Annotated in this window: 48 protein-coding genes (1 of these 48 cut by a window edge); 18 read left to right on the top strand and 30 right to left on the bottom strand. The window is 65.5% G+C overall.

The features are described from left to right. From secD to queA, 4 genes are all read right to left on the bottom strand, one after another. A protein-coding gene (secD, locus tag HDG37_RS34820; protein ID WP_184055582.1) for a protein translocase subunit SecD crosses the window boundary here: on the bottom strand, nt 1–1,816 show its 5' portion. 281 nt of this gene lie to the left of the window's left edge; only the first 1,816 of its 2,097 coding nucleotides appear in the window; the start codon lies at nt 1,814–1,816; its stop codon lies beyond the left edge, outside the window. 116 nt (nt 1,817–1,932) lie between these two features. Continuing rightward, entirely contained in the window at nt 1,933–2,262 is a 330-nt protein-coding gene (yajC, locus tag HDG37_RS34815; protein ID WP_184034524.1) for a preprotein translocase subunit YajC, read from the bottom strand. Between the two features lie 195 nt (nt 2,263–2,457). Beyond that, the gene (gene tgt, locus HDG37_RS34810) at nt 2,458–3,648 is read right to left on the bottom strand and encodes a tRNA guanosine(34) transglycosylase Tgt (RefSeq protein WP_184055580.1); all 1,191 of its coding nucleotides are present in this window, start codon (nt 3,646–3,648) and stop codon (nt 2,458–2,460) included. A gap of 114 nt (nt 3,649–3,762) precedes the next feature. Continuing rightward, nucleotides 3,763–4,821 (bottom strand): tRNA preQ1(34) S-adenosylmethionine ribosyltransferase-isomerase QueA, encoded by a 1,059-nt coding sequence (gene queA / locus HDG37_RS34805; protein WP_184055578.1) that lies wholly within the window; start codon nt 4,819–4,821, stop codon nt 3,763–3,765. A gap of 189 nt (nt 4,822–5,010) precedes the next feature. Here queA and recG point away from each other — a divergent pair, with 189 nt between their 5' ends. The 6 genes from recG (at nt 5,011) to ubiA (ending at nt 12,284) form a co-directional block, all read left to right on the top strand. Beyond that, nucleotides 5,011–7,347, top strand: coding sequence for an ATP-dependent DNA helicase RecG (gene recG, locus HDG37_RS34800; RefSeq protein ID WP_184055576.1), 2,337 nt, complete (start codon nt 5,011–5,013; stop codon nt 7,345–7,347). 102 nt (nt 7,348–7,449) lie between these two features. After that, the gene (locus HDG37_RS34795) at nt 7,450–8,409 is read left to right on the top strand and encodes a LysR substrate-binding domain-containing protein (protein WP_184055574.1); all 960 of its coding nucleotides are present in this window, start codon (nt 7,450–7,452) and stop codon (nt 8,407–8,409) included. A 411-nt stretch (nt 8,410–8,820) separates the two neighbouring features. After that, a complete protein-coding gene (locus HDG37_RS34790; RefSeq protein WP_184055573.1) occupies nt 8,821–10,275 on the top strand; it encodes a catalase in 1,455 nt (484 codons plus the stop codon). Between the two features lie 96 nt (nt 10,276–10,371). Then, a complete protein-coding gene (locus tag HDG37_RS34785) occupies nt 10,372–10,536 on the top strand; it encodes a hypothetical protein (protein WP_184055571.1) in 165 nt (54 codons plus the stop codon). 153 nt (nt 10,537–10,689) lie between these two features. Next, nucleotides 10,690–11,187 carry a Dps family protein gene (locus HDG37_RS34780; protein WP_184055569.1) on the top strand — a complete coding sequence of 166 codons (498 nt, stop codon included), beginning with the start codon at nt 10,690–10,692 and terminating at the stop codon, nt 11,185–11,187. Nucleotides 11,188–11,420: 233 nt separating this feature from the next. Beyond that, on the top strand, nt 11,421–12,284 hold the full coding sequence (ubiA, locus tag HDG37_RS34775) for a 4-hydroxybenzoate octaprenyltransferase (RefSeq protein ID WP_184055567.1): 864 nt from the start codon (nt 11,421–11,423) through the stop codon (nt 12,282–12,284). Nucleotides 12,285–12,415: 131 nt separating this feature from the next. On the opposite strand, the gene proC is transcribed toward ubiA, so the two are convergent. The 6 genes from proC to HDG37_RS34745 form a co-directional block, all read right to left on the bottom strand. Beyond that, nucleotides 12,416–13,231 (bottom strand): pyrroline-5-carboxylate reductase, encoded by an 816-nt coding sequence (gene proC, locus HDG37_RS34770; protein WP_184055565.1) that lies wholly within the window; start codon nt 13,229–13,231, stop codon nt 12,416–12,418. Between the two features lie 76 nt (nt 13,232–13,307). Next, entirely contained in the window at nt 13,308–14,006 is a 699-nt protein-coding gene (locus HDG37_RS34765) for a YggS family pyridoxal phosphate-dependent enzyme (RefSeq protein ID WP_184055563.1), read from the bottom strand. A gap of 36 nt (nt 14,007–14,042) precedes the next feature. Further along, nucleotides 14,043–15,269 carry a glycolate oxidase subunit GlcF gene (glcF, locus tag HDG37_RS34760; protein WP_184055560.1) on the bottom strand — a complete coding sequence of 409 codons (1,227 nt, stop codon included), beginning with the start codon at nt 15,267–15,269 and terminating at the stop codon, nt 14,043–14,045. 8 nt (nt 15,270–15,277) lie between these two features. Beyond that, nucleotides 15,278–16,366, bottom strand: a complete 1,089-nt coding sequence (glcE, locus tag HDG37_RS34755) for a glycolate oxidase subunit GlcE (protein WP_184055557.1) — start codon at nt 16,364–16,366, stop codon at nt 15,278–15,280. Nucleotides 16,367–16,548: 182 nt separating this feature from the next. Next, entirely contained in the window at nt 16,549–18,042 is a 1,494-nt protein-coding gene (locus HDG37_RS34750) for an FAD-linked oxidase C-terminal domain-containing protein (RefSeq protein WP_090803097.1), read from the bottom strand. Nucleotides 18,043–18,195: 153 nt separating this feature from the next. Next, on the bottom strand, nt 18,196–19,614 hold the full coding sequence (locus HDG37_RS34745; protein WP_184055555.1) for an FAD-linked oxidase C-terminal domain-containing protein: 1,419 nt from the start codon (nt 19,612–19,614) through the stop codon (nt 18,196–18,198). Nucleotides 19,615–19,837: 223 nt separating this feature from the next. Here HDG37_RS34745 and HDG37_RS34740 point away from each other — a divergent pair, with 223 nt between their 5' ends. Further along, on the top strand, nt 19,838–20,392 hold the full coding sequence (locus tag HDG37_RS34740; protein WP_090803100.1) for a cob(I)yrinic acid a,c-diamide adenosyltransferase: 555 nt from the start codon (nt 19,838–19,840) through the stop codon (nt 20,390–20,392). A gap of 54 nt (nt 20,393–20,446) precedes the next feature. Here HDG37_RS34740 and HDG37_RS34735 read toward each other — a convergent pair whose 3' ends face one another. The 3 genes from HDG37_RS34735 to aroG form a co-directional block, all read right to left on the bottom strand. Then, on the bottom strand, nt 20,447–20,779 hold the full coding sequence (locus tag HDG37_RS34735; protein ID WP_090803102.1) for a helix-turn-helix domain-containing protein: 333 nt from the start codon (nt 20,777–20,779) through the stop codon (nt 20,447–20,449). Continuing rightward, nucleotides 20,776–21,120: a type II toxin-antitoxin system RelE/ParE family toxin gene (locus HDG37_RS34730; RefSeq protein WP_184055553.1), complete on the bottom strand. Its 345-nt coding sequence runs from the start codon at nt 21,118–21,120 to the stop codon at nt 20,776–20,778. The genes HDG37_RS34735 and HDG37_RS34730 overlap by 4 nt, the downstream gene beginning before the upstream one ends. A gap of 206 nt (nt 21,121–21,326) precedes the next feature. Then, the gene (aroG, locus tag HDG37_RS34725; protein ID WP_090805593.1) at nt 21,327–22,400 is read right to left on the bottom strand and encodes a 3-deoxy-7-phosphoheptulonate synthase AroG; all 1,074 of its coding nucleotides are present in this window, start codon (nt 22,398–22,400) and stop codon (nt 21,327–21,329) included. Between the two features lie 58 nt (nt 22,401–22,458). Between aroG and HDG37_RS34720 the strand changes: the two genes are divergently transcribed. Then, a complete protein-coding gene (locus HDG37_RS34720; RefSeq protein ID WP_184055586.1) occupies nt 22,459–22,710 on the top strand; it encodes a hypothetical protein in 252 nt (83 codons plus the stop codon). Between the two features lie 106 nt (nt 22,711–22,816). On the opposite strand, the gene tldD is transcribed toward HDG37_RS34720, so the two are convergent. The 3 genes from tldD to HDG37_RS34705 all read right to left on the bottom strand — a co-directional run bounded on the left by tldD (nt 22,817) and on the right by HDG37_RS34705 (nt 29,637). Further along, nucleotides 22,817–24,283 (bottom strand): metalloprotease TldD, encoded by a 1,467-nt coding sequence (gene tldD, locus HDG37_RS34715; RefSeq protein ID WP_090803105.1) that lies wholly within the window; start codon nt 24,281–24,283, stop codon nt 22,817–22,819. Between the two features lie 86 nt (nt 24,284–24,369). Further along, on the bottom strand, nt 24,370–25,233 hold the full coding sequence (locus tag HDG37_RS34710; protein WP_184055551.1) for a carbon-nitrogen hydrolase family protein: 864 nt from the start codon (nt 25,231–25,233) through the stop codon (nt 24,370–24,372). Between the two features lie 153 nt (nt 25,234–25,386). Beyond that, entirely contained in the window at nt 25,387–29,637 is a 4,251-nt protein-coding gene (locus HDG37_RS34705; protein WP_184055549.1) for a YhdP family protein, read from the bottom strand. A gap of 264 nt (nt 29,638–29,901) precedes the next feature. On the opposite strand from HDG37_RS34705, the gene glnE reads away from it, so the two are divergent. After that, on the top strand, nt 29,902–32,697 hold the full coding sequence (glnE, locus tag HDG37_RS34700; protein ID WP_184055547.1) for a bifunctional [glutamate--ammonia ligase]-adenylyl-L-tyrosine phosphorylase/[glutamate--ammonia-ligase] adenylyltransferase: 2,796 nt from the start codon (nt 29,902–29,904) through the stop codon (nt 32,695–32,697). Between the two features lie 105 nt (nt 32,698–32,802). Here glnE and recN read toward each other — a convergent pair whose 3' ends face one another. Further along, entirely contained in the window at nt 32,803–34,470 is a 1,668-nt protein-coding gene (gene recN / locus HDG37_RS34695) for a DNA repair protein RecN (protein ID WP_184055545.1), read from the bottom strand. Between the two features lie 66 nt (nt 34,471–34,536). Next, on the bottom strand, nt 34,537–35,439 hold the full coding sequence (locus HDG37_RS34690; protein ID WP_184055543.1) for an NAD kinase: 903 nt from the start codon (nt 35,437–35,439) through the stop codon (nt 34,537–34,539). Between the two features lie 210 nt (nt 35,440–35,649). On the opposite strand from HDG37_RS34690, the gene hrcA reads away from it, so the two are divergent. From hrcA to HDG37_RS34675, 3 genes are all read left to right on the top strand, one after another. Then, complete coding sequence (gene hrcA, locus HDG37_RS34685) at nt 35,650–36,669, top strand: heat-inducible transcriptional repressor HrcA (RefSeq protein WP_184055541.1); 1,020 nt, start codon at nt 35,650–35,652, stop codon at nt 36,667–36,669. Between the two features lie 181 nt (nt 36,670–36,850). Then, nucleotides 36,851–37,921, top strand: a complete 1,071-nt coding sequence (gene hemH / locus HDG37_RS34680; protein WP_184055539.1) for a ferrochelatase — start codon at nt 36,851–36,853, stop codon at nt 37,919–37,921. An 8-nt stretch (nt 37,922–37,929) separates the two neighbouring features. After that, entirely contained in the window at nt 37,930–38,337 is a 408-nt protein-coding gene (locus tag HDG37_RS34675; protein ID WP_184055537.1) for an RNA-binding S4 domain-containing protein, read from the top strand. Here the strand turns inward: HDG37_RS34675 and HDG37_RS34670 are convergent. Beyond that, a complete protein-coding gene (locus tag HDG37_RS34670) occupies nt 38,309–38,470 on the bottom strand; it encodes a hypothetical protein (RefSeq protein ID WP_167368620.1) in 162 nt (53 codons plus the stop codon). The two genes, HDG37_RS34675 and HDG37_RS34670, sit on opposite strands and share 29 nt — an antisense overlap. 365 nt (nt 38,471–38,835) lie before the next feature. On the opposite strand from HDG37_RS34670, the gene grpE reads away from it, so the two are divergent. From grpE to pabB, 4 genes are all read left to right on the top strand, one after another. Next, the gene (gene grpE, locus HDG37_RS34665) at nt 38,836–39,423 is read left to right on the top strand and encodes a nucleotide exchange factor GrpE (protein ID WP_184055535.1); all 588 of its coding nucleotides are present in this window, start codon (nt 38,836–38,838) and stop codon (nt 39,421–39,423) included. Between the two features lie 332 nt (nt 39,424–39,755). Continuing rightward, the gene (dnaK, locus tag HDG37_RS34660) at nt 39,756–41,705 is read left to right on the top strand and encodes a molecular chaperone DnaK (protein WP_184055533.1); all 1,950 of its coding nucleotides are present in this window, start codon (nt 39,756–39,758) and stop codon (nt 41,703–41,705) included. A gap of 270 nt (nt 41,706–41,975) precedes the next feature. Next, nucleotides 41,976–43,115, top strand: a complete 1,140-nt coding sequence (dnaJ, locus tag HDG37_RS34655) for a molecular chaperone DnaJ (RefSeq protein ID WP_018419484.1) — start codon at nt 41,976–41,978, stop codon at nt 43,113–43,115. Nucleotides 43,116–43,133: 18 nt separating this feature from the next. Next, nucleotides 43,134–45,020 carry an aminodeoxychorismate synthase component I gene (pabB, locus tag HDG37_RS34650; RefSeq protein ID WP_184055531.1) on the top strand — a complete coding sequence of 629 codons (1,887 nt, stop codon included), beginning with the start codon at nt 43,134–43,136 and terminating at the stop codon, nt 45,018–45,020. Between the two features lie 47 nt (nt 45,021–45,067). On the opposite strand, the gene panB is transcribed toward pabB, so the two are convergent. The 7 genes from panB to HDG37_RS34615 all read right to left on the bottom strand — a co-directional run bounded on the left by panB (nt 45,068) and on the right by HDG37_RS34615 (nt 50,514). Continuing rightward, entirely contained in the window at nt 45,068–45,883 is an 816-nt protein-coding gene (panB, locus tag HDG37_RS34645; RefSeq protein WP_184055529.1) for a 3-methyl-2-oxobutanoate hydroxymethyltransferase, read from the bottom strand. A gap of 37 nt (nt 45,884–45,920) precedes the next feature. Further along, on the bottom strand, nt 45,921–46,601 hold the full coding sequence (locus HDG37_RS34640) for a deoxynucleoside kinase (protein ID WP_184055527.1): 681 nt from the start codon (nt 46,599–46,601) through the stop codon (nt 45,921–45,923). Next, nucleotides 46,598–47,140, bottom strand: a complete 543-nt coding sequence (gene folK / locus HDG37_RS34635) for a 2-amino-4-hydroxy-6-hydroxymethyldihydropteridine diphosphokinase (protein ID WP_090803125.1) — start codon at nt 47,138–47,140, stop codon at nt 46,598–46,600. The genes HDG37_RS34640 and folK overlap by 4 nt, the downstream gene beginning before the upstream one ends. 51 nt (nt 47,141–47,191) lie before the next feature. After that, on the bottom strand, nt 47,192–48,808 hold the full coding sequence (gene pcnB, locus HDG37_RS34630) for a polynucleotide adenylyltransferase PcnB (protein WP_090803126.1): 1,617 nt from the start codon (nt 48,806–48,808) through the stop codon (nt 47,192–47,194). Further along, nucleotides 48,805–49,491 (bottom strand): HAD family phosphatase, encoded by a 687-nt coding sequence (locus HDG37_RS34625; RefSeq protein ID WP_184055524.1) that lies wholly within the window; start codon nt 49,489–49,491, stop codon nt 48,805–48,807. The genes pcnB and HDG37_RS34625 overlap by 4 nt, the downstream gene beginning before the upstream one ends. Next, entirely contained in the window at nt 49,484–50,236 is a 753-nt protein-coding gene (hda, locus tag HDG37_RS34620) for a DnaA regulatory inactivator Hda (RefSeq protein WP_184055522.1), read from the bottom strand. Before hda ends, HDG37_RS34625 begins: the two co-directional genes overlap by 8 nt. Nucleotides 50,237–50,310: 74 nt before the next feature. Further along, on the bottom strand, nt 50,311–50,514 hold the full coding sequence (locus HDG37_RS34615) for a hypothetical protein (RefSeq protein ID WP_184055520.1): 204 nt from the start codon (nt 50,512–50,514) through the stop codon (nt 50,311–50,313). Between HDG37_RS34615 and purM the strand changes: the two genes are divergently transcribed. Next, on the top strand, nt 50,513–51,580 hold the full coding sequence (purM, locus tag HDG37_RS34610) for a phosphoribosylformylglycinamidine cyclo-ligase (protein WP_090803131.1): 1,068 nt from the start codon (nt 50,513–50,515) through the stop codon (nt 51,578–51,580). The two genes, HDG37_RS34615 and purM, sit on opposite strands and share 2 nt — an antisense overlap. Nucleotides 51,581–51,707: 127 nt before the next feature. Here the strand turns inward: purM and miaA are convergent, their stop codons facing one another. Beyond that, nucleotides 51,708–52,649, bottom strand: a complete 942-nt coding sequence (gene miaA / locus HDG37_RS34605; protein ID WP_184055518.1) for a tRNA (adenosine(37)-N6)-dimethylallyltransferase MiaA — start codon at nt 52,647–52,649, stop codon at nt 51,708–51,710. A gap of 47 nt (nt 52,650–52,696) precedes the next feature. Further along, nucleotides 52,697–54,802, bottom strand: a complete 2,106-nt coding sequence (gene mutL, locus HDG37_RS34600) for a DNA mismatch repair endonuclease MutL (protein WP_184055516.1) — start codon at nt 54,800–54,802, stop codon at nt 52,697–52,699. Nucleotides 54,803–54,996: 194 nt separating this feature from the next. Between mutL and HDG37_RS34595 the strand changes: the two genes are divergently transcribed. Continuing rightward, complete coding sequence (locus tag HDG37_RS34595) at nt 54,997–55,668, top strand: VTT domain-containing protein (RefSeq protein WP_184055513.1); 672 nt, start codon at nt 54,997–54,999, stop codon at nt 55,666–55,668. Nucleotides 55,669–55,792: 124 nt separating this feature from the next. On the opposite strand, the gene HDG37_RS34590 is transcribed toward HDG37_RS34595, so the two are convergent. Further along, a complete protein-coding gene (locus HDG37_RS34590) occupies nt 55,793–56,611 on the bottom strand; it encodes a mechanosensitive ion channel family protein (RefSeq protein ID WP_184055511.1) in 819 nt (272 codons plus the stop codon). 193 nt (nt 56,612–56,804) lie between these two features. Continuing rightward, on the bottom strand, nt 56,805–57,179 hold the full coding sequence (locus HDG37_RS34585; protein ID WP_184055510.1) for a hypothetical protein: 375 nt from the start codon (nt 57,177–57,179) through the stop codon (nt 56,805–56,807). Nucleotides 57,180–57,364: the final 185 nt, after the last annotated feature.

Genomic DNA, 57,364 nt, shown 5'->3' with positions numbered 1-57,364 from the left:
TCTTGCCGCCGTACCAGAAGTTGACCAGGCCGCGCGAGAAGAACACCGCCGAGAACATCGACGTCAGTATGCCGATACAGTGGACGATCGCGAAGCCGCGCACCGGACCGGAGCCGAATGCGAGCAGCGCGAGGCCGGCGATCAGCGTGGTCACGTTCGAGTCGAGAATCGTCGCCCATGCATGCGCGTAGCCGTTCTGGATGGCCAGTTGCGGCGGCGCGCCGTGGCGCAGTTCCTCGCGCACGCGCTCGTTGATCAGCACGTTAGCGTCGATCGCCATACCGAGCGCGAGCGCGATAGCGGCGATACCCGGCAGCGTGAGCGTGGCCTGCAGCATCGACAGCATCGCGACCAGCAGCAGCAGGTTCACGGACAGGCCGACCATCGAGATCACGCCGAACAGCATGTAGTACGCGCTCATGAACACGGCGATCGCCGCGAAGCCCCACACGACCGAGTGGAAGCCCTTCTTGATATTGTCGGCGCCGAGGCTCGGGCCGATCGTGCGTTCCTCGATGATTTCCATCGGCGCGGCGAGCGAACCGGCGCGCAGCAGCAGCGCGAGGTCGGCGGCCGCTTGCGGGGTCGGCTGGCCGGTGATCTGGAAGCGGTCGCCCAGTTCCGACTGAATCGTCGCGACGGTCAGCACTTCGCCCTTGCCGTGCTCGAACAGCACCATCGCCATTGGCTTGCCGATGTTGTCACGCGATACCGCGCGCACCGCGCGGCCGCCGGCCGAGTCGAGACGGATATTGACCGACGGACGCTGATGCTCGTCGAAGCCCGCCGACGCGTCGATGATGCGGTCGCCGGTGAAGATCACCTGCTTGCGCAGCAGCACCGGCGTCTGGTTGCCTTGCGTGAAGAGTTCATCGCCCGGCGGCACCGGGTCGTTCGGGTTCGGATGCGTGTTGACCGGATCGGCGAGGCGCGCTTCGAGCGTCGCCGTACGGCCGATGATGTCCTTCGCCTTCGCGGTGTCCTGCACGCCCGGCAGCTCGACGACGATGCGGTCCGAGCCCTGTTGCTGGATCACCGGCTCGGCCACGCCGAGTTCGTTCACGCGGTTATGCAGCGTCGTGATGTTCTGCTTGAGCGCGGCGTCCTGCACCTCGCGCTGCACGGCCGGCGTAAAGGTGCCGACGAGCTGCACGCCGCCGTCCGCGCCGGTGTTCGGCTGCGACGCCCACTGAAGTTCGCTGACGCTGCGGCCGAGCAGCTTGAGTGCCGCGTCCGCCGTGGCCTGGTCGGCCAGATTCACGACCACCGACTGGTTCACGCGATTCACGCCGCCGTCGCGCACGTTGTTGTCGCGCAGCAGCGTGCGCACGTCCGAGGCGTCCGAGTCGAGCTTCTTGTTCAGCGCGCCGGCCATGTCGACCTGCAGCAGGAAGTGCACACCGCCGCGCAGGTCGAGACCGAGGTACATCGGCAGCGCGCGCAGCGCGGTCATCCAGGTCGGCGACGCGCTTTGCAGGTTCAGTGCGACGACGTACTGCGGATCGTTCGGGTCGCTATTGAGCGACTTCTGCAGCAGGTCTTTCACGCGCAGCTGCGTGTCCGTGTCCGTCAGGCGCACGCGGATGTTCGCGTTGATCTGCGAGTTGTCGAACGTGATTGCGGTCGGCTTGATGTGATTGGCCGCGAGCGCGGCTTCGATCGACGCTAGCGTGGCGGCGTCGAGTCTGACCGTGGCCTTGCCGCTCGACACCTGCACCGCCGGCGCTTCGCCGTACAGATTGGGCAGCGTGTACACGAGGCCGATGACCAGAGCCACCAGCATCACGGCGTATTTCCAGAGGGGGTAGCGATTCATGAGTGGTCCAACGGGAAGGTTGGCTTGGCTGCGATGCGTCCGGCGATGAGCGCGGGCCGTTCAGCGAACTGCCTGAACCGCCGGCGAGGCCGCACCGGACGCGGGGAGTGCAGGCCTTACAGCGACTTGATCGTGCCCTTCGGGAGAATTGTCGTGACCGACGCCTTTTGCACGGTGACTTCCGTGCCTTCCGAGATTTCGATGCCGACGTAGGCTTCGCCCACCTTCGTCACCTTGCCGACGATGCCGCCGTTCGTCACGACTTCATCGCCCCTGGCCATCGCTGCGAGCATGTTGCGATGTTCCTTCTGACGCTTCATTTGCGGGCGAATCATGATGAAGTACAGCACGCCGAACATCAGGATCAGCGGCAGGAAGCTCATCAGGTTCGATTCGATACCACCTGCTGCTGCGCCTTGCGCGAAGGCATTGGAAATGAACGACACGTTGGTCTCTCCGTTATCAGTCAAACGATCAAAAAAATCAGCCGATTATTCTACCACCGGCCACACGCGCGCCGGCGCGGCGAATCGGCTTTGCGATCAACCGTTTAAAGGTCCGATTCGGGGCAAATTCAGCGGCCGGCGAAAGTAAATTGTAAGTTGTCCGCGTGCGGCATGCGCAATCCATGTGGCGGGCCGTCAGGACGACGGTTCGACGCCGCGCGCGCGGTCTTCGTGGAAACGCTTGCGGAAAGTGTCGAACAGTTTCGCCTCGATCGCATCGCGCATTTCCTGCATCAGTTCCAGGTAGTAATGCAGGTTGTGGATCGTGTTCAGCTGCGCGCCGAGAATTTCGCCGACGCGATGCAGGTGGTGCAGATAGCCGCGCGTGAAGTTGCGGCACGTGTAGCAGCCGCATTGCTCGTCGAGCGGGCGCAGCGAGTTCCTGTGCGTCGCGTTGCGGATCTTGATGTCGCCGAAACGCGTGAAGAGCCAGCCGTTGCGCGCGTTGCGCGTGGGCATCACGCAGTCGAACATGTCGATGCCGGCCGCGACGCCGGCCACCAGATCTTCCGGCGTGCCGACGCCCATCAGGTAGTGCGGCTTGTCGGCCGGCAGCTTCGGGCCGATGTGGTTCAGGATCCGCATCATGTCTTCCTTCGGCTCGCCGACCGACAGACCGCCGATCGCGAGGCCGTGGAAGTTCTTCTCCGCGAGGCCGGCGAGCGACTCGTCGCGCAGATCCTCGAACATGCCGCCCTGCACGATGCCGAATAGTGCATTCGGATTGCCGAGGCGCTCGAATTCGTCGATCGAGCGTTGCGCCCAGCGCATCGACATGCGCATCGATTCGGCGGCTTCCTTGTGAGAGGTCGGGATGTTGTCGGTCGCGTACGGCGTGCATTCGTCGAACTGCATCACGATGTCCGAGTTCAGCAGCTTCTGGATCTGCATCGACACTTCCGGCGACAGGAACAGCCGGTCGCCGTTGATCGGCGACGCGAACGTGACGCCGTCCTCGGTGATCTTGCGCAGATCGCCGAGCGAGAACACCTGGAAGCCGCCCGAATCGGTCAGGATCGGCTTCTTCCAGCCCATGAAGCCGTGCAGGCCGCCGTGCGCCTCGATGGTTTCGAGGCCGGGTCGCAGCCACAGGTGAAACGTATTGCCGAGGATGATCTGCGCGTGCATTTCGTCGAGCTCGCGCGGCTGGACCGCCTTCACGGTGCCGTAGGTGCCGACCGGCATGAAGATCGGCGTCTCCACCACGCCGTGATTGAGCGTGACGCGGCCGCGGCGCGCGAGGCCGTCGGTGCCGAGCAGTTCGAATCTGAGGCCGTTCTCCGGGCGCTCATGGGCAGGCTGTTGCAAGGGATGACCAAGGGTCATGGGGATCACTCCTGGGCGACCGGAAAACAGTCCGGCGCAATCAATGAAAACCGCCACGAGGGATCGCGGCGGCTAGGAAGACTGCCAATACGCTGAAGCAGTGCTCGAACCGGCTCATGCATCGCGCCGCGTGAGCAGCATCGCGTCACCGTAGCTGAAAAAACGATAGCGCTCGTCGATCGCATGACGGTACGCGGCGCGAATCGTCTCGACGCCCGCGAACGCCGACACCAGCATCAGCAGCGTAGATTTCGGCAAATGGAAGTTCGTGACCAGCCGGTCGACTACGCGGAACCGGTAGCCCGGCGTGATGAAGATGTCGGTTTCCGCGCTCGCCGCGCCGAGCGGATGGCCGGCGGCTTCGGCGTCGCGGGCGGCGGCTTCGAGCGCGCGCAGCGACGTCGTGCCGACCGCGATCACGCGGTTGCCGCGCGCTTTGGTCGCGGCGATCTTGTCCGCGAGCGCTTGCGGCAGGTGATACCACTCGCTGTGCATCTTGTGATCGGCGATGTTTTCGACGCGCACCGGCTGAAACGTGCCCGCGCCGACGTGCAGCGTCAGCGTCGCGCGGTCGATGCCGAGGGCGTCGAGGCGGGCGAGCAGCGTGTCGTCGAAGTGCAGGCCGGCGGTCGGCGCGGCGACCGCGCCCGGGTTCTGCGCGAATACGGTCTGATAGCGGGTTTCGTCGGTCGCGTCGGGGTCGTGCTCGATGTACGGCGGCAGCGGCAGACGGCCGTACTGCTCGATCAGCGTCAGACAGTCGTCGGGGAAATGCAGCGTGTAGAACTGATCGACGCGCTCGCCGACGGTGACGTCGAACGCATCCGCGAGACGGATCGTCGTGCCCGCCTGCGGGCTCTTGCTCGCCCGGATCTGCGCGAGCGCGCTGCGCTCGCCGGTCAGGCGCTCGACCAGCACTTCGATCTTGCCGCCGCTCGACTTCTGGCCGAAGAAGCGCGCCTTCAGCACTTTGGTATCGTTGAAGACGAGCAGATCGCCCGGCGCGAGGCACTCGGGCAGTTCGGTGAAGCGGCGGTCGATCAGGCGCGCGGCGCCGTCGGCGGCGCCTGCGGCGTCCACGTCGAGCAGACGGCTTGCGCTGCGCTCGGGCAGCGCGACTTGCGCGATCAGCTCGGGCGGCAGATCGAAATCGAAATCGGAAAGCGTAAACATGCGAACGACTGGAAGCGGGTTGGGACTGATTTGGGACTGAATTGAGCCGAAGCCGGAGCCGGGCGGCTATGATGGCGGGACGCCGAAGCGGCCCGCGCGCTTTGTGCCGCATCCTGCCTACGCTGGACGCGCGAAGGGCGGCACGACTTCTTTTCGACAGCACCCGATATTGTACTTGCGAAGCAGCCTATGCCTTTGTCCGACCGCCGATCGTCCGTTGCCACCCTCGAAGCGGGCGCCGAACCGCGGCGCCGCGGTGCGCGGGCGGAGGCGGGGGAGCGGGATGCGGCGCAAGCGGGCGCACAAGGCGGCATGATGGCCGCTGGCCACGATGCCGGGCGCGACGGCGACAAGCCCGGCGGCCACGCGGGCGACGCGCCGGATCAATTCGCCGCCGACCACGCGAGCGACGACAAACCCGCCGCCAAAACCAAAGGCGCGGCAAAAGCCGCCGCCAAAGCCCCGGTCAAAACCGCCGACAAGCTCGCCAAACTCGGCCTCACACGCGACATCGACCTCGTGCTGCATCTGCCGATGCGCTACGAAGACGAAACCTCGCTGACGCCGATCGGTCACTTGCTGCCCGGCGGCATCGCGCAAACCGAAGGCGTGGTGTTCGACAATGAGATCGCCTATCGCCCGCGCCGGCAGCTGCTCGTGAAGCTGCGCGACGCCGACGGCGACGAACTCGTGCTGCGCTTTCTGAATTTCTACGGCTCGCAGGTCAAGCAGATGGCGCCCGGCGCGCGCCTGCGCGTGCGCGGCGACGTGCGCGGCGGCTTCTTCGGCATGGAGATGGTGCATCCGACTGTGCGCGTCGTCGATGAAGACACGCCGCTGCCGCAGGCGCTGACGCCGGTCTATCCGAGCACCGCGGGCGTGTCGCAGGCATATCTGCGCAAGGCGATCGACAACGCGCTCGCGCGCACGTCGCTGCCGGAGCTGCTGCCCGCGCCGGTCGCGCGCGCGTTTCTCGAACCGCTCGGTGTGCCGGCGCTGATGGACGCGGTGCGCACGCTGCATCATCCGGGCCCGCAGTCGGACGAAACGGCGCTGATCGACGGCACGCATCCGGCCTGGGTGCGCATCAAGTTCGAGGAGCTGCTCGCGCAGCAGATGTCGCTGAAGCGCGCGCACGACGAGCGGCGCACGCGCGCCGCGCCGGCCATGCCGCGCCGCAAGCTCGGCGACGAGTCGGCGCTGGTCGCGCGCCTGTTGAAGGCGCTGCCGTTTTCGCTGACGGCCGCGCAGCAGCGCGTCGGCGGCGAGATCGCGCTCGACCTGACGCAGCCGCATCCGATGCAGCGGCTGTTGCAGGGCGACGTCGGCAGCGGCAAGACGATCGTCGCGGCGCTCGCCGCCGCGCAGGCGATCGACGCCGGCTACCAGGCCGCGCTGATGGCGCCGACCGAAATTCTCGCCGAGCAGCACGCGCGCAAATTGCGCGGCTGGCTCGAGCCGCTCGGCGTGAATGTCGCGTGGCTCGCGGGCAGTCTGAAGACGAAAGAGAAGCGCGCCGCGATCGAAGCGGCCGCGCTCGGCACCGCGCAGCTCGTGATCGGCACGCACGCGATCATTCAGGACGCGGTCGAGTTCGCGCGCCTCGGACTCGTGATCGTCGACGAGCAGCATCGCTTCGGCGTCGCGCAACGGCTCGCGTTGCGCGCGAAGGCGCAGGGCGCCGCCGACGGCGCGGCCGACTTCCAGCCGCATCAACTCATGATGTCCGCGACGCCGATTCCGCGCACGCTCGCCATGACCTACTACGCGGACCTCGACGTCTCCACGATCGACGAACTGCCGCCCGGCCGCACCCCGATCCTCACGAAGCTCGTGTCCGACGCGCGCCGCGAAGAGGTGATCGGCCGCGTGCGCGAGGCGGCGTTGACGGGGCGCCAGGTGTACTGGGTGTGTCCGCTGATCGAGGAAAGCGAGACCCTGCAGTTGCAAACCGCGGTCGAGACCTACGAGACGCTGGTGGCCGCGCTGCCCGAGCTGAAGGTCGGGCTGGTGCACGGGCGCCTCGCGCCCGCCGAAAAGGCCACGGTGATGGACGGGTTCTCGCGCAACGAGATCCAGCTGCTGGTCGCGACCACGGTGATCGAAGTCGGCGTCGACGTGCCGAACGCATCGTTGATGGTGATCGAGCATGCGGAGCGCTTCGGTCTCGCGCAGCTGCATCAGTTGCGCGGACGCGTGGGGCGCGGCAGCGCCGCGTCGGTCTGCGTGCTGCTCTACACCGGACCGCTGTCGATGACCGCCCGCGCGCGCCTGCAAACGATGCGCGAAACCACCGACGGCTTCGAGATCGCCCGCCGCGACCTCGAAATCCGCGGGCCTGGCGAGTTCCTCGGCGCGCGGCAGTCAGGCGCCGCGATGCTGCGTTTCGCCGACCTGCAGAACGATCAGCACCTGATCGAGCCGGCGCGCGAAGCCGCCGCGACGCTGCTCGACCAATATCCGGACGTGGTCATTCAGCATCTGGCGCGCTGGCTCGGCGCGCGCGAGCAGTATCTGAAGGCCTGAGCGCCGTCCCCGCCGCAAGCACTACGGCTAAAAAGTTGGCGAACCGACCCTATAGGTGTATAACTAGAACCTATCGAATCCATCGGACTGATTGATCCCCGAATGACGCTCACCGAATTGAAATACATCGTGGCGGTGGCCCGCGAGCGGCACTTCGGCCGTGCCGCCGAAGCGTGTTTCGTCAGCCAGCCCACGCTGTCCGTCGCCATCAAGAAGCTCGAAGACGAGCTGAACGTGCAGATTTTCGAGCGCGGAACCAGCGAGGTCAGCGTGACGCCGATCGGCGAACAGATCGTTACGCAGGCGCAACGCGTGCTCGAGCAGACGCTCGCGATCAAGGAAATCGCCAAGCAGGGCAAGGACCCGCTGCTCGGTCCGCTGCGCCTCGGCGTGATCTACACGATCGGACCGTACCTGCTGCCGACGCTCGTCAAGCAGATGATCCGGCGCGTGCCGCAAATGCCGCTGATGCTGCAGGAAAACTACACGCTGAAGCTGATCGAGCTGCTCAAGCAGGGCGAAATCGACGTGGCGATCATGGCGCTGCCGTTTCCCGAAACCGGGCTGATGCTGCGTCCGCTGTACGACGAGCCGTTCGTCGTCGCGCTGCCGTCCGGCCACGCATGGGAAAGCCGCCCGAAGATCGACCCCGACGACCTGAAGCAGGAAACCATGCTGCTGCTCGGCAGCGGCCACTGCTTCCGCGATCACGTGCTCGGCGTGTGTCCCGAGCTGATGCGCTTTTCGCAGAACGCCGACGGCATCCAGAAGACCTTCGAGGGCTCGTCGCTCGAAACCATTCGTCATATGGTCGCAAGCGGCGTCGGCATTACCGTGCTGCCGCGCATGTCGGTGCACGAGGTCAAGCCACATGCGGGCGGTATCGACGCGGGCCTGCTCAGCTATGTCGCGTTCGACGAGCCGGTGCCCGATCGCCGCGTCGTGCTGGCATGGCGCAAGAGCTTCACGCGCATGCCCGCGATCGACGCGATCTGCGACGCAATCGCCGCGTGCGACCTGCCGGGCGTCAAAAAGCTCGATCTGCCCGCCGCCGTCAACTGACTCGCCATCATCCGCAGCCGCGCCGGACCCCGGTGCGGCCTGCCGCAAAAAGGGCGCAAGCCCTATCGAATAGATTAAATTAATCAAATACGAATATTCGATAGATGTTGCTATAGTTTCCTCCACGGATCGCCCGATTCCCTTATTCGATAAGGCTCAGCGCCCAGACCCCGAGTCGGGGCGCGAGACAACTCAGGAGGAAAACACCATGCAAGCGCTTTCACAGCCCATCTACGCTTTTCCCGCGCAACCGGCCACGACGGCCGCCGCGCCGAGTGTCCGTACGATCGCCGTGTCGTTGCTGGCCGACCGGGTGCTGGCCGCCTGACGTGCCTACCCGTGACGGCGTCCGTCGCGCACGGATGCCGCATGCTTTTCCCCCGATTCGATAGAAACCACGCAGGAGTGCCCATGTCCGAACGTAAGCTCACCAATGCCGCCGGCGCGCCCGTCGCCGATAACCAGAACTCGATGACCGCCGGCCCGCGTGGCCCCGTGGTGCTGCAGGACGTCTGGCTGCTCGAAAAGCTCGCGCACTTCGATCGCGAAGTGATTCCCGAGCGGCGCGTTCACGCGAAGGGTTCGGGCGCGTTCGGCACGCTGACGGTGACGCACGACATTTCGCGCTACACGAAGGCGAAGGTATTCGCGCAGGTCGGCCAGGAAACGCCGCTTTTCATGCGCTTTTCGACGGTGGCCGGCGAGCGTGGCGCGGCCGACGCCGAGCGCGACGTGCGCGGCTTCTCGATCAAGTTCTACACCGGGGAAGGCAACTGGGACGTGGTCGGCAACAACACGCCGGTGTTCTTCATTCGCGATCCGCTCAAGTTTCCGGACTTCATTCATACGCAGAAGCGTGATCCGTACACGAATCTGCGCAGCAACGTCGCCGCGTGGGATTTCTGGTCGAGTCATCCGGAGTCGCTGCATCAGGTGACGATTCTGATGAGCGATCGCGGCATTCCGAAGAACTACCGGCAGATGCACGGCTTCGGCTCGCACACGTACTCGTTCATCAACGCGAGCAACGAGCGTTTCTGGGTCAAGTTCCACTTCAAGTCGCTGCAAGGCATCGAGAACTTCACCGACGCGGATGCCGCGCAGGTAGTCGCCAATGACCGCGAAAGCGCGCAGCGCGATCTGGTGAACAGCATCGACGCGGGCAACTTTCCGAAGTGGCGCTTCGCGATTCAGGTGATGCCGGAACCGGATGCGGCAAACTACCGCTTCAATCCGTTCGACATCACGAAGGTGTGGTCGCAGAAGGACTATCCGTTGATCGACGTCGGCACGCTCGAACTGAATCGCAACGCGGCGAACTATTTCGCGGACGTCGAGCAGGCGGCGTTCACGCCGGCGAACGTGGTGCCGGGCATCGGATTTTCGCCGGACCGTCTGTTGCAGGGGCGGCTGTTCTCGTACGGCGATACGCAGCGTTACCGGCTCGGCATCAATCATCACCAGATCCCGGTGAATGCGCCGCGCGTGCCGAACCCGCATTCGTTTCATCGCGATGGCGCGCTGCGCACCGACGGCAATCGCGGCGGCAACGTGAATTACGAGCCGAATCGCTTCGGCGACTTCGTGCAGGACGCGAACGCGTCCGAGCCGCCGCTCGCGGCGGGCGCGGTCGCGCGTTACGAGCATCGCGAGGACGACGACTACTACACGCAGCCGCGCATGTTGTTCGCGCTGTTCGACGACGCGCAACGTGAGCGTCTGTTCGGCAATATCGCGCGACATATCGACGGCGTGCCGCAGGAGATCGTCGCGCGTCAGATCGAGCATTTCCGCCGCGCCGATCCGGCTTACGCGGAAGGTGTGATAGCGGCGCTCGCCACGTTGCGGGAAGGCAGGAACCGCTAGGCGTCATATACGCGATGGATGGTAAAGCAGTGGCAAAGCAATCGACGGCGCGGTGCATTGCTGCGGTCCGTCACGAGACGAACCCGGAGTACGATCATGATTCGGATGATGATGGCGAGCATTGGCGGTCGGGCCGCCGCGCCGAGCATTCAGGCGCAATGGCAGGCGTTGATGTTTCGCAAGGCGCTGGGCTTTGCGATCGTCGCGAGCGGCTTTGCGGTAATCGCCGCGCAGGCGTTGCAACACGCGCTGGGCGGCTGAGCGCCGTACCGCCAGAATGGCTGCGCAGCAAGGCTCTCGGGCACGCGTTGCGCAAACCTTGCGGCATACACGCTACACTGTCGAACGTTTTAATCGTGTTTTCGCTGACCGTCATCTGCCGACCGGTTCGTATCACTCTTCAAAGGAGTCATCATGGCCAGGAAAGAAGCCGCCGCAGCAGTACAGCACGTCAACATCGGGATCAGCGACAAGGATCGCAAGAAGATCGCCGAAGGGCTGTCGCGTCTGCTCGCCGACACCTACACGCTGTACCTGAAGACCCACAACTTCCACTGGAACGTCACGGGTCCGATGTTCAATACGCTGCACCTGATGTTCGAAACGCAGTACAACGAACTCGCGCTCGCGGTCGACTCGATCGCCGAACGCATCCGTGCCTTGGGCGTGCATGCGCCGGGCAGCTACAAGGATTTCGCGAAGCTGTCGTCGATCCCCGAAGCGGACGGCGTGCCGGCCGCGGAAGACATGATCCGTCAGCTGGTCGAAGGTCAGGAAGCCGTGGTGCGCACCGCGCGCGCGATTTTCCCGTCGACGGAAGCCGCCAACGACGAGCCGACCGCCGACCTGCTCACGCAACGCATGCAGACACACGAAAAGACCGCATGGATGCTGCGCTCGCTGCTCGCCTGATTTGGCGCAGCTGAGCCGGTCGAGTCGAGTCCGATGCCGGCGCCGGCATCGCGCGCGCCGTGCTAAAAACGCACAAGCCTCCCTGCACGGGAGGCTTTGTTTTTTGCGTCGCTGCCGCATGACGCACAGATTCGAGCGCGTGGCACTTCGATACGCGGCCGCGCGAATCCTGGGCCGCCGTGCGCTTCCCGTAAAATAGGCGCACCGTGTTCGCACTTCACCGAATTCGTCCCATGTTCGCCCGACTTCCCCTGTATCTGCGCCTCGTGCGCATGGACAAGCCGATCGGCAGCCTGCTGCTGCTGTGGCCGACGCTCAACGCACTGTGGATCGCGTCCGGCGGTCATCCGTCGTGGCAATTGCTGGTGATCTTCACGCTCGGCACGGTGCTGATGCGCTCGGCCGGCTGCGCGATCAACGACTACGCGGACCGCGATTTCGACCGTCACGTGAAGCGCACCGAGAACCGGCCGATCACGTCCGGCAAGATCAATGCGTGGGAAGCGGTCGTGTTGGCAACCGTGCTGTCGCTGGTCGCGTTTCTACTGATTCAGCCGCTCAATGCATTGACCAGGGAGTTGTCGGTGGTCGCGCTGTTCGTCGCCGGCACGTATCCGTTCATGAAGCGCTTCTTCGCGATTCCGCAGGCGTATCTGGGCATCGCGTTCGGCTTCGGCATTCCGATGGCGTTCGCCGCTGTGCAGGATCACGTGCCGCTGCTCGCGTGGGCGATGCTGGTCGCGAATATCTTCTGGGCGGTTGCGTACGACACCGAATACGCGATGGTCGATCGCGACGACGACATCAAGATCGGCATCCGGACGTCGGCGCTGACGTTCGGCCGTTTCGACGTGGCCGCGGTCATGCTGTGCTATGCGGTGACGCTCGGGATTTACGTCGGCATCGGCGTGACGCTCGGGTTTGGTCCGCTGTACTGGCTCGGCTGGGCGGTCGCGGTGGGTTGCGCGATCTATCACTACACGCTGATCCGCCATCGCGAGCGCATGCCGTGCTTTGCCGCGTTCCGTCACAACAACTGGCTCGGCGGCGCGTTGTTCGCGGGGATCGTCGCGCATTACGTGGTGGCTTCGTTTTAATTCGCGTCAGCGCTTTTCTGGCTTCAGACCGCTGCGTTTCTACACGCCGTAGGCGCCTGCCCTGATGAGAAGAAGGACAGTCGCGCTACGGCGTGTCTGTTTCCGCTGTTTCTTTTCGACGCCGGTTCGCGTTACTGCTTGCCGAACTCGTCGCCCATCTCGCGCGCCCGCGCGTCGGCGGCCAGTGCGCCGCGCACGATCGCGTCCTTGATGCCGCTCGCTTCGAACGAGGCGAGTGCTGCCGCGGTCGTGCCGCCTTTGGATGTCACGCGCTCGCGCAGCACGCTCGGCGGCTCGTCGGAATTGGCCGCGAGTTGCGCGGCGCCCGTGAAGGTCGCGACCGCCAGCGCGCGACCCTGCGCTTCGTCCATACCGAGCTGGCGCGCGGCTTCCTGCAGCGCTTCGATGAAATAGAACACGTAGGCCGGCCCGCTGCCCGAGATCGCGGTGACCGCGTCGATCTTCGCTTCGTCGTCGAACCAGACGGTTTCGCCGACCGCGCCGAGCACCTGCGACGCGAGCGCGCGGCCCGCTTCGTCGACGCTGCCGCTGGCGACGAGACCCGTGACGCCCCTGCCGATCAGCGCCGGCGTATTCGGCATCACGCGCACGATGCGGTTGTGGCCAGCGAGCCAGCGCGACATGTCGCCGATCCGAATGCCCGCGACGATGCTGACGACGAGTTGCGACGCGCGCAGATGCGGCGCCAGCGTCCCGGCGACGCTCTTCAGGATCTGCGGTTTCACCGCGAGCACGACCGCGTCGTAGTCGGCGAGCGTGACGTCGGCGGCCGCGCCGGTGCGGATGCCGAATTGCTGCTCGTTGCGCTGGCGCGCGTCTTCGTTCGGATCGACCGCGTACAGGTCCGCGGGCGCGACGCCCCGCTTGATGAGGCCGCCGATCAACGCCGCGGCCATGTTGCCGCCGCCGATAAACGCAATTTTCATGATGGTCCGGGTAGGTTCAGATGAGATGCGGTGAGGGCTTCGCGCAGCCAGGTTCGCGCAAGGCCCGTGGAAATGCTCAGCGCGAATAATCGCGTGCGCCGAAGATCGCGGTGCCGACGCGCACGATCGTCGCGCCTTCGAGCACGGCTGCTTCGAGATCGGCCGACATGCCCATCGACAGCGTATCGAGCGCGAGCCCGTCGTTACGCAAGCGCTCGAATAGCTCGCGCAATTGGCGATGCGGCGCGCGTTGTTCTGCGAGATCGCCGCCCGGTTCGGGAATCGACATCAGTCCGCGCAGCTTCAGCTTCGGCAGCGCGGCGATCTGCTGCGCGATAGCGGCCGCCTCGGCGATGGCGACGCCACTCTTCGACGCTTCACCGCTGACATTGACCTGCAGGCACACGTTGAGCGGCGGCAGGTTGTCCGGGCGCTGCTCCGACAGCCGCTGCGCGATCTTCAGCCGATCGACCGAATGTACCCAGTCGAAATGCTCGGCGACGGGCCGCGTCTTGTTCGATTGCAGCGGCCCGATGAAATGCCATTCGAGCGACGCGCGCAGATCGGCAAGTGTCTGGATCTTGTCGAGCGCTTCCTGCACGTAGTTCTCGCCGAATGCGCGCTGACCGGCCGCATGAGCGGCGCGCACGGCATCGGCGGGAAACGTCTTGGAGACCGCGAGCAGCGTCACGGACTGCGCGTCGCGGTGGGCCGCTTGCGCGGCTCTGGCGATGCGCTCGTGCACGTCGGCGAGATTGTGAGGCAGATCGGACATGGAACGAACCGGTGTTCAGCGAAGACGATGCCCCGATTATACGGACAGCATGTGCTCGACCAATTCGATCCAGTGCGCGACGGGCGTCGACGTACCGCTTTGCAGATGCGCGATGCAACCGACGTTCGCCGACACGATCACCTGCGGCTCCTGCGCCTGCAAACGCTCGAGCTTCTGGTCGCGCAGCGCGTACGACATGCGCGGCTGCAGCAGCGAGTAGGTGCCGGCCGAGCCGCAGCACAGATGGCTGTCGGCGGGCAGGCGCACTTCGACGCCGAGCGCGCCGAGCAGTTGCTCGACCTTGCCGCGGATCTGCTGGCCATGCTGCAGCGTGCAGGGTGGATGAAATGCGACCGTGTGTACCGAGCGGCGGCGCGTGATGGCGACGAGCTGTTCTTCGAACTCGGCCAGGATCTCGGAGACGTCGCGCGTCAATTCGACGATGCGGCGCGCCTTCTCGGCATAGTTCGGATCGAGGCGCAGCAGGTGCGCGTATTCCTTGACCGTCGCGCCGCAGCCCGACGCGTTCATCACGATCGCTTCAACGCCCTGTTCGACGTAGGGCCACCATGCGTCGATGTTCGCGCGCAGGTCGTCGAGCGCTTCGTCGTGGTAGCCGAGGTGCAGGCGGATCGCGCCGCAGCAGCCGGCGTCGGGCGCGATCACCGTTTCGATGCCGAGCGCATCGAACACGCGCGCGGTCGCGATGTTGACGTTCGGCATCATCGACGGTTGCACGCAGCCCGCCAGCATCAGCACCTTGCGTTCGTGTTTTGCGCTCGGCCATTCGAGCGGGTGCTGGCGCGCGGGCACCTTGTCGCGCAGCTTCTTCGGCAGCAGGCCGCGCACGTGCTGACCCAGCCGCATCGCCGGCGTGAAGATCGCGCTGTTCGGCAGCACGCTCGCGAGCAGGCGCCGCATCAGCCGCTGATTGAGCGGACGCTTGACTTTCTCTTCGGTGAGCTTGCGGCCGATTTCGACGAGCCGCCCATATTGCACGCCCGACGGGCAGGTCGATTCGCAATTGCGGCAGGTCAGGCAGCGGTCGAGGTGAACCTGCGTGCTGCGCGTGACCGGCGCGCCTTCGACCATCTGCTTGATCAGATAGATGCGCCCGCGCGGGCCGTCGAGCTCGTCGCCAAGCAGTTGGTAGGTCGGACAGGTGGCCGTGCAGAAACCGCAATGCACGCATTTGTGCAGGATGGCGTCCGCTTCGTTGCCATCGGGCGTATTACGAATGAAGTCCGCGAGGTTGGTTTGCATCGCGTCGCTCAGAAGTCGGAGTAGAGACGGCCGCGGTTGAAGATGCGGGCCGGGTCGAATGCATGTTTGAGGCCGCGATGGATTTTCATCAGCGGCGCGGGCAGCGGTGTGAATACGCCGGCGCTGCGGTCGTAGCCGTGGCCGCTGCGGAAGATGGTCGCGTGGCCGCCGGCCTGTTTCGCGCTGATGCGCACGGTTTGCGCGTCGGTGTCGGTGATCCACCAGCGCTGGCCGCCGCCCCATTCCATCAGTTGCGCGCCGGGCAGCTGCAGCGGCTCGGTGATCGACGGTAGCGCGAGACGCCACAGCGCGGCCTTCGGTGGAATGCCCGCGAAAAACGAATCGGTCTGTTCGCGCAGGCCGGCCCAGAAGCGTTCAGCTTCGACCGCATCGACGACTTCGCCGCCGAGCCCGGTGCGCGCTGCCTTGACCGCGGCTTCCGCGCCGCCCAGGCGCACCGCGAGCGTGCCGTTGCGCCATGCGCTCGCGGTGATCGGCAGCGGCCGGCCGCCCCATTCGTTGAGCTTGCGTACCGCGTCGGTGCCGTTCATGTCGAACTTCAGCGTGGCTTCGACCTGCGGCCGCGGCAGCACTTTGACCGATAGCTCGAGGATCAGCCCGAGCGTGCCGAGCGAGCCCGCGAGCAGCCGCGACACGTCGTAACCCGCGACGTTCTTGACGACCTGGCCGCCGAAGTGCAGCACCTGCCCCTGGCCGTTCATCACGACGGCGCCGAGCACGAAGTCGCGCGCGGCGCCGACGGCCGGCCTGCGCGGCCCCGAAATGCCAGCGGCGATGCAGCCGCCGAAGGTGGCCTGCGGCCCGAAGTGCGGCGGCTCGAACGGCAGCATCTGGTTGTGCTCGGCGAGCGCGGCTTCGATTTCCAGCAGCGGTGTTCCCGCGCGCGCGGTGATCACGAGTTCGGCCGGATCGTACGCGATGATGCCGCGATAAGCGCGCGTGTCGAGGATCTCGCCTTCCAGCGTCTGGCCATACCAGTCTTTGGTGCCGCCGCCGCGGATGCGCAGCGCGCGTCCCTCGGCGCTGGCCGAACGCACGCGTTCGGACCATACGGCGACGATGTCGTCCTCTTCCATGGTGTCCTGCTCGTTGTGTTTCGTTTGATTGTACCGGGCGGCGGCTCGCTGGCAAGCCGGAGCGCACCCGCATGACGGGGCGCGGCATCGGTCTGGAGGGGAGGGCGCAAAGCGCCGCGCAGGCCGCGCCAGCATCAGCGTGGGCGCGGCGAACGGTGGATGCGCGCTGCAAACGCCTGCCGCTAGAAGCGCGGCAGCTCGGGATGAGGTAGCAGCCCGCCGCGCACGTGCATCTTGCCGTATTCGGCACAGCGCGCCCGCGTCGGGATGCCCTTGTCGGGGTTCAACAGGCCGGGCGCGTCGAATGCTCGCTTGACCGCGTGGAACGTGTCGCGCTCTTCGGGCGAGAACTGCACGCACATCGAATTGATCTTCTCGATGCCGACGCCATGCTCGCCCGTCACCGTGCCGCCCAGCTCGACGCAAGCTTCGAGGATGTCGCAACCGAACAACTCGGCGCGATGCCACTCGTCCTGGTCGTTGCCGTTGAACAGGATCAGCGGGTGCATGTTGCCGTCGCCGGCATGGAATACGTTGATGCAGCGCAACTGGTAGGTCTTCTCCATCTCCTCGATGCGCGCCAGCAGCGGCCCGATACTGCGGCGCGGCACGGTACCGTCCATGCAGTAGTAGTCCGGCGAAATGCGGCCGGCGGCCGGAAACGCGTTCTTGCGCCCGGACCAGAAGCGCAGGCGCTCGGCTTCCGTGCGTGAAATCTGGATACGGGTCGCGCCGTGCTCGCGCAGCACCGCGGTCATGCGCACGATCTCGGCCGCGACTTCCTCGGGCGTGCCGTCCGATTCGCATAGCAGGATCGCCGCCGCGTCGAGGTCGTAGCCGGCGTTGACGAACTCCTCGACCGCGCGCGTGGCGGGCTTGTCCATCATCTCGAGGCCGGCCGGAATGATGCCCGCCGCGATGATGCCCGCAACGGCGTCGCCGCCTTTGACGACGTCGTCGAAGCTGGCCATGATGACCTGCGCCGTTTGCGGCTTCGGGATCAGCTTGACGGTGACCTCGGTGACGATCGCGAACATGCCCTCGCTGCCAATCAGCACCGCGAGCAGATCGAGCCCCGGCGCGTCGGGCGCGAGCGAGCCGAATTCGACGATCTCGCCTTCCATCGTGACCGCGCGCACGCGCAGCACGTTGTGCACGGTGAGGCCGTACTTCAGGCAATGCACGCCGCCCGAATTCTCCGACACGTTGCCACCGATCGTGCAGGCAATCTGCGACGACGGATCCGGCGCATAGTAAAGACCATACGGCGCCGCGGCTTCGGAGATCGCCAGATTGCGCACGCCCGGCTGGACGGTCGCGATGCGCGCGTACGAGTCGACTTCGACGATCTTGCGAAAGCGCGCGAGCGATACCACCACGCCGTGCCGAATCGGCATCGCGCCGCCGGACAGCCCGGTGCCCGCGCCGCGCGGCACGATGGGCACCTCGAGGCGATGGCAGATCTGCACGATGCGCTGCACCTGCGATTCGGTTTCCGGCAACACGACCGCGAGCGGCAAACGCCGGTACGCGGCGAGCCCGTCGCATTCGTACGCGACGGTGTCTTCTTCGCGATACAGCAGACAGTGGGTCGGCAACACGGCCATCAGCGCCTGCACGACTTCGCGCTGACGCTGCGCGAGGACTTCGGCCGACAGTTCAGCGGGTGCGTTCATGTGAGTTGTCTCCTCGTGGCTTGCGCCGGTCCGGCTTGCTGGTTCGAGCCGGCTGTTTCGTGCTGCCTGCTTCGCATCACTTGCGTGTTCAGCCTGGCGCGGTTGCCGCCGGGCGCGTCAGCGGTTTGCCGCGGCCGGCATGCGCAGTGCCGATCAGGCCGCCGCCCAGGCGAAAATCTTGCCCGGGTTCATCAGATTGCGAGGGTCTAGCGCGTGCTTGATGGAGCGCATCGTGTCGACCGCGACGTCGCCGTGCTCCTCGAGCAGAAAGCCCATCTTGTGCAGGCCGATGCCATGCTCGCCGGTGCAGGTGCCGTCCATCCGCAGCGCGCGCTGCACGATGCGATGGTTCAGGCGCTCGGCTTCCTCGAGCTCTTCGGGCTTGTCCGGATCGATCAGGATCGCGACGTGGAAGTTTCCGTCGCCGACATGGCCGACGATCGGGCAGGGCAGCGGCGACGCCAACAGATCCTGCTCCGTTTCGACCACACACTCCGCGAGACGCGAGATCGGCACGCAGACGTCGGTGGTGACCGCGCGCGAGCCGGGCTTCAGTTGCAGCATCGCGAAATAGGCGTTGTGACGCGCGGTCCACAGACGGCTGCGGTCTTCGGGGCGCGTCGCCCATTCGAAGCCTTCACCGGCATTCTGTGCCGCGATTTCCTGCACGAGTTCGGCCTGTTCCTTGACGCCGGCCTCGGTGCCGTGAAATTCGAAGAACAATGTGGGCGCTTCGCGCAGTGTCAGATTCGAATGGCGATTGATCGAGCGGATCGCAAGTGAATCGACGAACTCGACACGCGCGATCGGCACGCCGATCTGGATCGTCTCGATGACCGCGCGCACCGCATCGCCCATCGACGGGAACGTGCACACCGCGGCCGACACCGCCTCCGGCTGCGGATAGAGGCGCAGCGTGATTTCCGTTATCACGCCGAGCGTGCCTTCCGAGCCGACGAACAGGCGCGTGAGGTCGTACCCCGCCGACGATTTGCGCGCGCGCGAGCCGGTCTTGATCACGCGGCCATCGGCGAGCACGACCGTCAGGCCGAGCACGTTCTCGCGCATCGTGCCGTAGCGCACGGCGTTGGTACCCGACGCGCGGGTTGCCGACATCCCGCCGATGCTCGCGTCCGCGCCGGGGTCGATCGGGAAGAACAGGCCGGTGTCGCGCAGCGCTTCGTTCAGTTGCTTGCGCGAGATGCCGGGCTCGACGGTGACGGTCAGGTCTTCGGCGTTGATCGACAACACCCGGTTCATTTCCGACAGATCGATCGACACGCCGCCTTGCACGGCAAGCAGATGTCCTTCGAGCGACGAGCCATTGCCGTACGGAATGATCGGCACGTCGTACTGGCCGCACAGCTTGACGGCGGTTTGCACGTCTTCGCTTGTACGCGCGAACACGACGGCGTCAGGCAGTTGCGGATCGAACGGTGATTCGTCGCGGCCGTGGTGCGCACGCACGGCTTCGGCAACGGAAACCCGATCGCCGAAAGCGGCTTTGAGCTGGCTCAGCAATTCGGCGGGAAACGGCCGGCGTAGCGGCGCCGGCGGCACGGGATGGTTCACGCATGTCTCCTGTGTCGACCGGAGTTAGCGCTACAGCGCTTGCTCCGGTCCCATGAAAGTTTCTTTAGATAACGGTCTGTTTGCAGCAAGTGTTTCATTTTACGCCGTTCGCCCGCCAGGCAGCGCTGGGACGGCTTCCGCTCATATAATGGCGGCGATTTCGCGATGCGTGCAATATGGACAAACCAGCTGGCAGCATCGTCACTAATACATGGGAGACGTCATGGGCAATCGCCTCAGCAAGATCGCCACTCGCACCGGCGACGACGGCACCACCGGTCTCGGCGACGGCCGCCGCGTGCGCAAGGACAGCGCGCGTATCGCCGCGATTGGCGACGTCGACGAACTCAATTCGAATCTCGGCGTGCTGTTGTGCGAGAACCTGCCCGAGAACGTACGCGCGGCGCTGGTCGCAATCCAGCACGACCTGTTCGATCTGGGCGGCGAGCTGTGCATTCCCGGTCACACGATGATTACCGAACAGCATCTCGCGCAGCTCGACGGCTGGCTCGCCGACTACAACGCCACGCTGCCGCCGCTGAAGGAATTCATTCTGCCGGGCGGTTCGCGCGCGGCCGCGCTCGCGCATGTGTGCCGTACCGTTTGCCGCCGCGCGGAGCGGGCGATCGTCGCGCTTGGCGAACACGAGGCGCTGAACGCGGCGCCACGTCAGTACGTGAACCGGCTGTCCGATCTGCTGTTCGTGCTGGCGCGCGTGCTCAATCGCGCGGACGGCGGCACCGACGTGCTGTGGCAGCACGATCGCGGCGCGCCTTGAATGGCGACGCACATGTGCGCATGGACACGCACGGTGCTTCGCACGAGCCGACGCTCAACCGACGGCGAGCGTGACCGGCTTGCCGATGCGGCTCAGCATTTCCACGAGCGTGTCGATCGTGAACTTGGTGGTTTTCTTGTTGACGACGTCGGACACGCGCGGGCGCGACACCATCAGGATTTCGGCCGCCTCGGCCTGCTTCAGATGATGCTGTTCGATCCACGTGGACAGCTCGGTCATCAGCTGTTCCTTGAGCAGCCGCGTGTCGTTGATCTGCTTTTGCGACGCCGCGTGAAGGCGCTTCGCTTCATCGGCGGAAAAACCGAGTTCGAGGAACACGTTCGCGCCGGCTCGCGTTACGTGACGAATGTTGGTGTCGATCGTCATGGCTGGGTGGTCCTGTAATGGGTGATGGCGCGGTAGCGCGTTTCGGCAATTCTTCTGTCGTGCGGTCCGAGCCTCTGCGTTTTCTTCTGAAAGCAATGCAGCACGTACAGCGCTTCGGCGTATTTGGTGACGTACATCACGCGAAAAATGCCGTCCTCGTCTCTGATGCGAATTTCGCGCGTTCCCGCGCCGATAGACTCGAACGGTTTCCAGTCGTCAGGGTCGAGTCCTGACTGAATCTTGTGAAGCTGAAACCCTGCGAGACGACGCGCTTCGTTGGGAAAAGCGAGCAAATCACGGTAGCTGGAGCCTAACCAGCGAATTTCTTTTTCCTGCTCCATCGCCACCTCATGTATAAAATATTATACGCATTCTCCAGCCTGGTCAAGCGTGCAATCGACCAGGCAACGAGCTATGACGATATCGAGGCAGCAGGCTCAGTACCATTCGTCCGAATGGCCAATAAAAAAACCCGGTTCGATATTGAACCGGGTTTCTTCTACGGACGACTGCCGACAAGCCCCCGCAGTGGCGGCGGGGCAGGCGTTCAGTTGCCGCTGCCGCGCGCGACGCGGCGCTGCCTGACCGCTTCGGCAAGGCCTTCGAGCACCGCGACGCTTTCGTCCCAGCCGATACACGCATCGGTAATGCTCTGGCCGTACGTGAGCTCGCAGCCTTCCTGCAGATCCTGGCGACCCGCGACGAGGTGCGACTCCACCATCACGCCGACGATCCGCTCGTCACCCGCGGCGATCTGACGGCCGATGTCCGCGCACACCGGAATCTGGTTTTCGTGCTTCTTCGAACTGTTCGCGTGGCTCGCGTCGATCATCAGACGCGCGGCGAGACCCGCCTTGCCGATGTCCGCGCAGGCCGCGTTGACGTTGTCGGCGTCGTAGTTCGGCGTTTTGCCGCCGCGCAGAATCACGTGGCAGTCCTCGTTGCCGGCGGTCGATACGATCGCCGAGTGGCCGCCCTTCGTGACCGACAGGAAATGGTGCGGCTGCGAGGCGGCCTTGATCGCGTCGACGGCGATCTTCACGTTGCCGTCCGTGCCGTTCTTGAAGCCGACCGGGCACGACAGTCCCGAAGCCAGCTCCCGGTGCACCTGCGATTCGGTCGTGCGCGCGCCGATGGCACCCCAGGAGATCAGATCCGCGATGTACTGCGGGCTGATCATGTCGAGGTACTCGGTGCCGGCCGGCAGGCCGAGCTCGTTGATGCGCAGAAGCAGCTCGCGCGCGGTGCGCAGACCTTCGTTGATCTTGAAGCTGTTGTCCATATGCGGGTCGTTGATGAGACCCTTCCAGCCCACCGTCGTACGCGGCTTTTCGAAGTACACGCGCATCACGACTTCGAGTTCGCCGGCAAAGCGCTTGCGCTGCTCGATCAGACGCCCCGCGTATTCGATCGCGGCCTTCGGATCGTGAATCGAGCACGGGCCGATCACGACAATCAGACGATCGTCCATGCCGTGCAGAATGCGATGCATCGCGGTGCGCGAGTCGTAGATCACGTTGGAAACCGTCTCGTCGCAGGCAAATTCGCGGATCAGGTGAGCGGGCGGCGTGAGTTCCTTCAATTCGCGAATGCGGACATCATCGGTATTGTGCGGGGGCATGTTGTTCTCCTGAATCGGTTCGTAGCGTGTTCGCGCGGGCAACGGGGGCGATCAGTCGGTGATCAAACAGCGAGGCCAGAGCGGACGACAATCAAAAAATGGTCAACGACAAAATGTCAGTCAGGTATCGAAAAGCGTGAGACGAAAAAAAACCGCCAGGCTGGCTGGCGGTTTTTCGGGAATTCTCGGTGTCCTGCGTGCACTAACACCCCTCTCGATCCGCCAGCGGTCTGAGATACCAAAAAAAGTAAAAATAAAACTTGGCGGACATGGCGAAGTGAATGCGTCGCTGGTCAAAAAGGGTGAGTGAGTTTATAACCCGGTACAGGCTCGGCTGACAAGCTGGGGTGTCGAAAAATGCGGAAAACCCGCACACTTCGAGCCTTGCGTGCGCGAAGCGTGCATCCGCGACGAAATCAGGCCGTGCCGCCGACCGTCATCCGCTCGATGCGCAGCGTCGGTTGACCGACGCCCACCGGCACGCTCTGGCCTTCCTTGCCGCACACGCCCACGCCCGAATCGAGCTTCATGTCGTTGCCGATCATCGTGACGTACTTCAGCGATTCCGGTCCGCTGCCGATCAGCGTCGCGCCCTTGACCGGATACGTGATCTTGCCGTTCTCGATCATGTACGCCTCGGAGGCCGAGAACACGAATTTGCCGTTCGTGATGTCGACCTGACCGCCGCCGAAGTTCACCGCATACAGGCCGTTCTTCACGGACGCGAGGATTTCTTGCGGGTCCTTGTCACCGTTCAGCATGTACGTGTTGGTCATGCGCGGCATCGGCAGCGCCGCGTACGATTCGCGCCGTGCGTTGCCGGTGACCGGCATCTTCATCAGACGCGCGTTCAGCGTGTCCTGGATGTAGCCCTTCAGGATGCCGTCCTCGATCAGCGTCGTGCACTGGGTCGGATTACCTTCGTCGTCGATATTGAGCGAGCCGCGACGATTCGGCAGCGTGCCGTCGTCGACCACGGTGACGCCCTTCGCGGCGACCTGCTCGCCGATGCGTCCCGCGAATGCCGACGACCCTTTGCGGTTGAAGTCGCCCTCGAGCCCATGGCCGATCGCCTCGTGCAGCAGCACGCCGGGCCAGCCCGGCCCGAGCACGACGGTCATCGCGCCGGCCGGCGCCGGACGCGCGTCGAGATTGACGAGAGCGGCGTGCACCGCATCGTCGACATAGCGCGACAGCACTTCATCGGTGAAATAGCCGTAGTCGAAACGCCCGCCGCCGCCGCCGCTGCCGATTTCGCGGCGACCGTTCTGCTCGGCGATCACCGTCACCGAGACACGCACGAGCGGCCGGATGTCGGCCGCGAAGCCGCCGTCGCTGCGCGCGACCAGCACCACGTCGTATTCGCCGGCGAGGCCCGCCATCACCTGCTGGATGCGCGGGTCGCGGCCGCGCGCCATCTGCTCGATGCGCTCGAGCAGCTTGACCTTGGCGGTGGCGTCGAGCGAATGCAGCGGGTCGGACGGCAGGTACAGATCGCGCCCGGCGATGCCGGTCAGCGACGACGCCACCTGGATCTTCTGCTTGCCGCCGCCTGCCTTGGCGATCGCGCGCGTGGCGATGGCCGCCTGGCGGATCGCTTCGGGCGACAGGTCGTCCGAGTAGGCGAACGCGGTGCGCTCGCCCGACACGGCGCGCACGCCGACACCCTGATCGATGCTGAAGCTGCCCGACTTCACGATGCCTTCCTCGAGACTCCACGCTTCGCTGCGGGTGGTCTGGAAGTACAGATCCGCGTAGTCGACGCGGTGCGTGAAGATTTCGGCGAGCGTGCGCGTGAGCAGCGATTCGTCGAGACCATAGGGCGTGAGGAGGATGTCCTTGGCGGCGGCGAGATTACGGATACCGGGTTCGATGATGTTCATGCGAAGTATGTTCTGCTCGATACGAAGGGGTCGGGGAGCGCCTGGTCGCTATATGCGTGGCAGGCGCCGCAGTTTCAATGTCGGTTTCAGGTCAGCACGCGATGACGCCATGCCGGCAGGCTCTGCCGCACTTCGTCGATGCGCGCGCGTTCGAGGTTGCCCGCGACCACGCCGGCGCCCTCGTCGCGCACCGCGACGATCTCGCCCCACGGGTCGATCAGCATGCTGTGGCCCCAGGTGCGGCGGTCGTTTTCATGTTTGCCGCCTTGCGCCGCGGCGAGCACGTAGCACTGGTTTTCGATCGCGCGAGTGCGCAGCAGCAGCTCCCAATGCGCGCGGCCGGTCGTGTAGGTAAACGCCGACGGCACCACGATCAGCGCGCAGTCGCCCATGCGCCGGTACAGCTCGGGAAAGCGCAGATCGTAGCAGACCGACAGGCCGACCCGGCCGAATGGCGCCTCGAAGCTTTGCACCGAGGTGCCGGGTCGAATCGTGCGCGCTTCGTCGAACGATTCTTCGCCCTTTTCGAAGTTGAACAGGTGGATCTTGTCGTAGCGCGCGGCCTCGTTGCCGTTCGGGTCGAACACCAGCGTCGTGTTCAGTACGCGCGACGGCTCCGGTGCGTTCAGCGGCAGGGTGCCGCCGATCACCCAGATCTGGTGGCGGCGCGCGGCGTCGGCGAGAAAGCGTTGGATCGGGCCGTCCTGATGTGGCTCGCGCACGGCGAGCTTGTCGGTGTCCTTGAAGCCCATGAAACAGAAATACTCGGGGAGCAGCACGAGTTTCGCGCCGTCGGCGGCGGCTTCGGCGATCAGGCGCTCTGCGTCGGCGAGATTGCGATCGCGATCCGGCGAGCTGACCATCTGCAGCGCGGCGACCCGGAAGGGGCTGGCTACAAGGCCGCTGGAGGTTGCGGCGGATGCGGATGAAGTGACGTGTGTTTCGCTCATGAGCGTGTCGAAAGACTCCCGGCGGGCGGCGGTGTGAAGCGCGGGCGCCGCACGCATGGTTCTGGGCTGGCTCGGCCCCGTTGGCGCATTGAGTCGATAGAGCGGACCGAGCGGCCGCGTGGTTCGAGACGGCGGCGCCAGGGAAACCGGAGCTCAGTGCGCTTGCACGGTCGAAGCCGGAGCGTCAATCTTACCCCGTTCGCCCGTCACCCGCTCGATGTGCGGTTTCGACCACGAGCCGGTGATCGCGTAGTCGCGCGCGAATACGTGCGACACCCCATGCGTGAACGCGATATCGGCGATCAGCGCGCCGAGGCCGATCAGCGGATTGATGACCGTCGCGGCGATCACCGCGGAGCCGGCGCTGACGGTCGGCACTACGTGCAGGTGCAGGTCCTGGCTCTTCTGCGCGATGTCGACCGAGCCCACCATCTCGGCGCGGGCCGGCGCGGTCACCATCCTGAAGTTGTCGGTGCGGGCGATGCCGTCATGAATCTGCGCGGTACCCGTCACGCTCGAGAACGGCAGGCCCTCGCCGATCACATCGTGGAAATTGAGTGTGGCGATGCGCGCGAGGCTTTGCAGGCTCAGCACGCCGAGCAGCGTCGCGACGCCCGGATCGACCTTCAGGATCTGACCGTGGCGTAGATCCAGCGCGAGGTTGCCGTTCAGCGTCGAATAGTCGATCGTGGTCGGGCCGCCCTGCCACACGGCCTTGCCCTGAATCGAGCCGGTGCCGCCCCGGAGCGTCCTCGGCAGACCGAAGCGCTCGAGCATCGCGCCGGCATCCTTGATGTCGAGCTTGAAATCGAACACGGTGCGGCGCGGCATGGCTTCGTCGGCCGAGGTGGGCAGTTCGGTCGAGGTACGCCAGTTCGCGGTCGCGGTCAGCGTCGCGGTGGGGTTCGTCACGTCGAGCTTGTCGAGCTGCCAGACCGGCACGCCTTTTTCTTCGAAGTTGTGCGCGTCGACCTCGAGCCGGCCGACGTTGCGATCGTGCACGATCAGCTCGTCGACGACCAGATCGATCGACGGCATGTTCAGCGCGGGCGCCGACATCGCCGGACCGAGCAGGTCCTTGTCCGCGACCGACGGAATCACGACGCGCGCGAAGCGCGCCTGCAGTTCGCCCGGCGATTCGCGGGTCGCTCCCGGCAGCCACGACACGTGGCCCGACACCTGATTCGACGCGACGTTCGCCTGCCACGTGCGGTCCGTGTGCGACGCGCCGACGATCACGTTGTCCCAGTGACGCTTGAGCAGCGTAAGCAGGTCGATATGCAGCGCGAAGCGGTTCGGCAGGAACTGCGTGAGCATGGGATTCGGCACGGCCGTAGGCGCGGCCGCGGCTGTGGCCGCGCTGCTGGCGGTATTGCCGCCGTTCGCAGCGCCGTTCACGCCATTCGCCCCGCCCGCGCGCAGCTGCGCGGCGAGCGCGCGCCAGGCGTCGGCATTGAACTCCTTGATGTCCACCGCGGCGACCACGCCCTCGGACGGCAGGTCGACCGGCCGGTTCACGCCGATCGCGCCGCGCACGACGGTCGGTGACGTACGCGGCTGCGCGTTCGGCCGATAGCGCAGCAGATACGCGGCGGCGACCGGCCCCAACGTCAGGTCGGCGCGTTCGAGGCCGGCTTCGCCCGGCAGCGTCGACGGATTGACCGAGAAGTGCAGCGGCATCGGTGTGCCGGCAGTCTTTTTGAACGGCGCTGGAAAATCGAGCCCGAGGCCGCTCAGATCAGAGTTGGCGCTGACCTCCGGCAGGCGGCCCTTCGCGCCGGTGACGCGCAATGCATAAGGCGCGCTGCCGCTCATATGCGTGAGCACCTGTGCGGCCGGGCCATGCAGATGCAGTTCGCGCGCGGCATCGACGGCGATGTGGCCGTTGAGCGCGAGCGCATACGTGCCGTCTTGCCGCAAGCCGCCGTTCGCATGCACGTCACCGCCGAGGAACTGGCCGGAGAGCCGCTCGACCTCGGCCGTGCGTTCGGTGAAGCGCACCCGGCCGTTCAGCTGCGACAGCGACGGCGCATTGCTCACGCTCAGGCGATTGTTCTGGAAGCCGAGCGCACCCTCCACGCCGATATGCGGCTTCGGCGTACGCGGGATCGTCAGCTTCAGCGCGAGCGACGCGGGCCCTTCCGCGCGAATCTTTTCGGTCTGGTGCCGCGCCATGATGCCGAGCGAGCTGCCGTTCACGTAGTCGAGCATATCGGCGAGCGGGCCGCGGGCGTTGCCCTCTATGGTGAGGTTCGAGCCTTTGGTGCCGAGGTCGTCGATGCGGCCGTTCACGCCGGTCAGCGCGACGCGCTTGTAACGGCCGCGGTCGATGTCGAAGCGCAGCACGTTCTGCTTGAGCTCGAACACGCCGTCGATGCCGTCGAGCGGCGGCCAAACGTTTGGCGTGCCGTTGCGCATGTTGCGCGGCGGGAACGGCGTCGGATCGAACTTGCCGCCGGTGAACGGCGCGACGATGTGGAAGATGCCGGCGTCGGGGTCGCGCGCGTAGGGGAACTTGGTCAGGTCGCCGTGCACTTCGATCGTGCCGCCACGCGACACGCCAGCCTGCAAGCCGTGGCCGAGGTAAATGCGCAGCTTTTCGCTGACCGCGGTCGGCAGATAGCGGGCGATGTGCGTCACCTGCGCGCGCTGGAAGTCGGCTTTCAGGTCGAGCGAGCCGCGGCCGTGGCCGGGATTGCTGTAGCTCGCAGTCGCGCTCGCCTCGACGTCAGGGTTCGATACGCTGAAATCGTTGAGCTTGACCGCGAACGCGGGACGCGTGTCGCCCGGTGCCTTCGTGCCCATCGTCCAGTCGGCGCGGCCGTGCAGACGCGCAAGCGTGAGACGCGGATCGTCGAACACGCCCGGCAGCGTGATCGCCACGTTGGTCGTATCGAAGTTCGCGTGGCCGCCTTTTTCATCGGCGTCGACGTTGCCCCACAGGTTTTCGATGCCGGGAACGCCGGCGCGCGGGTGGCCGCGCGGCGTCAGGCCCGGCCCCGGCTCCTGGGCGGCAAAGCTGATGCCCTGCAAATCGCCCCTGAAGCGATAACGCTCGATCGGTTCAACACCCGTCGGCCGATGGTCGCTGCCCACTTCTCCGGATTCCGGCTTGCCGCGCTCGAGCTCGATCACGTAGTTCGCGACGCGCCCGCGCGGATTGATGCGCACGAGTTCATTGAGAAAGTGCCGCGGCAGCGGCAGCGCGCGGCTGAATTCGGCGAGGATGCCGAGATCGACGCGATCGCCGCTGACGCTCAAAAGCTGCCCATGCTGCTGCGAGGCCATCCGGTAGCGGCTGTCGAGGGTCCGGAAGCGCAGGATGCGCGCGAGCGGCGTGCCGTCTTCGAGCGGCGGCTGGCCGAGCTCGGCACGCAGGTCCGACAGCTGCAGCCGGTACTCGCCTTCGTTTGCCTCGACGCGCCACAGAAAGTGGGTGATCGGCACGAGCAGCCTTGGCTGGGTCGGGCGCACGCGCATCGCGACGTCGTAACCGCTCAACTGGCCGGTCGCCTGAGTCATGCGGCCTTCGCTGAAGTCGATCCAGATTGCATTGTCGATGCGGCCGGCGAACGTCTCGATCGGGAACTGGATGTAGCGCGCGAGCGTCGGCAGATCGACCGGGCCCGTCGACATGTACACCTGCCCGCTCCAGTTGATCGGCTTGCCGAGCGCCGAGAGCGGCGCGTGGCGGAAGTGCGTGCGGAAGTCGAGCGGGCCTTTCAGCACCTGGCCGTCGGGTGGCGCCTGCAGCGCCATGCGGTGGTCGCGGCCGTCATTGAGGATCGCGATGCGGATGTCGCGCAGCGCCAGTTCGGGTTCGTTGCGCGTCGCGTCGCGCCAGCGCAGCACGCCGCCGCGCACGACGATCGCCTGCTGACGCAACAACCAGGTGGACAGCGCGTCGTTGCCGCTGTGGCGCGTCGGCACCGGCACGCCCGCGACCGACAGCACGCCGTCCTCGCTGCGCGACACCAGCACGTCCGGCTGATCGACGATCAGGCTCGACAGCGCCAGATGAAACTCCCACAGCGAGCGCCAGGACACCGACGCGGTGGCGTGCGGAATCGTCAGCGCGGGTTGGCCGTCGTGATCGCGGATGACGAGATTCGTGACATCGAGCCCTGGCTGGAAGCCGCTCCAGTGCGGCGCGAGCCGGCCGATCGTGAATTGGGTGCGCAGCTTGTCGGAGACCGCGGCTTCGATGCGCGGCCGGAACATGTCGGCGCGCGGCAGCACCACGTAGCGCAAACCCAGAAACAGTCCGCCCGCGATGAAATAGAGGACGAGCGCGAGCGCGGCGAGCACGCGCAACGTCCGACGCAGCACGATGTGGTCGCTTCCGCTCACATGCGGGACCTGCGGTGGGGCTTGCGGGTCGGCGGATTCGTTTCGCTCGGACATGCTGCGGCGGCTGGGCGTATGGTAGTTTTGCGTGTTAACGACGAAATGTATCACACGGGAAAGCGTCGGCGGACCTCCTGCAAACCCTGTCCGACGGCCCGTGACGGCGATTGGCGAGGCCGTCCGGCACGGAGTCCGGCACGCTTGTCGCCGCGTGCCGATGGCACGACGGAACGACACGACAACGACCCCGCAACGACACCCGGGCACCGTCAGAATACCGCCGGACAAATTCGATCAAGCAACGAGCGAGCCAGATTTTTGATGACTGACGCCACCCTCCTGAGTTCCAGCTATTCGCACTATGCCGCGCGCGCCGCCGCGGCCCGCCCGCAACTGGTCGCGCATGTCGGCGCGCTGGCCGACGAACTGCTGACGCGCGAGCGCATCGACGCGCGTCTCGACGCACTGTGCGCCGAGGCGGCGGGCCCAGCCGGTGCGCCGGTCAACGAAGATGCGCTGAAGCGCGCGCTGCGCCAGCTGCGCACCGAAGTATTCTGCGCGGTGATGGAGCGCGACCTGGCCGGCGAGGCCGATATCGCCGAAGTCACCGGCGCGATGACCGATCTCGCGGAAACGACGATCCAGCGTGCACTGACGGTGCTGAGCGCCGAGCTCGAAGCGCTGTATGGCGAGCCGCGCGACCAGCAGGGCGAAAGGCTCACGCTCGGCGTGGTCGGTATGGGCAAGCTCGGCGGGCGCGAGCTGAACGTGTCGTCGGATATCGACCTGATCTTCGTCTATGAGGACGACGGCGAGACCGCCGGCGGCCAGCGCCCGCCGCTCGCGACCCAGGAGTTCTTCACGCGGCTCGGCAAGCGGCTGATCGGCGCGCTTGCCGAAGTCACCGCCGACGGCTACGTGTTTCGCGTCGATATGCGTCTGCGGCCGAACGGCGATTCGGGGCCGCTCGTATGCAGCCTCGGCATGCTCGAAGAGTATTTTTATGTGCAGGGCCGCGAGTGGGAGCGCTACGCGTGGATCAAGGGCCGGCTCGTGTCCGAGGGCGCGAGCGCCTCGGCGCAGCGGCTGCAGAAGCAGCTCGGGGCGATCGTCACGCCGTTCGTCTATCGACGCTATCTGGATTTCGGCGTGATCAGCGCGATTCGCGCGCTGCATCTGCAGATCCGCCAGGAGGCGCAGCGCCGCGCGTCGATGCGCCCCGACAAGGCCGACGACATCAAGCTCGGCCGTGGCGGCATCCGTGAAATCGAATTCAGCGCGCAGGTGTTCCAGCTGATCCGCGGCGGCCAGGACGCCGGCTTTCGCGTGCGGCCGACGCTCGCCGTGCTGCGCCACGCGGCCACGAATGGGTTGATGGATCCGTCGGTGTGCGTGAAGCTGTCGCAGGCGTATCGCTTTCTGCGGGAGCTCGAGCATCGTTTGCAATATCGCAACGACGCGCAGACCCACGCGATGCCCGTCGATGCCGAAGACCGCATGGCGCTCGCGCGCGTGATGGGCTGCAACGACTACCCGCAATTGATGACGAAGCTCGACGCGCATCGCGAGTTCGTCGAACAGCAGTTCGACCAGATTTTCGCCGACAAGGTGGGCGGCCGCGACGGTTGCGGCGCGCCCGAGGACGGCGCGGCCGCGTGGGTGTGGAGCAGCGCGCTCGCCGACGATAGCGCCGACGACGCACTGCGCGCGCGCCTCGTCGAACTGGGGGTGGCCGAGCCCGGTGAGCTGCTCGCCAGGCTGCAGGCGGTGTGGCGCTCGTCGCGCTACACGGGCCTGAACGAGCGCAGCCGGCAGCGTTTCGACATCGTCGCGCAGCGCGCGCTCGAAGCCGCGCGCACGCTGGAGCCGGCCGGGCGGCGCGGCGATACGGTCGCGCGCCTGTTCGATCTGCTCGAAGCGGTGAGCCGGCGCGGCGCGTATCTGGCGCTTCTGACCGAGTATCCGCAGGCGCTGCACCAGGTGCTGTCGGTGCTGGGCGGCTCGCGCTGGGCGGCCGGCTATCTGATCCGCCATCCGCAGCTGCTCGACGAGCTGCTCGACGTCGAGGCGATCAACAGTCCGTTCGACTGGGCTGAATTCAAGCGTACGTTGCGTTTGCGGCTCGCCGCCGCCGATGGCGTCGAGCAGCAGATGGATCTGCTGCGTCACGCGCATCAGGCCGAGGTGTTCCGCATTCTGCTGATCGATCTTGCCGGCAAGCTGTCCGTCGAGCACGTCAGCGACCGGCTGTCCGAGCTCGCCGACGCAGTGCTCGACGTGACGATCGAAGCCGTGTGGAAGCAGTTGGCCAAACGTCATCGGGATGTGCCGCGCTTCGCGGTGATCGCCTACGGCAAGCTCGGCGGCAAGGAGCTCGGCTACGCGTCGGACCTCGACGTGATCTTCCTGTACGACGATCCCGACGATGCCGCCGCCGACGTCTACGCAACCTACACACGGCGTCTGATCACATGGCTGACCACCGCGACCGGCGCCGGCACATTGTTCGACATCGACCTGCGGCTGCGGCCCAACGGCGAGTCTGGCCTGCTCGTCACCGACCTCGATGCGTTCCGTCGCTACCAGCTGCGCGAGGGCGACGCGGCGAATACCGCGTGGGTGTGGGAGCATCAGGCGCTGACGCGTGCGCGCTACTGCGCGGGCGATCCGGAGATCGGCGCGAAGTTCGAGGCGATCCGCGAACAGGTGCTGACGACGCCGCGCGAAGCGGCGCCGCTCGCGAAAGAGATCGTCGAGATGCGCGCGCGTGTCGAGGCGGGACACCCGAACCATACGCCGGCGCTGTTCGACCTGAAGCACGACCGCGGCGGCATGGTCGATATCGAGTTCACCGTGCAGTACTGGGTGCTGCTGCATGCGGCGCGCGATCCCGAGCTGATCCGCAATACCGGCAATATCGCGCTGCTGCGTGAGGTGTCGCGTTTCGGGCTGATGAGCGAAGCGGAAGCGGAGACGGTCGGCGCCGCCTATCGGCGCTATCGCAAGCTGCAGCACACGCTGCGGCTCGATGGGATGGAGAAGGCGCGGGTCGATCCGGCGCTGGTCGCGGCCGAGCGCGAGGCGGTGCTGGCGTTGTGGAAGAGGGTGTTTGGGTAAGGGCGCTCACGCACTTCGCGTAGCGCATCATGCGCGGCCGGGATCGGTGTGACGTCCCGGCCAGGCCGACTCAGCCTTGTGCGGCCGCCTATGCGCGGCGCAATTTCAGGCGGCCAGCATTTCCTTCGCGTGCTTGCGCGTGGTCGCCGTGATTTCGAGGCCGCCGAGCATTCGCGCGACTTCCTCGATGCGGCTCGCCTTGTCGAGCGAGCTCACGCTGCTGAGCGTGCCGCCGGTGCCGTTGCTCATCTTTGCGACCTGGAAATGATGATCGCCGCGCGCGGCGACCTGCGGCAGATGGGTCACGCACAGCACCTGGCGCGCCTCGCCGAGCTGATGCAATAGCCGTCCGACCACTTCGGCCACGCCGCCGCCGATGCCCGTATCCACTTCGTCGAAGATCAGGGTCGGTGTCGGGCTGGCCGCGCTCGCGATCACTGCGAGCGCGAGACTGATACGCGCGAGTTCGCCGCCTGACGCAACCTTCGCGAGCGGCCGCAGCGGCACGCCGGCATGACCGGCGACGCGGAACTCGATCTGCTCGAGCCCGTGCGCGCCGCCTTCGGGCAGCGGCACCAGCGCGACCTCGAAGCTGCCGCCTTTCATCGACAGTTCCTGCATGCCGGTCGTGACCGCCTCACCGAGCGCCTTGCCCGCTTTCGCGCGTGCCTTCGACAGCTTTTTCGCCTCGGCGACGAACACTTCCTTCGCTTGCGCCTCGGCGGCGCGCAGGCCGTCGAGGTCGGCGGCGGCGTCGAGCGCGGCCAATTGCTTGCGCCGCTCTGCGTGTTCTTCCGGCAGCGTCTCAGGCCGCAGGCGGAACTTGCGCGCGGCCGAGTGCAGCGCGTCGAGGCGCTTTTCGACCTGCGCGAGCCGCTCCGGATCGAGCTCGAGCTTCTGCGCGTAGTGGCTCAGCGAATACGCGGCTTCCTGCAACTGGATTTCGGCCGGTTCGAGCGCGGCGAGCACGTCGTTCAGCGCGGGGTCGATCTCCGCGAGGTCGCGCACCTTCGACACGATCGAGCCGAGATGCGTGATCATCGCGTCGTCCGATTCGGACAGCGCGCCGAGCGCTCCCTGCACGCCGTCGATCAGATTCGCGGAATGCGACAGCCGCCGATGCTCGGTGTTGACTTCTTCCCATTCGCCCGGCTGTGGCGCGAGCTTGTCGAGTTCGGTGAGTTGCCACGCGAGTCGCTCGCGTTCGAGTTGCAGCTCGCGATCGCGCGTTTGCGCGTGCTCGACGACCTGCGCCTTGTCGCGCCACGTGCGCCACGCGTGCATGACGGCGGCGGCCAGGTCGGACAGGCCCGCGTGCGTGTCGAACAGCTCGCGCTGCGCGTCCGGGCGCATCAGCAACTGGTGCGCGTGCTGGCCGTGAATATCGACGAGCATCTCGCCGACCTCGCGCAGCTGCGCGAGCGTGGCCGCCGTACCGTTGATGAACGCGCGCGAGCGGCCGTTCGCGTCGACCACCCGCCGCAGCATCACGGTGCCGCCGTGCTGGCCGTCGTCGGCCGCGCCGAGCGCCTGCGTGTCGAGCCATTGATCGACCTGTGCGTGCGTCTCGAACTCCGCGGTGATGTCGGCGCGGCTCTCGCCGGTGCGCACGACGCTCGCCTCGGCGCGCGCGCCTAGTGCCAGCGCGAGCGCGTCGATCAGGATCGATTTGCCGGCGCCGGTTTCGCCCGAGAAAACGGTAAAGCCGCTGTCGAATTCGAGGTCGAGCGCGGCGACGATGACGAAGTCGCGTATCGAGAGGTGGCGAAGCATGGAGGTGGTCGGGTGAGCTTGGGATTCGGGTGGCGGCCGCGGCGGCGTGCGAAATCAAAGTGCCGCTTACGGCCTCGGGTCTTCTTCGTGCGACGGGTACTCGTGCCAGTGCAGCTTCTTGCGTAGCGTCGCATAGTAGCTGTAGCCGACCGGATGCAGCATCGGCACCGTGTGACGCGAACGGCGCACCTCGATCGTGTCACCGAGCTCCAGCGACGTGAACGACTGCATGTCGAAATTGACGTTCACCTCGCGCCCGGAAACGATCTGGATGCTGACCTTCGATTCGTCCGGCAGCACGATCGGCCGGTTCGACAGCGCGTGCGGCGCGATCGGTACGAGCACGATGCCCTGTAGTTGCGGATGCAGGATCGGCCCCTGCGAGGACAGCGCGTACGCGGTCGAGCCGGTCGGCGTCGCGACGATCAGGCCGTCCGAGCGCTGGTTGTACATGAAGCGGCCGTCGACCGACACGCGCAACTCCGCCATGCCCGAGAAGCCGCTGCGGTTGACCACCACGTCGTTGAACGCGAGCGCGTGGTAGATCGGCGTGCCGTCGCGCACGATGCGCGCTTCGAGCAGCACGCGCTCCTCGCGCTCGAAATTGCCGGACAGCATCTGCGGCACGATCTCGCGCATGTCGGAGATCGGAATGTCCGTGATGAAGCCGAGCCGCCCGTGGTTGATGCCGATCAAGGGCGTGCGATACGGCGCGAGCTGGCGGCCGATGCCGAGCATCGTGCCGTCGCCGCCGAGCACCACGGCGACGTCGGCGCGCGCGCCGATCTCGGCGAGACGCAGCGCCGGATAGTCGGTCACGCCGATTTCGGCGGCGGTGTCTGCTTCGAACACGACTTCCAGGCCGAGCTTCGCGATGCAGGCGGCGAGCGCGGTCAGCGGCTCGCCGATGCCTGGCGTATTGCTGCGCCCGACGAGCGCGACGGTCTTGAACTGGCTGGTCACTTGCATGCCGGCATTACACCATAGGTAGGGCCTGAAAAGAACCGCAGACCGACCCGGTTGTGGGGCGGCGCACGCAGGGCGTCTGCGTATGTCGCGATTATCGTTAGAATGGTGAAGACCCGATGACATGCGAGCCCGCCGACGGCGATGCATTCGCCGGGAGCGGGCGCCGCGGGCGCTCACGGCTGCGATGCCATTGAGCTAAAATTTTTCGTCATGCTAGATCCTCGCGCACAAACCCTCCTCAAAACGCTGATTGAGCGCTACATCGCCGAAGGTCAGCCGGTCGGCTCGCGCACGCTGTCACGTTATTCGGGCCTCGAACTGAGTCCGGCCACGATCCGCAACGTGATGTCGGACCTCGAGGATCTGGGGCTCGTGATCAGTCCGCATACGTCGGCAGGGCGCATTCCGACGCCACGCGGCTACCGCCTGTTCGTCGACACGATGCTGACCGTCGAATCCGCCGCCGACGAGGAGGCGGTGACGCGCACCGTCAAGACCACGCTGCAGGTGGGCGAGCCGCAGAAGATCGTCGCCGCGGCGGCGAGCGTGCTGTCAAATCTGTCGCAGTTCGCCGGCGTCGTGCTCACGCCGCGTCGCAGCCACGTGTTCAAGCAGATCGAATTCATGCGCCTGTCCGACCAGCGCATTCTGCTGATCATCGTGACGCCCGAAGGCGACGTGCAAAACCGCATCCTCGCCACCCAGCGCGACTTTTCGCCTTCGCAGCTGGTGGAAGCCTCCAATTACATCAACGCGCACTTCGCGGGCCTCTCGTTCGACGAGGTGCGCCGCCGCCTGCGCGGGGAAATCGACGAGCTGCGTGGCGACATGACCTCGCTGATGCATGCGGCCGTCACCGCCAGCACCGACGAATCCGACACCGGCGAGACCGTGTTGATCTCGGGCGAGCGCAATCTGCTCGAAGTCGCCGATCTTTCGTCGGACATGGCGCGCCTGCGCAAGCTGTTCGATGTGTTCGACCAGAAGACCAGCCTCCTTCAGTTGCTCGACGTGTCGAGTCACGCGGCGGGCGTGCAAATATTCATTGGCGGCGAATCGAATCTGGTACCGATCGAGGAAATGAGCGTCGTCACCGCGCCGTACGAGGTGAACGGCAAGATCGTCGGCACGCTCGGTGTGATCGGACCGACCCGCATGGCCTACAACCGCGTGATTCCGATCGTGGACATAACCGCGCGGCTGTTGTCCATGACGCTCAGCCAGCAGTAGTCCTCGGGCTCCGCGGAACTGTCGTCATCGCAGTCCGTGGCGATCATGATGCGCGAACGCGCGGTGTCTGCCAATCGTCCGAATGGCCAGGGGTCTCTGGCGGCGCCGGGCAGAACCCGCGCCGCTATAATGAATCTCCATTGAATCGACTCGCCGCAAAATGCGGTGATTTCTGCTACCTATGCGCTTCGACCTCGAGCGGCCTTCACAGAACGCCACGTCGCATCGCGTCGCCGTGTTGCTGATCAATCTCGGCACGCCCGACGCGCCGACGCCGCGCGCGGTGCGCCGCTACCTCGCGCAGTTCCTGTCCGATCCTCGCGTGGTCGAAATTCCGGCGCTGCCGTGGCAGCTCGTTCTGCGTCTGCTGATTCTGCCGTTGCGCGGCCGCAGTTCTGCGAAGAAGTATGCGGCGGTGTGGATGCCCGAGGGCTCGCCGCTGCGCGTCCACACCGAAAAGCAGGTCGAGGGCCTGCGCCATCTGCTGCAACTGAACGACTACACGGTGCTGGTCGACTACGCGATGCGCTACGGCACGCCCGGCATTCCGGCAATGCTGAACCAGCTGAAGCTCGCGGGCGCCGAGCGCGTGTTGCTGATGCCGATGTATCCGCAGTATTCGGCGTCGACCACTGCGACCGCGTTCGACGAAGCCTTTTCCGCGCTCAAGCGCATGCGCAACCAGCCGGAAGTCCGCACCGTGCGCCAGTACGCCGATCACCCGGCGTACATCGCGGCGCTCGCCGCACAGGTGCACCACTACTGGCATCTGCACGGCCGCCCCGATTTCGCGGCGGGCGACAAGCTCGTGCTCAGTTTCCACGGCGTGCCCAAGCGCACGCTCGACCTCGGCGACCCGTACCACGAGCAATGCCAGCAGACCGGCGCGCTGCTGATGCAGGCGCTCGATTTGACGTCGGTCGAATGCCGCATCACGTTCCAGTCGCGCTTCGGCAAGGCCGAATGGCTGCAGCCCTACACGGCGCCGACGTTGAAGGAGCTCGGCGCGGCAGGCGTGCGGCGTGCTGACGTGTTTTGCCCGGGTTTCACCGCCGACTGCCTCGAAACGATCGAGGAAATCGGCATGGAAGTGCGCGGCGAATTTCTGCAGGCGGGTGGCAAGGAGTTTCACCGGATCGCCTGTCTGAACGCGTCGCAGCCGTGGGTTGCCGCGCTTGGCGAAATCGTTGCGCAGCATCTGCAGGGCTGGCCCGTGCAGGCGGTGCCGGTGCCGCACACGACAGGAGCTTGAATACGCAGATGAACTACCGCATTTCAACCGAACCGGGCGCGAAACTGCGCATCGACAAATGGCTGTGGGCCGCGCGCTTCTTCAAGACGCGCTCGCTGGCCGCGGAGGCGGTCGACAAGGGGCGGGTGCGTATCGGCGGCGTCGCCGTGAAGCCGGCGAAGGACGTGCGTGTCGGCGATCTGGTCGAAATCGAGATCGAGCGCTACGTGTGGCAGGTGGAGGTGCTGGGCGTATGCGACGTACGCGGTCCGGCGAGCGTCGCGCAGACGCTTTATTTGGAAACCGCGCAGAGCAAGGCGAAGCGGCAGGTCGAGCAGGAACGGCGCAAGGTCTACCACGAGCCGGCCGCCGCGCTGCACGGCCGACCGACCAAACGCGACCGGCGCACTATCGACAGATTTTCAGGTGGGGATTGAGAAACTGCTCCACGGTGGCGTGTGCGCCGCCGTACTCGGTGGTGTGGTCGTTGACCGCACCGGACATGCAGATGGTCGTGGTGCCCGCGATCAGTACCAGTGCGACCACGCCGATTGCAAAGGTCAGTTTCACGGTACTCCCCTTGATGGGCTGAAACAGGCTATCGGAACGACTGTCAGGTGTCGGTAACGCTTACGTCAGATTAGGGTTAACGTGGCGTTGCCGCTCCCTGACTGGAGAATAGGTCAGTTGCGGGCTGCACTCAATCTCTATCTGATTGCGCCACGTTGAGGCTTGTTACGGCGCATTTCGCCTGCACGTCGGTGGTGCGAAAAAACCCTCGACCCGCTTGAAACGGCTTTTTCAGGCCCCATCTGGGGTCCGGTCTGGCGGATCGGCGCGAAGACGCGTGTCGCGATTTTGCAAAGCATGAATCGTACTGTGTCGGAACGGCTCGAACCGCCTTTGGCTTTTACTTTTTAACGACTTTCAGCGACATGGAAAACACGCAAGAGAACCCGACGAGCCAGAATCCCACGCCCGCCGACGAAGCCGCGCGCCAGGCCGCCGAGGCGGCTGGGGCCGCTACTCAACAGCCGGACACCGGCGCCCCCGCGGAACCGGCCCAGGGTGCCGCCGAGCAGGCGCTGGCCGACGCTCAGGCGAAGATCGCCGAGTTGCAGGAAAGCTTCCTGCGCGCGAAGGCCGAAACCGAAAATGTGCGCCGGCGCGCTCAGGAAGACGTCGCCAGGGCGCACAAGTATGCGATCGAGAGCTTCGCCGAGCATCTGCTGCCGGTGGTCGACAGTCTCGAGGCGGCCGTCGCCCATTCGTCCGACGACTTGCAGAAGGTCCGCGAAGGCGTCGAGCTCACGCTGCGGCAGTTGAGCGGCGCGCTCGAGAAGGGTCGCGTCGTGGCGATCAATCCGGTCGGCGAAAAGTTCGATCCGCATCGCCATCAGGCCATTTCGATGGTGCCGGCCGACCAGGAGCCGAACACCGTCGTCGCGGTGCTGCAAAAAGGCTTTGTGATCGCGGATCGCGTGCTGCGTCCCGCGCTCGTGACCGTCGCGGCGCCGAAGTAATCACGTCGACACTCGCTCCGGGCGTTTGCGCCGGTGGCGTCTGCTGCGTCGCTTCGCATCGCTACGTGCCGCAAAGATCGCATCGATTCAGGCACTTCCGGCGAACCACGCCGGGGGCGCCGCGCAGACTGACGGAGCGGGCTCGCAGCGAAGATTCAGGCGTCTCGCCCCGTGATTGAAAAAAATTAAAGACCGCATCGCAAAAGAGGTCTTGAAAACGATGTGGCCGCACTTATTTTGAGTGCAGGTATGAATTGAGAGCGGATCGTCCCGCCGCCAGATGGGTCAATCGGGCGCTTTCCGCAGCGATCAAAGTCAGGAGATTTGTAAAAATGGGCAAAATCATCGGTATCGACCTCGGCACGACCAACTCGTGCGTGGCGATCATGGAAGGCAACTCGGTCAAGGTTATCGAGAACTCGGAAGGCGCGCGCACCACGCCGTCGATCATCGCTTACATGGATGACAGCGAGATCCTGGTCGGCGCGCCGGCCAAGCGTCAGTCGGTCACGAACCCGAAGAACACGCTGTTCGCGGTCAAGCGCCTGATCGGCCGCCGCTTCGAAGAGAAGGAAGTGCAGAAGGACATCGGCCTGATGCCCTACAAGATCATCAAGGCCGACAACGGTGACGCGTGGGTCGAAGTGCGCGACCAGAAGCTCGCGCCGCCGCAAATCTCCGCCGAAGTCCTGCGCAAGATGAAGAAGACTGCTGAGGACTACCTTGGCGAGACCGTCACGGAAGCCGTGATCACGGTGCCGGCGTACTTCAACGACAGCCAGCGTCAGGCAACCAAGGACGCCGGCCGCATCGCCGGTCTGGAAGTCAAGCGGATCATCAACGAACCGACCGCCGCGGCTCTCGCGTTCGGTCTGGACAAAGCCGAAAAGGGCGATCGCAAGATCGCGGTGTACGACCTGGGCGGCGGTACGTTCGACGTGTCGATCATCGAAATCGCGGACGTCGACGGTGAAATGCAGTTCGAAGTGCTATCCACGAACGGCGATACGTTCCTCGGCGGCGAAGACTTCGATCAGCGCATCATCGACTACATCATCGGCGAGTTCAAGAAGGAGCAGGGCGTCGATCTGTCGAAAGACGTGCTCGCGCTGCAGCGCCTGAAGGAATCGGCTGAAAAGGCCAAGATCGAGCTGTCGTCGAGCCAGCAGACCGAAATCAACCTGCCGTACATCACGGCGGACGCATCGGGTCCGAAGCACCTGAACCTGAAGATCACGCGCGCCAAGCTGGAAGCGCTGGTCGAAGACCTGATCGAACGCACCATCGAGCCGTGCCGCGTCGCGATCAAGGATGCGGGCGTGAAGGTCGGCGAAGTCGACGACGTGATCCTGGTCGGCGGTATGACCCGTATGCCGAAGGTGCAGGAAAAGGTGAAGGAGTTCTTCGGCAAGGATCCGCGCCGTGACGTGAACCCGGACGAAGCCGTGGCCGTTGGTGCCGCGATCCAGGGCCAGGTTCTGTCGGGCGACCGCAAGGACGTGCTGCTGCTCGACGTGACCCCGTTGTCGCTCGGCATCGAAACGCTCGGCGGCGTGATGACGAAGATGATCAACAAGAACACGACGATCCCGACCAAGCACGCGCAGGTCTACTCGACGGCTGATGACAATCAAGGCGCCGTGACGATCAAGGTGTTCCAGGGCGAACGCGAAATGGCAGCGGGCAACAAGCTGCTCGGCGAGTTCAACCTCGAAGGCATTCCGCCGGCACCGCGCGGCGTGCCGCAGATCGAAGTGAGCTTCGACATCGACGCGAACGGCATTCTGCACGTCGGCGCGAAGGACAAGGCGACCGGCAAGGAGAACCGCATCACGATCAAGGCGAACTCGGGTCTGTCCGAAGCCGAAATCGAGAAGATGGTGAAGGACGCCGAAGCGAACGCGGAAGAAGATCACAAGCTGCGTGAGCTGGCCGACGCCCGCAACCAGGGTGACGCCCTCGTCCACAGCACGAAGAAGGCGCTGACCGAGTACGGCGACAAGCTCGAAGCTGGCGAGAAGGACAAGATCGAAGCCGCGTTGAAGGACCTCGAAGACACGCTGAAGAGCAACTCGAGCGACAAAGCCGCGATCGAAGCGAAGATCGAAGTGGTGGCCACGGCCTCGCAGAAGATGGGCGAGAAGATGTACGCCGACATGCAGGCTGCGCAAGGTGCCGAAGCGGCGGCGGGCGCGGCGGGCGGTGCCGGTGCATCGGCGGGTGCGAGCCAGCAGGCCGACGATGTGGTCGACGCTGAGTTCAAGGAAGTGAAGAAAGACTAAAGCCAGGTCGGCATCCGACCGTAAAGCCGTGCACAGCAATGTGCGCGGCCCGGCTGCACGAGAACGGCGCCCCCGCGGGCGCCCAAAGTGCAAGAGCGGTTTTCGCGCCTGGCGAGCCTTTTTGGGGCTCTCCGGGCACGTTCGTTTTATGGAGGGCGTTGTTTTGAACCGTGCGCTGGCGCGGCGCAGACAGCGGCCGGACGAGTCGTGAGACTCCACAGCATTCACAAGGAGCTACCGCGTCGCTTTGCGCGGCGGCGTTGAACCGATATGGCGAAACGGGATTACTACGAGGTTCTGGGCGTCGCAAAGAACGCGAGCGACGACGAAATCAAGAAGGCTTATCGCAAGCTCGCGATGAAGCACCACCCCGACCGCAATCCGGGTCACAAGGATGCGGAAGAGCATTTCAAGGAGGTGAAGGAAGCCTATGAAATGCTGTCGGATTCGCAAAAGCGCGCCGCGTACGATCAGTACGGTCACGCGGGCGTCGATCCGAACATGGGTGGGGCCGGCGCGCAAGGTTTCGGCGGCTTTGCCGATGCATTCGGCGACATCTTCGGCGACATCTTCGGCCAGGCGGCCGGCGGCGGCGCACGCGGAGGCGGCCGTGCGGGCCCGCAGGTGTATCGCGGCGCCGATCTGCGCTACAGCATGGAAATCACGCTCGAGCAGGCCGCACACGGCTACGACACGCAGATTCGCGTGCCGAGCTGGGTTTCGTGCGAAGTCTGCCATGGCTCGGGCGCGAAGCCGGGCACCAAGCCGGAAACCTGCCCGACCTGTAGCGGCTCGGGTTCGGTGCGCATGTCGCAGGGCTTCTTCAGCATCCAGCAGACTTGCCCGAAGTGCCACGGCACCGGTACCTACATCCCCGAGCCGTGCAATCACTGCCACGGCGCGGGTAAGGTGAAGGAAACCAAGACGCTCGAAGTGAAGATCCCGGCCGGTATCGACGACGGCATGCGCATCCGCTCGGCCGGCAACGGCGAGCCGGGCATCAACGGCGGTCCGTCGGGCGATCTGTACGTCGAGATTCATATCAAGCAGCACTCGGTGTTCGAGCGTGACGGCGACGATCTGCATTGCCAGATGCCGATCCCGTTCACTACCGCGGCGCTCGGCGGCGATATCGAGGTGCCGACGCTCGCCGGTCGCGCCAGCTTCACGGTGCCGGAAGGCACGCAGTCCGGCAAGACGTTCCGTTTGCGCGGCAAGGGCATCAAGGGGCTGCGTTCGAGCATCGCCGGCGATCTGTACGTACACGTGCAGGTTGAAACGCCGGTCAAGCTCACCGAAGCGCAGCGCGATCTGCTCAAGCAGTTCGAAAAGGCGCTCGTGGAAGGCGGTTCGCGGCATAGTCCGCAAAGCAAGAGCTGGTTCGATCGCGTAAAGAGCTTTTTCGATTGATTTGATTCGGCGGTCAGTATGACGGTGGACAGTCGCGGCGCGGCGTTCGCGCTGCTCGACGATTGCGGTGCAACGGCGGCGCTTCCGTCGAGCCGCTTGTACACGGGTTTCGTGCGCGAGCGGGTCTGCACGGAGGCGGCGCAGCTCGAAGGCGTGTGCGACAGCGTCGCGGCGGATACCCGGAGCGGTTTGCACGCTGTCGTGCTCGCCGATTATGAATTTGGCCGCGCGCTGATGGGTTTCGATGCGCGCCGGTCTTCTGAAACGCAGCGTGGCAATGCCACGCTGCGTTTTTTATTGTTCGAACGTTGTGCGAAGCTTTCGCGCGACGAGGTCGACGCGTGGCTGACGGCGCGGGACTACGGCGCTTTCGAGCCGTCGGTCGCGGGCATCGCGAACGTGCGCGAGAGCGTCGATCGCGCCGAGTTCGACGCGGCGATCGACGCGATTCACGCCGCCCTGCGCGCGGGCGATTCCTATCAGGTCAACTACACGTACCGCCTCGGCTTCGACGTGTTCGGCTCGCCGCTCGCGTTCTATCGGCGGTTGCGCGCGCGCCAGCCCGTGTCGTTCGGCGCGCTGATCGCGTTGCCGGACGATGCGTGGGTGCTGTCGTGTTCGCCCGAACTGTTCGTCGAAAAGCACGGCGCGACGTTGCGCGCGCGGCCGATGAAGGGCACGGCGCCGCGCTCGCAAGATCCTGCCGTCGACCGGGGTAACGCCGAGTTCCTCGCGACCGATCCGAAGAACCGCGCCGAGAACGTCATGATCGTCGATCTGTTGCGCAACGATCTGTCGCGAGTCGCGCGGATCGGCTCGGTCAGCGTGCCGGCGTTGTTTTCGGTCGAGCCGTATGCGTCGGTGTGGCAGATGACGTCGACTGTCGAGGCGACGTTGCTCGACGGCACCTCGTTCGCGACGATCCTGCGCGCGCTGTTCCCGTGCGGCTCGATTACCGGTGCGCCGAAGCATCGCACGATGCAGTTGATCGACGAACTGGAAAGCACGCCGCGCGGGCTCTATACCGGCGCGATCGGCTGGCTCGATGCGCCGGGCGATGATCACGATTGCGGCGACTTTTGCATGTCGGTCGCGATTCGCACGTTGACGTTGACTGCGTCATCGGCGTCAGACGGTGGCACGAACGGTCTGCGCGGCAGCATGGGCATCGGCGCGGGCATCGTGCTCGACAGCGTGGCCGCCGACGAGCACGAGGAGTGTCGATTGAAAGCACGTTTTCTGATGGGCGCCGAGCCGGGTTTCGAACTGTTCGAAACGATGTACGCCACGCGGGAAGACGGCGTGCGGCACGTCGAGCGGCATCTGCGGCGCTTGTCGTCGAGCGCCGCGACGCTTGGCTTCGGGTTCGACGAAGCGCGCATTCGCGGGGAGATTTCAGTGCGGTGCGCCACGCTCCCGGCGCAGATGCCGCATCGAATGCGGCTTGCTTTGAGCAAGAGCGGGGTGACCCAGATCTCGGCCGCGATACTTGCGCCGTTGGCGGATGCGATCGTTGGTGTTCTGCTCGGCCCCGGAGCGCAGTTCGCGCCGACCCACGCCGCCGATCCGCTGCTGCGCCACAAGACCACGCGCCGGGCAGACTACGACCGCGGCTGGCGCGAAGCCGAAGCGAAGGGCGCCTTCGATACGCTGTTTTTCAACGAACGGGGCGAACTGACCGAAGGCGGCAGGTCGAACGTGTTCGTGAAGCTCGCGGGACAATGGTGGACGCCGCCGCTCGCGTCAGGCGTGCTGCCAGGTGTAATGCGAAGCGTGTTGCTCGACGACGCGTCGGGCTTGCGGGCAGGTGAAAAAGTGCTGACGCGGGCGGATGTGCTGAACGCCGAAGCGCTGCTCGTGTGCAACGCGTTGCGCGGCGCGGTGCCGGCACGGCTTGTTGGTTAGAGCACTGAAAAATACGGGAATGCCGCGCGCTCGCGCGGCAATGAAGATCAGAACGTGTGCTCGGCGCCGGGAAACGTGCCGTCCTTTACCGCCCGCACATACGCCTCGACGGCCGCCTGAATATTTGGCTGTCCCTGCATGAAATCCTTCACGAAGCGCGGCCGCTTGCCAGGAAAAATCCCGAGCATGTCGTGCAGCACGAGCACCTGACCCGAGCAGCCGAGGCCCGCGCCGATACCAATCGTCGGAATGCGCAGCAGCTGCGTGACCTCGTCCGCGAGTTGCGACGGGATCGCTTCCATCACGATCAATTGTGCGCCGGCTTCCTGCACGGCGAGCGAGTCGCGCAGCAGCTGGCTCGCGCCCGCTTCGGTCTTGCCTTGCACCTTGAAGCCGCCGAACGCATGCACCGACTGCGGCGTGAGACCCACATGCGCGCACACCGGAATCGAGCGCTCGACCAGAAACCGCACCGTGTCGGCGAGCCATTCGCCGCCTTCGAGCTTGACCATCTGCGCGCCCGCGCGCATCAGTTCGACCGAGCTCCTGAATGCGTCTTCGCGCGTGCCGTAGGTGCCGAACGGCAGGTCCGCGACGATCAGCGCCGACGGCCGCGCGCGCGCGACGCTCGCCGTGTGATACGCGATGTCGGCAAGCGACACCGGCAGCGTGGTCGCCTGGCCTTGCAGGACGTTGCCGAGCGAGTCGCCGATCAGCAGCACGTCGACGCCCGCGCGATCGAGCAGCGCGGCGAAGCTCGCGTCGTAACAGGTGAGCATGGCGATCTTTTCGCCAGCGTCGCGCATTGCCTGCAGTTTCGGCACGGTGATCGCGCTCCGGCTCGCTTCCTGCAAATAAGTCATGGTCAATCCAGTGAAAAAAATGAACTAGCCGCGCCGCTTACAGCGACGTGGCTTTGACAAAGAATTCCTTGCGGCCGCGCATCGTCTCGATGCGTTCGGCGAGCAGCGCAAGGTCCGCGTCGGAGTCGAGCGGATTCAGGTGTTCGGCGTTGACCGTCAGCACGGGCGTGCGGTCGTAGTGGTAGAAGAATTCGTTGTACGCGTCGCATAGCGCGCGCAGATAGGCATCGGAAATCTGCAGCTCCATCGGCACCGCGCGCTTCTGGATGCGCGCGAACAGCACCTCTGGGCTCGCCTGCAGATAAACGACGAAGTCCGGCTCCGGCGCGCTGACGTCGAGCCGCACGGCAAGCGCGCGGTACAACTGCCACTCGTCTTCCTGCAAGGTCAGACGCGCGAAGATGTCGTTTCGCTGCGTGATGAAGTCGGCGATCAGCGGCGTGCCGCTCGCCTGCGCGGCGCCGACTTCCTGCGCCTGCTGCGCGCGTTGCAGTGCGAAGTGCAACTGCACCGGTAGCGCATAGCGCGTGGTGTCGCGATAAAAGCGTTCAAGAAACGGATTGTCTTGCGAGCGTTCGAACAGTTCGTGCATCGACCAGCGTTGGGCGAGGCGCCGCGCGAGTGAGGTTTTGCCGACGCCGATCGGCCCTTCGATCGCGATATAGCCGAACGGCGGGCGCAGCTGCGGCGCGGTGACCGTGAGCGGCGGCGAACTCATTCGCAGCGGCCTTTCTCGGCGGAATTGCCGGTCAGCGCATTGAGCATCGGGCACTGGCAGGGCGACTTTACTTTCTCGATGCGCTGATCGCTCACGCTGTCGAGCAGCGCGGCGGCCCGGCCATGCAGCGGAATGACGATCGCCGCGTCGATCTCGACGAGCGGCACCAGCGCAAACGCGCGCTCGACGAGGCGTGGGTGCGGCACGATCAGATCGGCTTCGTCGATCGATTGATCGCCATACAGCAGGATGTCGAGATCGAGCGTGCGCGGCGCATTGCGGAACGGCCGCTCACGGCCGAACTGATGCTCGATCTTGTGGCACAGCGCGAGCAGATGCCGTACGGGGAGCGTCGTTTCCAGCTTCACGACGCAGTTGAAATAGTCGTCGCCGCCCGCGTCGATCGGGGCAGTACGATACAGGCTCGATTTGGCGAGCACGGTGATGGTGTGCTGTTGTGCGAGGCACACCACCGCGTCTTTCAGGGTCTGGCGCGCGTCCCCGAGATTCGCGCCGAGGCCAAGATAAGCAACCGTCATGGCATATCTTCCTGCAACTATCGTTTTGACGGCTTTTCCGCGAACGCCGCGTCAGTCTTCGTGCGAGCCTTCGAGGCCCGCGTCGTTGTCCGTGCGTTCGGCGGACGAGCCGCCCTCCACTCCGTCACCTGATTTGCGGCTTCTGGCGCCACCGCGCCGCCGTCGTTTTCTTGGGCTCCGGTCCTTCCCGCCTTGCGTGAGCAATGTCTCGCGCGCGGCGACGTCTCCTTCGATGAACTCCGTCCACCACGCACCGACCGACTCGTCGAGTTCGCCCGATGCGCAGCGCAGCAGGAGGAAATCATACCCCGCTCTAAATCTTTGGTGTTCGAGCAGCTTCAGCGCGCTGCGTCCCGAGCGTTTTTCGAGGCGCAACTGCAGGCCCCAGATCTCGCGCATGTCGGCCGAGAAGCGCTTGTGGATCGCGAGCTTTTCGGTCTGCATGTCGAGCACTTCGTCCATCGCGCGATGCAGCGCGGGCACCGGATACTCGCCTTCGGCCTCGAACTTCTGCCAGCGCTGCTGCACGTCGTGCCACAACAGCGTCGCGAACAGGAAGCCCGGCGACACCGGCTTGCCGGCGAGCACGCGTGCATCTGTGTTAGAGAGTGCCAGAGAAATGAATTTTTCGCCGGTCGGCTGCTCGAGCACGACGTCGAGCAGCGGCAACAGCCCGTGATGCAGGCCTTCCTGGCGCAGCCACTTCAGGCACGCGAGCGCGTGACCCGACAGCATCAGCTTCAGCATTTCGTCGAACAGACGCGCGGCGGGCACGTTGTTGATCAGATCGGCCATCTTCTCGATCGGCGCGCGCGTGGCGTCGTCGATATCGAAGTCGAGCTTGGCGGCGAAGCGCACGACGCGCAGCATGCGCACCGGATCCTCGCGATAGCGCGTGGCCGGGTCGCCGATCATGCGCAACAGGCGCGCGCGCATGTCGGCCATGCCGTTGTGGTAGTCCAGCACGGTTTGCGTGGCCGGATCGTAGTACATCGCGTTGATCGTGAAGTCGCGGCGCGTGGCGTCCTCGTGCTGCTCGCCCCACACGTTGTCGCGCAGCACGCGGCCGCTCGCATCGACCGCGTGGGTGCGGCGGTCGAGTTCGTCGCGCTTCAGACGCTTCGGCGGCGGCGCGTCGGCCGCGGGCGGATCGACCAGCGCGCGGAACGTCGAGGTCTCGATGATTTCCTGGCCGAACTGCACGTGCACGATCTGGAAGCGCCGGCCGATGATGCGCGCGCGGCGGAACAGCTTCTGCACCTGCTCGGGGGTCGCGTCGGTCGCGACGTCGAAGTCTTTCGGCTTGACGCCGAGCAGCAGATCGCGCACCGCGCCGCCGACGATGAAGGCACGGAAGCCCGCCTGTTGCAGGCCCTCGGTCACGCGGATCGCATTGCGCGAGATCAGCGTGGGGTCGATGCCGTGCACGTCGTGCGGAATGATGACGGGTACGTCCGGCTCGCGCGGCGCTTGCGCGGCAGCAGCGGCACCTGCGGACTTGCGGCGCGGCCGCGCGGCCGTGCCGGAAGCGGTCGTGCCGGATACGGACTTGCCGCGCGCCGGCGGCTTGCCATTGGCATTGCCGTCGACGCTGGCGGCGGCGGAGAGCGTGTCGTCAGCGGTCGCCGTGTCCTGGCCGAATAGCTTGCGGATGAGTTTCTTGATCACGAGGGTTGGAAGAGTTCGAGGATGCGCCAGCCTTTGGCTTGCGCATGGGCGCGCAACGTGTCGTCCGGATTGGTCGCGATGGGATCGGTGACTTTTGCGAGCAGCGGGATGTCGTTGTGCGAATCGCTATAGAAATAGCTGTGCTCGAAGTCGCTCCAGCTCTTGCCGAGCGACGCGAGCCACATTTCGGTGCGCACGATCTTGCCTTCCTTGTAGCTCGGCATGCCGGTCGGGCGACCGGTGTAGGCGCCGTGCGGCTCCCCGCCGACGGTCTCGGCCTCGCACGCGATCAGCGTGTCGACGCCGAACGCCTGCGCGATCGGCCGCGTGATGAACTCGTTGGTCGCGGTGACGACGCAGCACAGGTCGCCCGCTTCACGATGCTGTTTCACGAGTTCGAGCGCCACCGGCTGGATGGCCGGCGTGATGACCTCGTGCATGTACTGCGCGTGAAAGTCAGCGAGCTGCGCGCGTGTGTACTTCGCGAGCGGCGTCAGCATGGCGATCAGATAAGCGTGAATGTCGAGCTTGCCGGCCTTGTAGTCGGCGTAAAAGCGATCGTTTTCACGGGCGAAATTTACGGCGTCGACCATGCCTTTTTTCACCATGAAGCGGCCCCATTCGTGGTCGCTGTCGGTGGGAATGAGCGTGTGGTCGAGATCGAAGAGTGCAAGGTTAGCCATGGGCGCCTATTTTACTTGAAGCGGGAAGAGCGGCGTGTGAACCCGGCGCGGCGGCGGGGTCGAGCGACGCGAGCATCGTGCGCAACAGCGGCAGCGTGACCGCGCGTTTCTGTTCGAGCGAGAAGCGGTCGAGCGCGTCGAGCAGCGCCATCAGGCTCGGCATGTCGCGGCGAAAGTGCGTGAGCAGGTAGGCCGGCACGTCGTCGGCGAGCATGATGCCGCGCTCGCGCGCCGCGCGTTTCAACACCGCGGCCTTCGCGTCGTCGGGCAACGGCGCGAGGTGAAACACCAGTCCCCAGCCGAGGCGCGTGCGCAAATCTTCGCGCACCGTCATGCCGATCGGCGCCGCGTTGCCCGCGGCGACGAGCGCGCTGGTCGGATGCGCGCGCACTTCGTTGAACAGGTTGAACACGGCGATCTGCTGCGCGGCCGACAGCGCGTCGCAGTCGTCGATTGCATAGAGCGCGACGCGCGGATCGAAGCCGAAGGCGGCGAGGCTGCTTTGCGGCCCGGCGAAGCGCGCATGCCCCGGCGGTGCTTCGTGCACGAGCGCCTGCAGCAGGTGCGTGCGGCCGCTGCCGGCTTCGCCCCAGATGTAGAAGGTGCGATCGGCGACCGGTCCGCAGGCGAGCGCGTCGTCGAGCTCACGCAGGCGCGTGACCAGCTCGGCGTTCGCGCCGGCGAAGAAATTGTCGAATGTCGATGGCGGCGGGGTGCCGAGATCGAGCGTCAGTTGACGAAGCACAGTAGGTTAATGCCGAAAATGAGGCTCAGGCCGCGAGTGGCCCGGACCTCGGGGCCTGGAAGGTTGCCAGGCGCTCAGTTGTCGTGAAGCGTGTTCGCCGGGTCGTGAGGCCGCGCGTCGCGAAGCACGGCTGGCGCAATTGCGCGGGTCGGCGGCGCCGGAATCGGGGTGTCGTGTTGCAATGTCGTTTCCAGGATATCGTCGGAACGCGTGAATTCCAGCCAGGCGGCCAGCATCGGGTAAAATCGCATTTTACCGACCTTCGAGCTTTTCCCCATGAATCAACCGAAATCCGCCGAGCATTCAACCGATTCGGCCCAAGGTTTGTCGTATCGCGACGCCGGCGTGGACATCGATGCGGGTGACGCCCTCGTCGACGCCATCAAGCCGTTTGCCAAGAAGACCCTGCGCGACGGCGTGCTGGGCGGCATCGGTGGATTCGGCGCGTTGTTCGAAGTGCCGAAGAAGTACAAGGAACCGGTGCTCGTGTCCGGCACCGACGGCGTCGGCACCAAGCTGCGTCTCGCGTTCCAGCTGAACAAGCACGACACGGTCGGCCAGGATCTGGTCGCGATGAGCGTCAACGACATCCTCGTGCAGGGCGCCGAGCCGCTGTTCTTCCTCGACTATTTCGCCTGCGGCAAGCTCGACGTCGGCACGGCGGCGACCGTCGTGAAGGGCATTGCGCACGGCTGCGAGCTGTCGGGCTGCGCGTTGATCGGCGGCGAAACCGCGGAAATGCCGGGCATGTACCCGGACGGCGAATACGACCTGGCTGGTTTCGCGGTCGGCGCGGTGGAAAAGAGCAAGATCATCGACGGCAGCAAGATCGCGTCGGGCGACGTGGTGCTCGGGCTCGCGTCGAGCGGCATCCATTCGAACGGCTTTTCGCTCGTGCGCAAGATCATCGAGCGTGCCAATCCCGATCTGAACGCGGACTTCGACGGCCGCACGCTCGCCGACGCGCTGATGGCGCCGACGCGCATCTACGTGAAGCCGCTGCTCGCGCTGATGCAGCAGATCGAGGTCAAGGGTATGGCGCACATCACGGGCGGCGGCCTCGTCGAGAACATTCCGCGCGTGCTGCGCGAAGGCCTGACGGCCGAGCTTGACCATCGCGCGTGGCCGCTGCCGCCGCTGTTCTCGTGGCTGCAGAAGCACGGCGGCGTCGCCGATGCGGAAATGCACCGCGTGTTCAACTGCGGTATCGGTATGGCGGTGATCGTGTCGGCCGCGGATGCCGAAGCGGCGATCGGTCTGCTGTCCGCGGCGGGCGAGCAGGTCTGGAAGATCGGCACGGTCCGTGAAAGCGCAGCGGGTGAAGCGCAGACGGTCGTGGTCTAAAGATTGACGAGGGCTCGCGTGGCGTGCCGCAATGGTGCGCCGCGCGGGCTTCGAATCCTTTGCTTCACGTTTCCCGCTTCAAACTCCCGCTTTACGTCCCTCCCATTCCCCTACGCTGATCGGCGCCTCAAACCAGCGTTTCGATCAACTCCACCACCCGCGCCGTCGCGTGCGGATCGCAGCAATCCACCACCCGTCTTTCCGGCATGCTGCGCAGCCACGTGAGCTGCCGCTTGCAGAGTTGCCGCGTCGCGAAGACGCTCTTGTCGCGCATGGTCCGATAGTCGACCGCGCCATCGAGGTATTCCCACACCTGCCGATACCCGACGCAGCGCATCGACGGCATCTCGGGCAGCAGGTCGCCGCGCGCGCGCAGCTTCACCACTTCATCGACGAAACCGTGCGCGAGCATCGAATCGAAGCGCTGCTCGATGCGCGCGTGCAGCACGCCACGCTCGGACGGCTCCAGCGCGACCGGCACGAAGCGTGCCGATGCGGCGTCGTCGGTGCGCGCGGGCGCGGCGAGCAGCGTCGACATCGGCTGGCCGGTCAGCATGAACACTTCCAGCGCGCGCTGGATGCGCTGCGAATCGTTCGGCGCGAGACGCGCGGCCGTGACCGGATCGAACGCGGCGAGCCGCGCGTGAAGCGCCGGCCAGCCGTCGCGGGCGGCGTCGGCGTCGAGCCTCGCGCGTACTTCGGCATCGGCGGCGGGCAGGTCGTTGAGCCCCTGCGTGAGCGCCTTGTAGTAAAGCATCGTGCCGCCGACCAGCAGCGGCAGCCGCCCGCGCGCATGAATTTCTCCGACGAGCCGCAGCGTATCGGCGCGAAACTGCGCGGCCGAGTACGAGTCGGCCGGATCGACGATATCGATCAGATGATGCGGCGCGACCGCGCGTTCTTCCGCGGTCGGCTTCGCGGTGCCGATGTCCATCTCGCGATAGACGAGCGCCGAGTCGACGCTGATGATTTCGACCGGCCGCCGCGCGGCGAGCGCGAGCGCGGCGGCGGTCTTGCCGGACGCGGTCGGCCCGAGCAGGCACGGGATGGGGGTAGGGTGTGACGTCATGGGTAAGCGGGCGCGCGGCGCAACGGTGTGATCGAAACGCAGCGCCGTTACTGCCCGCGCATGAACAGCCGATCGAGATCGGCCAGCGTCAGCTGATACCAGGTCGGACGCCCGTGGTTGCACTGATCGGCGCGCTCGGTCGCTTCCATCTGGCGCAACAGCGCGTTCATTTCGTCGAGCGTCAGACGCCGGTTCGCGCGCACCGCGTGATGGCACGCGAGCGTGCCGAGCAGTTCGTGCTGACGCTCGGTCAGCACGCGCGAGCCGCCGAATGCATGCAGGTCGGACAGCACAGCGCGCGCCAGCGCCTGCAGGTCGGCGTCCTTCAGCAACGCTGGGACCGCGCGGATCGCGAGCGTGGTCGGCGACAGCACCGCGAGGTCGAAGCCGAGCGCATCGAGCGTATCGCGCTCTTCCTCGACCGTGCCGATTTCGACCGGATCGGCCTGCATCGTCTGCGGGATCAGCAGCGGCTGCACGGCGATCGCGCGGTCGGCGAGCGCGCTCTTGAACTGCTCGTACAGGATGCGCTCGTGTGCCGCATGCATGTCGACGATTACGAGCCCGTGGCGGTTCTGCGCGAGCACGTAGATGCCGTGGATCTGGCCGAGCGCGAAGCCGAGCGGCTGGTCGTCGGTGGCGTCGAATGCGGGGGAAGCCGGGCGCGGCGCGAACGGCGCTGCGTCGTATGGCGACGTCGCGTCGGTTGCGGAGTCGCGCGCTTCGAACAGCGACGCGCCTTCGACCCGGCCTGCAAGCGGATCCTTGCGGCCGAACAGCGCGTCGTAACCGGCGAGCGGTTGCGCGACCGGCAGCGTGCCTTGCGTCATGCGTGCCTGGCGCATCCACGTGTTGCCAGGCTGCGAGGCGCCCGGGGCGCCGAAGCTGCTGAAGCCGCTGCCGCCGCCAAGGCCGCCGCGGCTTCCCGCGCCGAAGCCCGCGCCGCTCGAAAGACCGGCGCCCGCGCCAATGCCGTCGGCTACGCCGCTTGTGACCCCCAGCGGCGTCGAACCAGATGAAGCCGGTCCACCGGCCGACGGTTCCAGGTGCGCCGCATGCCCGCCCGCCGTCGTTTCAGGCGACGCGCCCGCGTGCCGAGCGAGCGCGCGCTGCACCGCATGGAACACGAACTGGTGGATCGAGCGCGAATCGCGGAAACGCACCTCGATTTTCGACGGATGTACGTTCACGTCGACGCCTTCTGGCGGCAAATCGAGGAACAGCACGTACGACGGATAACGCTCACCGTGCAGCACGTCTTCATACGCGGCGCGCACCGCGTGCGTGAGCAGCTTGTCACGCACGAAGCGGCCGTTGACGAAGAAATACTGTTGATCGGCGCGACCGCGGCTCGCGGTCGGCAGACCGGCGCAGCCGTAGATCGCAAGCGGACCGGCGGATTCGTCGAGCGGCAGATGGGCGGTCGCGAACGTCTCGCCGAGAATCTTCGCAACCCGCGCGGGCGGCTCGCTCGCGTTCCAGTGCTCGACGGCCTTGCCGTTGTGCAGCACCGAGATCGCGACGTCCGGCCGCGCGAGCGCGGCGCGGCGGATCTGTTCAAGACAGTGGCCGAGTTCGGTCTGTTCGCTTTTCAGGAATTTGCGGCGTGCCGGGGTGTTGAAGTACAGCTCGCGGACTTCGATCGTCGTGCCCTGGGTGCCGGCGGCGGGACTCAGCACGCCGGTTTCCGCGTCGATGCGCACCGCGTGCGGCACATCTGCGGTGCGGCTCGTGATGCTCATCTGCGCGACCGACGCGATCGACGCCAGCGCTTCGCCGCGGAACCCGAGCGTCGCGACCGCTTCGAGCTCGGCAAGCGAGCGGATCTTGCTGGTCGCATGGCGCGTCAGGGCGAGCACGAGTTCGTTCTCGGGGATGCCGCAGCCGTCGTCGGTGATCGAGATGCGTTTGACGCCGCCTTCGTCGAGCAGGATGCGCAGCGTCTGCGCGCCCGCGTCGAGCGCATTCTCGAGCAGCTCTTTGACTACCGACGCCGGCCGCTCGACCACTTCGCCTGCGGCGATCTGGCTGATCAATTGATCGGGGAGCGGCTGGATGGCGCGCAACGGACGCGGCACGGGCGCCGCGCGGGAGGCGTCGGAAGGTGCGGCCGCGGCCGCGGTGCCCGCAGGCGTTTCGGAGAATTCGGACATGGCGAAATTATAGCGACTCGGCGCACGCCGCCCGCGCAGACGCCCAACCAGCAGATTTTCATTCGACCCGAGGCACTTTCGGTATCATATCGCGGTCAATTCGCAGCGGTCGGCCCGCCGCTCGCTGCGCCTGTTGCAGGGTCGCGCGGTGGCCGTTTTCCCTCTACGCATACACTGGTTTAAAAGGACGTTCCTTGGATACGCTGCTACATTTCGCCAATCTTGTCCTGCACATCGACAAGTTTCTCGGAGACTTCATTCAGGTGTACGGTGCCTGGGTCTACGCGGTGCTGTTCGTGATCGTGTTCGCTGAAACGGGGCTCGTGGTGCTGCCGTTTCTGCCGGGCGATTCGCTGCTGTTCATCGGCGGCGCGTTCTGCGCGACCGGGCAGATGCATCTCGGACTGCTGATCCTGTTGCTGCTGGTGGCGGCGGTCTCGGGCAATACGACCAACTATCTGATCGGCCGCGCGATCGGACCGCGCGTGTTCAATACGCACATTCCGGTGCTCGAGCGCTTTCTCGATCGCGCCGCGCTGCAGAAGACGCACAACTTCTATGAGAAACACGGCGGCAAGACGATCGTGCTTGCGCGTTTCATCCCTGTCGTGCGGACGTTTGCGCCATTCGTCGCAGGCGCGTCGTCGATGACGTGGAGCCGCTTCCAGATGTTCAACGTCGTCGGCGCGCTGTTGTGGGTGCTGCTGCTGACACTGCTCGGTTATTTCTTCGGCAACATCCCGTTCATCCGTCAGTATCTGAACGTGATCGTGCTGGTCGGTATCGGCGCGGCGATCGTACCGATCGTGCTCGGCGCGCTGTGGAAGATGCTGCGCAAGAATGGCGCGAACGCGAGTACCCGTTGACGACGAGTTGTTTGCGGTATTTCGGGCCTTGAAAAACACGAAAGGCGTCGCGAATCTCGCGACGCCCGTTTTCATGCCGCCATGCCGACGGCCCAGGTCGGGTGCGCGCGGAGGCTCGATCAGATCAATCGCGCGTGATCGCTCGCGGTGCGAGTGGCGTTTCCGGCGTCGGATAGCCGGCTTCCTTGAAGGTCTGAACGATCGCGCGATTGGTGTCGAAGTAGACCTGCCAGTAGTTCTGGTTGGACGAGTAAGGGCGCACGCACAGCAGCGGTCCTTCCGGCGTGAAGCTCAAGACCTCGATATCCGGCGCGGGGTTTTCGGCCACGTTCGGAATCTTCGCGACGGCGGCTTTCAAACGCGCGATCGCATCGGTCGGATCGACGCCATTGGCGATCTTCGCGGTCAGCTCGACGCGCCGGAACGGCAGCACGCTGTAGTTCGAGATCGTGTCGGAGAAGATCTTGTTGTTGCCGATGATGGTCGTCACGTTGTCCGGCGTCACAATCGTGGTGCCGAACAGGCCCAACTCCGTGACGGTGCCGGTGACGCCCGCGGCCATGACGAAATCGCCGACCTTGAACGGCCGCAGCACCTGCATGAACACGCCGGCCGCGAAGTGCGCGAGCAGGCCGCCCCACGCAGTACCGATCGCGAGGCCGAGGCCGGCGAGCAACGCGGCGAACGACGTCGTCTGCACCCCGAAGATTTCCAGGATCGCGAGGACGAGCAGCAGGTTCAGCAACCCGGCGAGAATCGACGCGAGGTAGCGGGCCAGTGTCGGGTCGACCCGGCCGTTGCGTGCGAGCAGCTTGCGCGACAGGTTGGAGATCAGCCCGATGATCCAGCGGCCGACGATCCACAGCACGATTGCGCCGATGACCTTGGTGCCGATGTCGATGCCACGGGTCATGACGAATGCACGTACGGTTTCGATATCCAAGATGTTTCCTCGTTATAGGTTGCCATCAACGGATTGAACGACGGTGGTGCCATGACCCACAACGCGCGGTCTTCGGGAGTTATAGCCGACGGCGCCCGCCTGCGCAAGGACCGTTCCTGCCCTGCTCGCGGCGGCAATACAGAGATGAAACATGGCGGGGCGTACGTGAAAAGCCGGTCGGGGCATGCCGGGCTCACATGCGCAGCCGCGATTCGGAGTACGGTGACGTCTGGATGACAACCGCGTTGTCCGGGTCGCTTTTCACGGCGCGCCGGCGCCTCGATATCCGATGCCACGTGAACGCGATCACGATCGCGAGCGCATACGCGCCAGCACGCTGAAGAAACGACGTCGGCAGGGCGAATTGTCCATAGCGGTTCTGCGCGTCGGCGAACACGACAAACGTCAACAAGCCGTCGAGCACGCACGCGGCCAGCGCGATCACGATGAAAATCGCAGGGCCGCTCAGCGCGGCACCCGACCCGAACCGGTTATACAGTCGACAGGCCATCGATACGATGGCGAACAAGGTGAGGTTCGATAGCAGATCGAACAGAAAGGTGGTCATTATCGGTTCAATGAAAAAGCAATGCGCCGTGGGGTTGCCGGAACGTATGCTCGCGCAAGGTTCAGACATGCTCCGCTGATTCGGCGGCCCCTCGCGTCAGAATACTTGTCGCCCCGATAGAATCGATGAACCGGGGGCGATTATGAGAAAACGAATTGGCAAAATACGGACAAGCATTCAAGGAC

The sequence above is a fragment of the Paraburkholderia sp. MM5384-R2 genome (genome assembly GCF_014201025.1).
GTDB lineage: Bacteria > Pseudomonadota > Gammaproteobacteria > Burkholderiales > Burkholderiaceae > Paraburkholderia > Paraburkholderia tuberum.
The sequence above is the reverse complement of the archived record's forward strand: the minus strand, read 5'-3'. Positions and strand labels throughout refer to the sequence as shown.

What these genes read in the sequence shown, in the direction of transcription:
- tgt (WP_184055580.1), bottom strand. Translation starts at nt 3,648, where the DNA reads ATGACCCTTGGTCATCCCTTGCAACAGCCTGCCCATGAGCGCCCGGAG.
- queA (WP_184055578.1), bottom strand. Translation starts at nt 4,821, where the DNA reads ATGTTTACGCTTTCCGATTTCGATTTCGATCTGCCGCCCGAGCTGATC.
- recG (WP_184055576.1), top strand. Translation starts at nt 5,011, where the DNA reads ATGCCTTTGTCCGACCGCCGATCGTCCGTTGCCACCCTCGAAGCGGGC.
- HDG37_RS34795 (WP_184055574.1), top strand. Translation starts at nt 7,450, where the DNA reads ATGACGCTCACCGAATTGAAATACATCGTGGCGGTGGCCCGCGAGCGG.
- HDG37_RS34790 (WP_184055573.1), top strand. Translation starts at nt 8,821, where the DNA reads ATGTCCGAACGTAAGCTCACCAATGCCGCCGGCGCGCCCGTCGCCGAT.
- HDG37_RS34785 (WP_184055571.1), top strand. Translation starts at nt 10,372, where the DNA reads ATGATTCGGATGATGATGGCGAGCATTGGCGGTCGGGCCGCCGCGCCG.
- HDG37_RS34780 (WP_184055569.1), top strand. Translation starts at nt 10,690, where the DNA reads ATGGCCAGGAAAGAAGCCGCCGCAGCAGTACAGCACGTCAACATCGGG.
- ubiA (WP_184055567.1), top strand. Translation starts at nt 11,421, where the DNA reads ATGTTCGCCCGACTTCCCCTGTATCTGCGCCTCGTGCGCATGGACAAG.
- proC (WP_184055565.1), bottom strand. Translation starts at nt 13,231, where the DNA reads ATGAAAATTGCGTTTATCGGCGGCGGCAACATGGCCGCGGCGTTGATC.
- HDG37_RS34765 (WP_184055563.1), bottom strand. Translation starts at nt 14,006, where the DNA reads ATGTCCGATCTGCCTCACAATCTCGCCGACGTGCACGAGCGCATCGCC.
- glcF (WP_184055560.1), bottom strand. Translation starts at nt 15,269, where the DNA reads ATGCAAACCAACCTCGCGGACTTCATTCGTAATACGCCCGATGGCAAC.
- glcE (WP_184055557.1), bottom strand. Translation starts at nt 16,366, where the DNA reads ATGGAAGAGGACGACATCGTCGCCGTATGGTCCGAACGCGTGCGTTCG.
- HDG37_RS34750 (WP_090803097.1), bottom strand. Translation starts at nt 18,042, where the DNA reads ATGAACGCACCCGCTGAACTGTCGGCCGAAGTCCTCGCGCAGCGTCAG.
- HDG37_RS34740 (WP_090803100.1), top strand. Translation starts at nt 19,838, where the DNA reads ATGGGCAATCGCCTCAGCAAGATCGCCACTCGCACCGGCGACGACGGC.
- HDG37_RS34735 (WP_090803102.1), bottom strand. Translation starts at nt 20,779, where the DNA reads ATGACGATCGACACCAACATTCGTCACGTAACGCGAGCCGGCGCGAAC.
- HDG37_RS34730 (WP_184055553.1), bottom strand. Translation starts at nt 21,120, where the DNA reads ATGGAGCAGGAAAAAGAAATTCGCTGGTTAGGCTCCAGCTACCGTGAT.
- aroG (WP_090805593.1), bottom strand. Translation starts at nt 22,400, where the DNA reads ATGCCCCCGCACAATACCGATGATGTCCGCATTCGCGAATTGAAGGAA.
- tldD (WP_090803105.1), bottom strand. Translation starts at nt 24,283, where the DNA reads ATGAACATCATCGAACCCGGTATCCGTAATCTCGCCGCCGCCAAGGAC.
- HDG37_RS34710 (WP_184055551.1), bottom strand. Translation starts at nt 25,233, where the DNA reads ATGAGCGAAACACACGTCACTTCATCCGCATCCGCCGCAACCTCCAGC.
- HDG37_RS34705 (WP_184055549.1), bottom strand. Translation starts at nt 29,637, where the DNA reads ATGTCCGAGCGAAACGAATCCGCCGACCCGCAAGCCCCACCGCAGGTC.
- glnE (WP_184055547.1), top strand. Translation starts at nt 29,902, where the DNA reads ATGACTGACGCCACCCTCCTGAGTTCCAGCTATTCGCACTATGCCGCG.
- recN (WP_184055545.1), bottom strand. Translation starts at nt 34,470, where the DNA reads ATGCTTCGCCACCTCTCGATACGCGACTTCGTCATCGTCGCCGCGCTC.
- HDG37_RS34690 (WP_184055543.1), bottom strand. Translation starts at nt 35,439, where the DNA reads ATGCAAGTGACCAGCCAGTTCAAGACCGTCGCGCTCGTCGGGCGCAGC.
- hrcA (WP_184055541.1), top strand. Translation starts at nt 35,650, where the DNA reads ATGCTAGATCCTCGCGCACAAACCCTCCTCAAAACGCTGATTGAGCGC.
- hemH (WP_184055539.1), top strand. Translation starts at nt 36,851, where the DNA reads ATGCGCTTCGACCTCGAGCGGCCTTCACAGAACGCCACGTCGCATCGC.
- HDG37_RS34675 (WP_184055537.1), top strand. Translation starts at nt 37,930, where the DNA reads ATGAACTACCGCATTTCAACCGAACCGGGCGCGAAACTGCGCATCGAC.
- grpE (WP_184055535.1), top strand. Translation starts at nt 38,836, where the DNA reads ATGGAAAACACGCAAGAGAACCCGACGAGCCAGAATCCCACGCCCGCC.
- dnaK (WP_184055533.1), top strand. Translation starts at nt 39,756, where the DNA reads ATGGGCAAAATCATCGGTATCGACCTCGGCACGACCAACTCGTGCGTG.
- dnaJ (WP_018419484.1), top strand. Translation starts at nt 41,976, where the DNA reads ATGGCGAAACGGGATTACTACGAGGTTCTGGGCGTCGCAAAGAACGCG.
- pabB (WP_184055531.1), top strand. Translation starts at nt 43,134, where the DNA reads ATGACGGTGGACAGTCGCGGCGCGGCGTTCGCGCTGCTCGACGATTGC.
- panB (WP_184055529.1), bottom strand. Translation starts at nt 45,883, where the DNA reads ATGACTTATTTGCAGGAAGCGAGCCGGAGCGCGATCACCGTGCCGAAA.
- HDG37_RS34640 (WP_184055527.1), bottom strand. Translation starts at nt 46,601, where the DNA reads ATGAGTTCGCCGCCGCTCACGGTCACCGCGCCGCAGCTGCGCCCGCCG.
- folK (WP_090803125.1), bottom strand. Translation starts at nt 47,140, where the DNA reads ATGACGGTTGCTTATCTTGGCCTCGGCGCGAATCTCGGGGACGCGCGC.
- HDG37_RS34625 (WP_184055524.1), bottom strand. Translation starts at nt 49,491, where the DNA reads ATGGCTAACCTTGCACTCTTCGATCTCGACCACACGCTCATTCCCACC.
- purM (WP_090803131.1), top strand. Translation starts at nt 50,513, where the DNA reads ATGAATCAACCGAAATCCGCCGAGCATTCAACCGATTCGGCCCAAGGT.
- HDG37_RS34615 (WP_184055520.1), bottom strand. Translation starts at nt 50,514, where the DNA reads ATGGGGAAAAGCTCGAAGGTCGGTAAAATGCGATTTTACCCGATGCTG.
- miaA (WP_184055518.1), bottom strand. Translation starts at nt 52,649, where the DNA reads ATGACGTCACACCCTACCCCCATCCCGTGCCTGCTCGGGCCGACCGCG.
- mutL (WP_184055516.1), bottom strand. Translation starts at nt 54,802, where the DNA reads ATGTCCGAATTCTCCGAAACGCCTGCGGGCACCGCGGCCGCGGCCGCA.
- HDG37_RS34585 (WP_184055510.1), bottom strand. Translation starts at nt 57,179, where the DNA reads ATGACCACCTTTCTGTTCGATCTGCTATCGAACCTCACCTTGTTCGCC.